We start from the raw sequence: 57,671 nt of genomic DNA, 5'->3' as shown, positions 1-57,671 counted from the left end.
CATGACCGGCTTTCGGGTGGCCCGGGGCGGTGCCCAGGAGCTCTATGGTATTACACCGGATTTAACCACCTTTGGTAAGATCATCGGTGGTGGTTTGCCGGTGGGTGCTTTTGGTGGTCGGCGCGAAATTATGGAGTACATTGCACCACAAGGGCCTGTTTATCAGGCCGGTACGTTATCCGGCAACCCTCTGGCGATGGCCGCCGGCTCTGCCATGATGGACATTATCAGCGAACCGGGGTTTTATGATTATTTAAGTGCACAAGCCAAAAAACTCACAGACGGCTTGCAACAGGTGGCTGATAACGCCGGTGTGCCTTTTGCCACCCGTCAGCAAGGCGGTATGTTTGGTCTGTTTTTTGCAGATAAAGCCGCGAATAATTTCGATGAGCTGGAAACCTGTGATTTGGGTCACTTTAAACGCTTTTTCCACGGCATGTTAGATCACGGCGTGTATCTGGCACCGTCTGCATATGAAGCGGGTTTTATTTCCAGTCAGCATAACGATATCATCATTGAAACCACACTCGAAGCGGCCAGAGAAGCCATAAAAGCCTGATATGGAAGCCGAAGGTTGGGTCAAGGACGTCTTTGACTGGGTTCAACAGAATCCGAACTGGACCGGTCTAATTATCTTCGGTTTTTCGTTTTTAGAATCTCTGCTGCTGGTGGGGATTATTTTTCCGGGGGCGGCTTTTTTGGTCAGCCTCGGCGCATTAATTGGCCTCGGTGTACTGGATTTTTACAGCGCCTGGTTCTGGGCTTCTTTCGGCGGCTTCGCCGGTGACGGTATCAGTTACTGGATTGGTTATCATTACCGGGAAAAACTGCTCACCAAATGGCCCATTAACCGGTTTCCGAATTTAATTCACAACGGTCAGCGGTTTTTTAAGAAATACGGCATCATCAGCATCATCATCGGACGTTTTGTGGGGCCGGTGCGCCCCATTATCCCGGCCATCGTCGGCATTATGGCGATGCCGGTGAAGCGTTATGTGGCAATCAGTTTTCTGGCTTCGGTTTTATGGGCGCCGTTTTATCTGCTACCGGGTATTTTATTTGGTTCTGCGATTGAAAGCATGGCCAAGGTGGCGGTTAAACTGGCGGGTCTGGCGCTGGTGCTGGTGGCACTGGTCTGGCTGACGTTCTGGTTGATTCAGTTTATTTATCAGCTGTTGGTTCCACGGGCTTATCGCTGGCTCAGCCGGATGCTGGCCTGGAGCCAGAAACACCCGAAATTAGGTCACATCACATCCGGCCTGATTGACCCCAGACAGCCGGAGACCGGTTCGCTGGCGATGATGGCATTTATTCTGGCGATTTTTACCGTGCTGGTCATTGTATTTATGGCGGGCAATCAATGGTTGATTGGCTGGAACCAGGCCAGTGAAGGCTTCTTTTATACCTTTCACAACCCATGGACGGTGCCGCCGATGCGCTGGTTGTTGTATTTGGGCCATGATCTGGTGATCTGGCTGATGACCGGTTTCATCACTGCCTGGCTGATTTACCGACGTTTATACTTGGCGCTGGGGCATTGGCTGATTTTGTCATTAAGCGCCTATGTTTTTTCGGTGATTATCTGTCGCATGGATCACGGCCGGTGGCACTTAATCGCTTCGCATCACGCCTTTTGGTATGTGGCGGTGATTGCTTTTTGGGCCATTCTGGTGGCCGGTGCCTATCCGATTAAATGGCGCAGTTGGCCCTATATTCTGACGGCGGTGTTATCGGCGTTGTATTTATTTGCCACTTTGTTTTTCTTCAAATTAAGTTTGCCTGTGGCGCTCCTGTCCGGCATTATGGCGGCCATCTGGGCGATGGTGGTGGGGATTGCCTTTCGCACCCGCTATCGCCGTCAGTTTCTGGGTTTGCCGTTAAAATTAATCTTTATGGTGACCACCTTGACGGCTCCCCTGGCCGCCTGGTTGTTTTTTCCCGGCAGCAGCCATATCATTAAACCCCAGTGGTTGGCACAACAGGATTACAACACCACCACCGGATGGGCCAACACCGGCAAGCAGCAACTGGACATCCACATCAGCGGTGATTTACAGGTGCTGCAAAATGGTTTGGTGCAACAAGGCTGGCAGACTTTACCGGTTAAAACCTGGGGCAATGTGATTGCCGCGCTGGCGGCCAGCAAAAAAGGTGATCTGCCCCTGTTGTCCTATGTGCATAAAGGTGAACTGGAACATGTATTGATGACCAAAAAACACGGTGAGCAGTTGTGGGCTTTGCGTATCTGGCCGGATTCAAGCACTCAGCCCAATCAATGGTCTGCCACTGTTACCCGCCATAAGCGTGACACCGACTTGTGGTTTTTCCACCATTGGGGCTATGTCGGTACAGTTGCAGATAAATCGGCTTTGCAACAGGATTTTAATCACGCCGGTTTTCGGTTCACACCCACCATCAACGGCTGGCAGCTTGACATCACGGACGCGCCACAAATGTGACCGAAAAAGTCTGCGCAAAAGGTGCCTGGTGGCCGCTGTAGGGAAAGTTGCTCACCTGTTCGAACAAAGACTGTATTTCCTCAGCCAGAACCGCATCACAATCCGGTGCCATCTTAAAATCGTGCAACTGGCCGCCCGGCAGCTGCGAGACAGTCACCTGACATTCGCCACGGCGGACCCGGTTCTGCCAATGCCGCTTTAAGGTTTTTGCCAGCGCCATCCAGTAACGGGTTTCAGCCGTTTCAACATTGTGTAAATACTGACTGTCCACATCATCAGTGTACGTCGCATAAAACAATGAATACAACAGCTGACGGGCAAACACCCGAGTGGCCTGTTGCCAGGCATCGGCATTCAGTTCCACCCACACAAAAGTGGGCGTGGTGCCCAGTGTGTCGCTCACTGTTAAACGCAAATCAATGGTCCGTTCATTTTCTTCGATATCACCTGAAATCACATAACGCACCCCGGCCAGACGCCAATGGTGTAAATTCCAGTGCTTTTCAGGCTGCAATCTGCCCGGTTGATAAAACAAACCGGATTGTGACAGATGGAACAGCAAATTATTTTCAATGACCACCGCCGGACTCACGCCATTGCCACGGTAGGAAAATGGTTGAAAATAAATACCCACAGGTTTATTCGCACCGCCAATGACGGTCAAATGGGGCGGTTCAGCGGCCTGTGTCAGGCCGATGAGTGAAACCATAAGAAGAAAAAAAGTGCGCATAAGGCGCAGTTTAGCACTTTAAAGTACAAAAGGGACTGCAAATTCAATAGTATCAAACAAATCTAAAATAATATTAATATCAGCAACTTATAGATTATTTCTAATAATATTTATAAATAATTTATTTAAATACTTGCCTTAACAATACCTTGTATGTTATTGTTTTACATATCAAATGTGCCTAAACCGATTTTGGAGTTTATCGGTTATACCTCTTAATCCCAACTTGTTTGGGATTTTTTTTGCCTGACATTTTAAGTTAAGTCTTATATTTTCACATTGTTTCCACATTTAATCCACTGCATTCGTTTAAAATAAGCATTTAAAATTCCGCTTGTGGTTGATTCATGTCCTATAAAATAAGCTTAATCTGTTTGCTTTTCTTTATCAGTCAGCCCAGTTGGGCCCAGCGCAGCACCCCGGTGATTGTCGCGCCTGTTAAAACCACCACCCTGTCCGGCGATATTGAGGCACTGGGCGACTTAAGGGCGATTAACAGCGTGGATTTAACGGCCCAGGTCACGGATTATATTGTGGGTATTTATTTTGAAGACGGGCAACGGGTTCAACAAGGCGATGTGCTGATTAAACTGGATGATGGTGATGAGCAAGCCTTATTGGCGGAAGAACAGGCACGTCTGGCAGAAGCCCGGCGACAGGTTGACCGGCTCAGTGCGCTGACCGCCAAAAATGTCTCTTCAAAATCTGCCTTAGACACCCAAAAAAGCCTGGTATCGATTTCCAAAGCGAAAATTCAGGGTATTCAAAGTGCCATTGACAAACGCACCCTCAGAGCGCCCTTTGATGGTTTGATGGGATTACGGCGCATCAGTATCGGCAGTTTGGCACAACCGGGCATGCAGCTGGCCACACTGGATGAAGACAGGCAAATGAAGCTGGATTTTACGGTTTCAGCCGATCAGCTTATTCACTTACAACCGGGATTAACCGTGACCGCCACCACCACTGCATTTCACGATCAGGTTTTCAAAGGCACATTAATCAGTCTCGACAGCCGGGTTAATCCGATCACCCGCATGATCAGTGGACGGGTGATAATTGATAATCCCGATTATTTGCTCAAACCCGGTTTATTGATGCGGGTCAATATTGCCGCCGAGGAAAAACCGGCTTTGCTGATTCCCGAGGAAGCCCTGATTTCAGAAGCCGGTCAGCATTTTGTGTATGTCATTGAGAACACCGGCCAACAAACCACGGTGCGCAAACAGGCCATCACCATCGGCGACCGTCCTGACAAATCACTGGCCATTACTTCAGGCTTGGCGGCCGGTCAACAAGTTGTGATTCACGGCACTTTACGCATCCATGATGGTTCACCGGTGACCATTACTGCGGTTAAGACCGGCGACGAGCCATTGACTGAATTACTGAAAAAATCCGCGCCATGATTATCTCTGATATTTCGGTCAAACGGCCGGTTTTTGCTTCGGTAATTTCCCTGTTACTGATTGCTTTTGGTCTGGTGTCTTTTGAGCGCTTGTCCTTGCGCGAATACCCTGACATTGATCCGCCGATTGTCACCGTTGCTGTGGACTATCCGGGTGCACCGGCCAATGTCATTGAGACCCGGGTCACTGAAATCATCGAAGACCGCATTTCGGGGATTGAAGGCATTGAGTACATTGCTTCATCTTCCAGTGACGGTCGTTCAAGGGTGACCATTGAATTTTCCATTGATCGCGACATCGACGCCGCAGCCAACGATGTGCGTGACCGCATTTCAGGGGTGATGGATAACTTGCCTGAAGAAGCCGACCCACCGGAGGTGCAAAAAGCCGATTCCAGTGACGACGTCATCATCTGGCAGAATCTGGCCAGTTCAAAAATGTCCACACCCGAATTAACCGATTACGCCGAGCGCTATCTGGTGGATCAATATTCGACCTTGGACGGCGTCGCTCGGGTGCGGGTGGGGGGTGGTTTTCGCTACGCCATGCGTATCTGGCTGGATCGCAACGCCATGACCGCACGCGGTTTGACTGTGGGTGACGTTGAGCAGGCGTTGCGCGCTGAAAACATAGAATTACCCGCCGGTTCACTTGAATCGGAACAACGGGTCTTTAAAGCCCGAGTTGCGCGACAATTTAAAACCGCTGATGCTTTTAAGCAACTGGTGCTGACATCCGGCGATGACGGTTCGCTGGTACGTCTGGGTGATATCGCCCGGGTGGAACGGGGCCTGCGAGAAGACCGCACCATTTTTCGCGGTAACGGCGATCCCATGGTGGGTATCGGCGTGGTTAAACAATCCAATGCCAACACCATCACCGTGGCGCGCGGAGTCAAGGCACTGTCAGAAAAACTCAACAAAAACCTGCCCGATGGCATGGTGATTGAACAAAGCTATGACGCTTCGGTGTTTATTGAATCGGCAGTCAGTGAAGTGTACACCACTTTATTGATTGCCATTGGCTTTGTGGTGTTGGTGATATTTTTGTTTCTGGGCAACTGGCGGGCCATGCTGATACCCGCCGTGACAGTGCCGGTATCGGTGACCGCCACTTTTATTGTCATCTATGCCCTCGGTTTTTCCATTAATCTGTTGACCCTGCTGGCGCTGGTGCTGGCCATCGGCCTGGTGGTGGATGACGCCATTGTGATGCTGGAAAATATTGTCAGGCGCATGCAGGAAAAACACGAAACCCCGCTGGTGGCGGCGTACCGTGGCGCCCGTCAGGTGGGTTTTGCGGTAATTGCCACCACCCTGGTGCTGGTGGCGGTGTTTGTGCCGATAACTTTTCTGGAGGGCGATTTGGGGCGTTTATTTACTGAATTTTCTTTAACCATAGCCGCCGCTGTGGTGTTTTCATCCCTGGTGGCTTTAACACTCTCTCCCATGCTGGCTTCGGTGTTGCTTAAGCCAAACAACAAAAAAAACAAATCCCTTAAAGCCATCGACAGCGGCATTCGTCGCAGTCGCAGGATATATGGTCGCTGGCTGGGTCGCTGGATCAGACGACCGATTTACATGATTGTGCTTTTTGCCGCCATTATCGTTTCAATGGTTTGGTTATTTTCCAACACTGAACGGGAATTCACCCCCACCGAAGACCGGGGTGCTTTTTTTGTGCGTATTTCGGGCCCGGAAGGAGCCAGCTATGAGTTCATGTCAGAATATATGAACGAAATCGAGCGGCGCTTGTTGCCTTATGTGGATGACGGACGCATTGATCGCATGCTGGTGCGTGCACCTTTGGGATGGGGCAGTGTCGAATCCTTTAACGGTGGATTTGTAATTGCCCGCCTTAAACATTGGAATGAGCGGGATTTTTCCGCTTTTGAAGTGATGGATCAGATTCAAGCCGAACTCTCCGATTTGCCCGGCGTTCGGGCCTTTCCCATTATGCGCCAGGGTTTGGGCGGCGGCACCGGTAAACCGGTACAGTTTGTTCTTGGCGGTCCAAGTTATGAAGAATTGGCCGAGTGGCGGGATACCCTGATTGGTGAAATCGAAAAAGACAATCCCGGTCTTATCGGCATCGACAGCGATTTTAAAGAAACACGGCCTCAAATTGATTTTGAAGTGGATTATGCCGCCGCCGCTGATCTGGGCGTACGCATTAATGACATTGGTCGCACGCTACAGACCATGCTGTCGGGGCGCAACGTCACCACCTTTATTGATGATGGTGAAGAATATGATGTGATTGTCGAGGGAGAACGCAGTCAGCAGCGCTCTTTTGATGACGTTAAAAATATATATGTGCGCTCGAACCGCAGCGGTGAGCTGATTCCTTTGAGCAATCTGGTGAATATAAGAGAATATGGCGCAGCCGATAATTTAAGCCGCTACAACCGCATACGTGCCATCACCATTGATGCCGGTCTGGCCGATGGCTACCGCCTTGGTGATGCGCTTGATTATCTGAATGCCATGGTGGACAAGCACTTGCCGGATTATGCGATTGTCGATTACAAAGGCCAAAGCCGTGACTTTATCAATTCAGGTGGTTCGGTGCTGTTTGTGTTTTTACTCGGTCTGATTGTGGTGTTTCTGGTGCTGGCCGCCCAGTTTGAAAGTTATCTTCATCCGTTTGTTATTATGCTGACCGTGCCTCTGGCGCTTGCCGGGGGGTTATTTGGTCTTTGGATCACCGGAGGATCCTTGAATATCTATTCTCAAATCGGCCTGATTATTCTGGTCGGCCTGGCCACCAAAAACGGTATCTTAATCGTTGAGTTCGCGAACCAGTTGCGTGACAAACATTATCGCTTTAACCGCGCTTTGCTGATGGCCGCACGGGTTCGTTTTCGTCCCATCGTCATGACCGGTCTGACCACCGTTGCCGGCGCCATTCCCTTAGTCATTGCCTCGGGTGCCGGCGCCGAAACCCGAATTGTAATCGGTGTTGTGATTTTATTTGGTGTGATTGCCGCCACTTTATTTACTTTGTTCGTCATACCGGTGGCTTATAGCTTATTAGCCCGCGGCACCGGCTCACCGGGCGAAGTGGCACGCAAATTAGAAAAACAATCCAATAAAATAAGGCGTAAGTCGTGAGAAAGCCACAATACATTTAAACATCACAGGGAAATCGTTTGAAGTTAACAAAACAGATAGCACCATTGGGTTCATGCTTTTGGTTGACTTAACAGTTTATTAACCCTGTAAATGCTAATGTATTAAAGAAGTCACAGCCAACATGGAGTTTACAATGAAACGCATCCTTATTTTATCCGGTTTAATTTTAGTTTCTTATCACTTTCAAGCCATTGCTGCAGTTCATTTATCCAATGATGGCACCGGTCAGGTCGCAATCGTGCCTTTTTATTCCGTTGTGGATGGTAACGAAACCCATCTGCGGGTTATGAATGCTGGCGACCAATATAAAGCGGTTCGGGTCAATGTTCGTACTGCTGATATTACAGCGCAACCTGTTTACAGCTTAAACGTCTATCTGCGACCTCATGACACCTGGCGAATGGCTATGGGTCAACGGGACGGCTTTATTGCGGCCATCAATACCGATACCACCTGTACCTTAGGCCTAACGGATCCTAACTCTCAGCCCGTTAATTGGTCTAATCATATCTGGACAACAGGTTTTATTGAAGTGATTGAGATGGGCAATATCAGTCCTGCAACCATTGGTCAGTATGTTAATGAAAATGAATACTGCTCACTGATGGAAGAAGCCTGGGCAGATGGCGGTGCTTGGTCAGACAACCCGCTTGCCGGCCTCAATCCAACCGCCGGAGAATTACAGGTCACCACGGAACTCTTTAATGGCGTCGCCGGCTATTCTTTTAACATCCCGGTCACGATGCTGGCTGATTTTTATCCAGAAGATTCAATCGTACATACCGCTGCAGGTTCCAGTGAACCTAACTTAGACAGTGGCAGTCATGACAGTCAAATTATTTACCAAGGTGAAACCATAGAAACCACCTGGGAACATGGTTATGAAGCAGTGAGTGCTTTACTGATGAAAGAAACAATGACCAATGAATTCAACCTGATAGAAGCCATACTGGGACAGACTGAATGGACAATGACATTTCCAACCTTAGCATTTCATAAAACTGATCCTAATTTCGAAGATAATTTCCACAATCCCATTAATGATTTTATTTTCGACGTGTTTTCAAGCGAAGGAAATGATATACCATACCCTTGTGTGGGAGGAAAAATCTGCTTTCCTGTCGGTAAACCGAAAATTAGTTATTTAGATCAGCATACAGCTGTCTATGGTTTCATGAATTATTATGAGGATAATTATCAGTCGAATTTAATTAATATGATGGCTGATAATGCCTACGCATTTGATATTAATTACAACAGTGAACATTTATCCCCAGAACGTCAAAAAGAATCCCAATCAGGTACAGCACAATTATTCTTAACCTCTCCTCATCCAAATAGTCCTATAAAAGCACAATTAATCGGTGTTGACAGCCAGAGCGGTTCAAAACAAATTTACCAGGGTATGCCGCTGATTGGTTTTGCCGTACATTTTACTTATAACAATGCGTTGCCGGCTGTTTACAGCAGAAGTGTAAAACACACCGCTTCAAGACTTGTTATTGAAGAACAACCAGATTAGATTTAACGCGCCACAAAATCCAGCACGGTGGCGTTAATGCAATACCGCGGCTGGCCATTGGGACCGTCATCGAAAACATGGCCCAGGTGAATACCACTGGTTTTGGCCACAACTTCGGTACGCACCATGCCAAGGCTGTGGTCGGGTTTTTCAATCACCGAATCTTCCACCGGTTGAGTAAAAGACAACCAACCGGTGCCTGAATTGAAACGATGCTCGGTATCAAATAAAGGCTCACCACTGAGTTTATCGACAAAGACACCCGGTGGCGTGTCCTTAAATAAATCATACTGTTTACAAAAGCGGTTATCGGTGCCTTCGGCAAAAGCGACTTTGTAGGCTTCGCTGTCGCCGAGTTTAAACGCACCCAGGGCTTTGTAAAATTCTTTGGCGGTCATATAGCCTTGCTTGGCAAAAGTTTCTTCACCGTCTTCTAAGAAATAAATGGTTGGTGTCGCCCAGGTTGGTGTGTCAATCTTCAGACCTTGTAATTGTTTTGCAGTGCGATAAACCAGGGGGATATTGCCCTGATAATCTTCACTGACATCGGCGCGGAATTTCTCACAATAGGGACAATAACCATCAGCCTCTAAAACCAGGATTGATTGGCCTGTGAGCAGTTCTGAATTATCCACTTTGGCCAGTGATTTTTTCCTTTTTGGGGAATCAGCAAATACGACGCCGGTGGAATGGTCCGGGCAGTAGCCATTTGGGTTTTTGGCAATGTAATCCTGATGATATTCCTCAGCGGGGTGGAATTTTTGCAGCGGTTTGATGATGGTTTGAATCTCACCATAACCGGCAGAGGACAGTTGTCTCTGGTATTCTGATCGCAGTTGATTGGCTGCTTTTAACTGCGATTCGTCGGTGGTTAATAAGATGGATCGGTATTGGGTGCCGACATCATTGCCCTGACGATTTTTTTGGGTCGGATCATGCAGCTCGAAGAAATGTTTAATCAGGTCTTCGGTAGAAATCATATTGGTGTTATACGTCACCTCAACCACTTCGGCATAGTTGTTTTCATTAAAACGATTTTTGGCCTGGGTGATGGCTTTATAACTGGGTTCGACGCCTTCACCGTCGGCATAGCCTGAAACTGCATCAATTACACCATCTAAATTTTCGTAATATTTTTCCGCTCCCCAGAAACATCCTAAACCCAGCACAAGGGTGGACAGGTGATTACTGGCGGCTTTGCTGATATCGGCTTGTTCAGTGTTTTCAGAACTTTGAGCACAGGCAGAAAGGCTAAACAGTAACAGGAATATGGGGGTTATTTTGATAAATCGATTGGTCATACTGACTGTTATTTATTGTAAACAGTCAGTATAGACAACAAGTCGTGAAAAATGACTCAAAAATTTATTAAAAAGCCATTTCAATATCGCTTAAAACATTCAAATGAGTCATCAAAAATTACATCGGGGTTGGTGTTTTCTTCGAAAATCGAGCAAACTTCAAAGTTGTAAAGGTAATCATCTCCGGCGCCAAAGGCAACTCGAACGGCATCTACATAGCCGATAAAATCATCACCCCAACCCGAACCAACACCTACTGAAACACCGACTATATAGGTGTTTGCGGATAAATTAACCACCGGATCACCCGGTTGGCCGACAGGAGAACCATTTATCCAATCATCTAATGTCGAATTGAAATTTTGAATGGTTCCCGAGTTGCTTTGTGGGTATGTCACATAAACCCAGAAGTTCTGGTTAACAATATCGGACAACTGCCAGCTATCGGTGGCTGCCGGATTAATGCCATTGTAAACACCTTCCCAGACTAAATAGCCCCAAGTATCATCTAATGGATCAGCGGTACCGGCATCGTCGATGAAAATCAATCGAAAAACAGGGATAAAATGACCCGCCGTTAAACTGGCCGAATCTCGATACCAGAAATAACTGAGGTCACTGACATTTCCCAGCGTGCGTTGAGGAAAATCATAAACAGGTGGAATCGATGTATTTTGCTGCCATAGGTATTCATATTCTGCTTTGTCTTGGCCTGAGGTTTGTGGGTCAGTGGCAAGAAGCAATGAACCATCACCAAATAAAGGCTGGTTTTTACTGTGTTCAACCAAACCATCATCACGGACATTGGCGGGTAACCAACCATGCGGATTTAATGGCGTGACTTCAACTTCTTCAAAGGCAGCAGCCAACGGCGATACCATGCACAGAACCAGCATTATTTTTAATTTCATTTTTAAATACACCTAATTTATTGATGCATTAATTTAGCACAGTGTTAAACCTTCGACAATATGTAATTTTATCTTTATGCGAAGGGCTTAAGAAATAAATATCCCAGAATTATTTATTCAATTGCGTGCGCTGTATTAAATCGCTTAAATAAATGGCGTTAATCAGCCAGCGTTGCGTACCGTACCAGAAACCGCGAAAGTTCGGGTTAAAGCCAAATTGAATGACACTGCCACGTCCCATACGATCGGCAATAATAAGTGGTTTTTCGGTCAATTTTTCCTGCCAGTAATCAGACACATATCCGGCGGCTTCAACATCTTTAGCCACACGCAATGGCGTGGCGTAGGCGTTGTCCGATTCTGTTAAAACCACAGTGCCTTTCAATAAAGGATATTGGGTGTCATGAAAAGTTCCAAAGGCCAGGGGATGACTTAAATCCGCTTCAGCGGTAACGATGGCACCGCCTAAAATACGCTTGGCCTGATCGGCTTCAAAGTCTGCATAGGGTTTTGAGGTGACGATTTCTTTGTCACTCTCTTTATCTTTTTCTTTGTTGTCTTTTTTATCTTCGGCGTCATCGAATTCCACTGTGAGGTTTTTATCTGCCCAGGCCGCACCACCTTGCAAACCAATCAAATGGCCACCTTGACGAATCCACTGTTGTAAGCGGTCGGTGTTTTGCTCCTTGAATTCTTTATTATAGCGGCCATCAGGAAGAATAATATGGGTATATGTGTGTAAAGGAATCTGGTTCAATTGATGACTTCGGACTTTGGTAATCGGTAAATGCACCTGGGTGTCGAACAAATGCCATAAGCTTCCCGCTTGATAGGCATTCACACCACGTCCAACAACCATCAGGACCTTTGGTGGTTTAACTTGTTGCACCTGGGGTGAGCCGATATCGATGCCACTGTCTGCCTGGAATGTGCTCAGCGCGTGCCATTCAACAGCCAACTGGTCGCTGATATAACTCAACATGGTAAATAAATCATCTTCATTCTGATCTTTCACCGGTAACACAAAACTACCGGCCGGCAGTGACTGTCCGTCCACATTCAGTGGTTTGGCACTGATAAACACCGTTTGTTGTTGGGACAACAAATAATTCAGAGCCGCCGGGGCTTTGACGTTATGCCAGTTAAAAGCAAAAGCCACAGCATCTTTTTGATAGCCATTTTTCTTTTTCGGTATTCTAAATTGATCATTGCTATCGATTCCACCACTCACCGGCGCCCACGACAGGCCCCAGGCCATCGGTAGATTCCAGGCTGAAACATCATAAAAGGTGTTATTTTCAAAACGTTTATCGGTGGCAAACAAGGCTTGAATCAGGGTGGTTTGCGGCTGGTCCAAACTGACATAAACAGCCTGATCTTTCTTAAAGGTGTGCTTATTGATGGTTTTGTCACTGGCCAGGTTACGGGCTATGATGTTGTGCCGATCTAAGAAATCGAGCAACTGAATACCCCGTTGCGGCTGTTGTGAAATATCCAACACAAAGCCATTTATATCCAATTTTGCCGCCGCTTGTCGGGCCTTGTCGTTGAATTCTCGTTTGTGACGAATAAAGTCCTCACGCAGCGCGTTGGCACCCACCAGACTTGATACTGCAGTGCTGAATTGGTTGCGAATACCGGCAGCTAAGCTTCGCTCACCATTGGGTGTTTCAATCACACCGCCTTCAGCACGGGCCTGTTCAAACAAAACACCGACACTGCCCTGAATATCCGGATAAGTTGATCCTTTACCGGGATAAAAATCATCAAAACTTTCCCGGCTGTAGTAACTTTGGCCAATTTTATCGAGGCCTTTGGCATGGTAATCGGCCAGTTTTTCGGTCAGGGTGACATTGTTGCTGACAATCAGCGGATTTTTACGGTCCGGCACACCGGGCTGAAAGAAAAAACTGCCCGCTGAACCCATTTCATGGTGATCGGTGATGAGATGCGGCTGCCATTTTTGAAACTGGGTGATGCGGCCGCGGGATTCGGGTTGGGTGAGCAACAACCAATCGCGATTCAAATCAAACCAATAGTGGTTGGTGCGACCACTGGGCCATTGCTCATTGTGTGACATGTCATTGGGGTCGCTGACAGTGGCTTTGCCGCGAAAACTGTTGGCAAAAGTGGCAAAGCGATCTAATCCATCGGGATTAATGGTGGGGTCAATCAAAACCACGGTGTCATTCAGCGCCTCACGAATCGTCGGATTATCGGTGGACAGAAGATACCAGGCATACAGTACTGAGGCATTGGCACCGCTGGGCTCGTTACCATGAATACTAAAACCCTGCCAGACTTTGAGCAAATCATCACGCTTAGGCAACTGGTCGAATTGTTGCATATTGTTCTCACTGCTGATGATCAACAAAATCAAACGCCGACCTTCATGGGTGCGACCGTATTCAATTAATTTAGCTTGGGGTGAACTGGCAGCCAACATGCCCATATAGCGGACAATTTGATCATGGCGTAAATGTTGATCACCCAGGTCCTGGTTTAATAAGCTGCTGGGGGAAGGAATACTGGCATTAAAACGTTCGCCAGCGGGCAAGTAATAATCAATTGGTTCAGCAAAAGCAAGCAAGGCCCACAGCAGGCCAACGAGGGTCAAAATTCTGTTTGTCATGGTTTGGGTTCTTAATGTTTTGTTTGACTCAATTCTATGGCACGGATACGCTTTTGTCTAATGTGACGGCCTAAATTCTTACCTTCATAGCCGGCTTCAATCAGCGGTTTAATATCAACAGCCCTGGCAGCTCGAAAGTAGCGTCGAACCGTGTCTGCCTGTGGGTAGTCCTGAAATTTATCACCCCAGCGACCGGTGGCATCGGCTTGGCAGGCTTGTATAAATTGCTCGACCCGTTCGGGTCGTCGATAGCCATCTAAATCCTGAAACAGTTTATGCACCGTTTTCGCCCGAAGTTCTTCAATGGTGTGACACTTTAAATGCAACCAACACACCAGTTCTGCCAGTTGCTGATAGCTTTTGGGAACTTTTAAACGCTGACTAACCGCACGCACCAATGGTACACCGGCCGATTCATGCCCCCGGTGACTGGGCAATACATGCGCAGGTGTTATGCCTTTTCCCAGATCATGCACCATCACTGCATAGGCCACATCGTTGCGCAGGTTTTTAGCATTATCAATCGCCAACATGGCATGCACGCCGGTATCAACTTCCGGATGCCATTGGCGGGTTTGCGGCACCCCGAAATAGGCATCAATCTCAGGCAATAATTGTTTCAATGCACCACACTCACGTAAGGTCCAGAAAAAAGCTGACGGGGTTTCTTCGTTCAAACTTTTTTTGATTTCCTGCCAAATCCGTTCTGCCGGTAATTCAGACAGCTCATTGTCATCAACCAAAGCCTGCATCAAGACAATGGTCTCAGGATGCACGGTAAAACCCAAATGGGCAAAACGTGCCATAAAGCGGGCAACGCGCAACACCCGCAAAGGGTCTTCGGCAAAAGCCGGTGACACATGTCGCAGTATTCTATGATCTAAATCCCTTTGTCCGCCCCATGGGTCTATGACCTCACCGTTGGTTTCATCTATGGCCATGGCGTTGATGGTTAAATCCCTGCGCTGCAAATCTTCTTCCAGAGTTACCCCGGGTGAGGCATCCACGGTAAAACCGTGATAACCGCGTCCGGATTTTCGCTCAGTGCGTGCCAGGGCGTATTCTTGTTTTGTTTCAGGATGCAAGTACACCGGAAAGTCATCACCTACTGATATAAATCCACGTTGTTCCATGTCTTTGGGTGTGCTGCCCACGACCACATAATCGCGGTCTTTAACCGGTATAGCCAACAGTTGATCACGCACTGCACCACCAACTAAATAATGGTTTAATCCGCTTAATGGCATAAGGTTTCCACCCGTTGCATTGGGACCTCCCGGTTGGGCCAGGGCTGACTTTTTTGGCCATTAATCGGCAGGGTCGGCATCCAGTGACTGATTCGATAGGGGTGGCCACTATTGAGCCAGTCATAAATCACCACATTCGATAAAATGCGTGGAATATAACCGCGGGTTTCACGGTAAGGTATGGTTTCTAACCAGACATCCGGCGCGGTGGGAAAATTCTTACTCCAATCAACACTCTTACCTTCACCGGCGTTATAAGCGGCGGCCACCAATAAAGGGTGATCAAATTGTTTAAATAAATTCTTTTGATAATGTATACCCAATTGCAAATTAAGGGGCACCGTGTGTAAATCGTTGCGGTTGCAACAGTTCAAACCCAGTTCTTTGCCCATGCGCTGTGCGGTTTCCGGAATTAATTGCATTAAACCATGCGCCCGTGCCGGAGACAAGGCGTCTTTAGCCCAGGCACTTTCCTGTTTAATCACTGCCATCACCCAGGGCGAGGTCACTTTGGATTCGGTCGCAAATTGATCAATGGTATCGGCATAAGCCACCGGATAGCGTGAATGATAATCCTGCCAGCGACCTAAATCCGCCATAATGGTTATCACTTTGGCATACCAGTTTTCAGCTTTCATGTGCTGCGCCAAAGCCAGCTTTTCATCAACAGTTAAACTGCTGTAGGCCAAGTTCCATTCACTGCGTGCCATGCTTAGGAGGCCCGCGTGGTACAATTCCACCGCCCGCACAATGGCGGCCGGCATAACAAAATCAGCCGAACCCGGTTCAGCCGGTTTTTGACACAGGTAATAGGGTAAGCGCAGGTGATCAGCGGCCAGAAAGCCGTAATAATGTGTTTGTTTGCTTAAGGTTCTAAACAGCTCACGGGCTTTTTGGGTTTGACCGGTTTTGGCATAGGCCCGCGCCAGCCAGTACTGCCAGCGCTCATGCAGGCGTTGGGTTACAGGCATTTGTTCGATACTGTCTGCCACCGCCGCCCAATCGTCGTTGAACAGATAAAAGCGGGTTATCCAGGCCCTGATTTGATTGTCTTTGGCGGATTTTGGCAAGGCGTGCAGGGCGTCGATTGAAAAATCTTCATAATCGGTGGCCGCAAACAAGGCTGTGAGCCGCTCAACATTTTGCACCTGTCGGGGCGTAAAACTGTGCTGTTTTTTGAGTTCGGGCCACAAAGCATATAGTTCGGCGGGTTTATTTTTAGCCGCATAAATGGCGGCTTCATAGAGAAGTTGGGTGGTTTGTGGGGCGATTTTCAGGTTTTTGGATTGTTTAAAAGTGGCGATGCCATCCACCAGCAAATCCTCTGCCAAGGTCACCCACTGTGGCACAGTTTTGAGCTGTTTTTTTAAATAACGAAGTAACGTCAATTGACGTTCTTTAAAGCTCAATGTAATGCGTTTGAGCAGCAAGTTATCGCTTTGATGGCCCTGATTGCGCCACCAGGCAAACAATTCATTACAAGCATCCGGCGCAGAATGACCCTGTAACCAGGCGTCTTTGACCAAGTTCGGTAAATGGCTTGTTTTGCCGGTTTTTAACAAGGCGGTTAAATACCAGCATTGTCGAACATCGCCGCTGAAAGTGCTGCCGTGTTTCAGCAACAGGGACCATTTTTCCTGCTTGGCTAATGCGCTTTGCAACTGACTGTCCAAACGCCGGTTCAAGGGACTGTCGGGATGGGCTGTTTTAAAGGCATTGATGCGGCCAATGGGCAATTTATCCATATCGCTGACCAGCAAAGCATAATCCAGATAATGATTCAGCGGATAATCAGCCAGAGGCCGGCGTTTTTTTGTGACCGCAGCCTGCTGACCATTGAGTGCCAGCGCGTACAATTGTTTGAACAGACTTCTTTGCCGGCTGTTATCTGCAGCTGACGCATGGGATACTAAAAACACAAGTGTCATCAGAACAGCCATTAAGCGCATTGACAGCCTGCTTTGAAACGCCATATTAAACCTCACTTTCCAACTGTTTTAAAAAATCCAGCATAAACTGATGACGCCTTTGGGCCTCATGTTTTGCCGCATCGGTGTGAAAACGGTCTTTTAGGTGGAGTAATTTGGTGTAAAAATGATCCACCATGGCCAAACGGTCATCAGGTGTTCTATGGTAACAAAACGGGTCTTTGATATGTGTTAACGGATGCCCCAGTTCGGTGCCGACCGTAAGGGTACGTGCAACTCCGATGGCGCCGATGGCATCCATGCGATCCGCGTCCTGAACAATTTGAGCCTCCAGCGTTTCACAGTCAATGTCGGCAGAAAAACTGTGGGCTTCAATGGCATGTTGAATAGCCGGAACATACTGACTGGTATAATCCCAGCTTGTCAATAATTCACCGGCTTTTTCAGCGGCCAAAGCCGATGCCATCGGGCGACGCGGATCATCTTTGGCGACCGCCACACAATCGTGCAACCAGGCGGCCGGAATCACCACGGCCAGTTCAGCCCCTTCTGCTTTTGCCAGTTGCCGCGCGGTTTTTACCACCCGCTTAATGTGTGTTATATCATGGGCGGCATCGGCATGGTCTTGTGCCATCAGCCATTGTTCAAATCGATTCTCCCATTGAGACAAGAGTTGTGATTGCATGAATCAATGTTTGAAAATCTTAAAGAATTCTGCCAGTAAAGCCCGAACCTCCAAACTAAACAAGGTAAATTGACTGTCTAACAGCTGCCATTCAGATTCGATGCTGCTTTCTTCTAATTGGTCCAATACCACATCGGTGAATTTAATTTTTTTGATACCCATGTCATGACCCAGCACAAATTCGACCCGATCCTGATAACTTAAGCCCAGTTGTGTGACCATATAACCATTATCTATGTGGCGTTTCATCTGATCATCCAGGTGCTCAATGTTGCGCCCACGCACCACACCTTTATTGTCATCCAGGGTTTCTAAGACGATTTCATTGTCCAGCATAAAACCACCGGGTGGCTGGTCTTTGAGGACCCATTGGGTCAAGCTTTCGGCCATCGAAGAAGAAGGCCCGTAAGCGGCGGCTTTGAAAGAGCCCAGGGTCTGGCGCAACTGGCTGACCAGGTCCTCGGCGGCATTTTGTGAAGCCGTATTGACCACCAGATGGTTGAGGTTTAAATCAATGTACGCATGCAGTGTTTTGGGTTTCACAAAAGCCTGCGGCAGCATTTCGTTCATCAGTTGCTGTTTCATATCCATCTGTTGTTTGCGGCCGGGTTTTTCGCCGGTGCTTTGTTTGATCTGGGCCACTTGTAAGTGTAACTGGTGATTCACCACCGCCGCCGGCATCACTTTTTCTTCGACCCCCATGGTAAACATCAGCGCGTCACCACTTTGCAACACAAACAAATCACTGTCCTCACCAAAGGGTGATAACCAGCCTTTGGATACCAGCTCCATCGGACCGCAGGGTCGTAGTTCATCTGATTTCAGCGCCTCAGATAATTGTTCAGCGCTGAGACTAAAATCTTCGTTTAATTGAAATAAACGGGCATTTTTAAACCACATGGCATATCCTTGTTAAAAATCAGCATTTTAGCAAAGAAGCCACCTAAATACTGCCTTGTGGTGGTAAGTCGCTTAAGGGCCGTTGTCAGACATAATGCCACCAATCAGACACGGTTTTACTGGATTTTAAAGGTGTTTTGTGCTACAAGAATAAAAACAGAAATTGATACCTGAAGGGTTAATTTAACAATAATCAGGTACGGGAAAGGGGTATATGACATCGTTATTGAGAACACTTTTTGGGGGTAAAGCCACCCATAAACACGCCAACTTCGATCGCAGACATAGCGAACGTCGCCAAATTAAAGACCGCCGTCAGAGCATCCGTTTTGACAGTGATTTTCAAGATCGGCGCAGCGGCAAAGAGCGACGACGCGGGCACGGTATCTGGGATTATCACGAACAGTAAAAGGTTAGTCGTGCCAATATTTTTGCATTTTGATAAACAAAAATGAGGCCGACCAGGTAATCAGCACCAAGCCGGTGAGTGACTCGATACCGGTTAAAAAACGCACCAGACCATGGGGTTCAATATCTCCGAATCCCAATGTAGAAAATGTGGTGTAAGAAAAATACACACAGTCCCAGAATGAACCGTCAAATTCACCGGTCATGGTACCAAAGGCAGGGTTTTTTAACTGAAAATAATAGCCCGCCGCAAATACCCAAACCTCAACAGAATGGGCAATCAAGGCACCCACCACACCTTTTAAAACCCGTAAGCGCGGCTTTATCGGTTTATTATCGGGAAAATGACTTAAACGAGACAAAAACTCATAATGAATCATCACCGCCAAAGCCACCAAAAAGATATTGATGAAGGTGGCGGCAATAAACATCGAAGGGTTAATCTCTTCCATGCATTTATTTTAACTTGATTTTTGCAGCCTGTGTATTCGTTTAAGCATGTTTTTATCCGGCTTCACTTTTTGCCCGGATTGATAATCCAACAGCACAATCCGACCACTGCCGTCACTGCACACGGCCTGTTGGGTTTCACTGTAAATGCCGTACTGCATCAGAAAACCAAAGGGGTGGTTTTCAATCACCGAGGCACCCACGCGAATGGTATCGGGATAAGTTAACGGTCGCCTAAAACGACAAGCCGTTTCCGCCAGAATCGGCCCGATTTGATCTTGTTGCATGGTTTTCAATAAATCCAAATGCTCAAAATAGGCCAAGCGTGCGGTTTCGAAGTAACGGAAATACATGGTATTATTGACATGATCAAAGGCGTCCATATCACCCCATTGTACCGGTAAGGTGACCTGCACTGGAAACGCCTGATTAAATTCAGATTCTGTTTTCATAAAATTCACTTATAAAATAATCTAAGAATCTCACGAAAGCACCTATAACTCAAGGGACTGAATTAAAAAAGGCGTCTAAAGACGCCTTAATGACATGATTCATCCATGCGCTTAAAACCTGAACCAGATACCGAAATCACCGTCACCCACGCGCCAACCATTATGATAAGGGTAGTGACTGTAATAGCTGACATAAAAACTCGGCTCATGGTAAACATCACACCAGTAACCCTCATGCCAGTGGCCGTAACCATAACCGACACGTTCATAATAATGCCCTAAGCCACGTACCGGACGATAGCGATAGCGATCATAACGATAGGGTTTGTAATGGTAAAACGTGTGGCCATAATGACGCCATTGCTGGCGGTAGCGATGACTGTCATGCCGCCAATCACCATAACTGTAGCTGCGATGATGTTTGCGGTCATAAGAATGTGAATAATTCGGTTTGGTCACCACATAAGAATCATCAAAATGGCGGTTACCGCGATAATCATGGTTATAACCGGATTGACCATAAGAACGGTGTTTGTTGTGACCATGTTTCTTATAAAGCTTGTTTGAGTTAGGTCGTTGTGCGTGTCTGTTCTGGTCGTGGATACCTTTAACCGCATTGCGCGCATCACGATTGACCGATTGTCGGTTATCATAACGACCGGCAGAAACGCTTAAACTCAAGCCAATCAGTGTTAAAACGCTGATCATAGTTAACTTTTTCATGGTGTACTCCTGAAACGATTACAAACTAATTTATCGGATTGAGATGAATTCTATCTGAACCGTTCAGAATCGGTTTAGCTTGAAATCACCGTTCATCAACCAAACATATCCAGTAACAGACAAAAAGTTGGCACGCTATGAAATACCTACATACCATGGTTCGGGTTTCAGATTTAGAAGAATCCCTGGACTTCTATGTAAAACACCTCGGCCTGGTCGAATCTCACCGCAAAGAGGTGGAAGCCGGTCGCTTTACCCTGGTTTTTTTACACGCGCCCGGTGATGAAGACGCCCAAATTGAACTGACTTATAACTGGGATGGCGGTGATTATGACGAAGGCCGGAATTTTGGACACCTGGCCTATGAAGTGGATGATATTTATGAAATATGCCAGCGCCTGATGGATGCCGGCATCACCATTAACCGGCCGCCACTGGATGGCCACATGGCTTTTGTCAGAAGCCCCGATAATATTTCCATCGAACTGTTACAAAAAGGCGCGCCTTTACCGAAAAAAGAACCCTGGGCCTCCATGCCCAAAGTCGGTCACTGGTGATCAATCTTTGCAGTAAAGTTTAATGTCATTGTTCACCATACGTTGTAATTCGAGGCTAAAGGTTTGCCCGTCAACAGTGATAAAGTTCACCATCAATTGATGACAGCCGCTCATACTTAAGGTCATATCAGCAAACTTCTCAACCTGTGCCGTGGTATCGGGCTGCCACAAACCGGGGCCACTGTATGCCCCTAATTCAATGTCTAAGGTCGGTTGTGGATAGTTAATGTTACTGGTGCCGGCCAGCCACAAAGGCTCGCCATCGCGAAACAAATACAGTGTCACAAATAAATAACGGCTGCCATCATCACGCAAACCTTCAACAACACTCATGCCCTGGCTTTGATAATCAGGATCAAACCAGTTACCGACGCTTAATGAGCCTACATCAGGTATGGTATCAAGTGATTTGATGGATGACTGGCCACTGCGTAAATCTTTAATTATTGCATAGGTTTCGGTCTCGTCCTTATCCGTTATGACACTAATCAGTTCCTTCTGGTTTAAATCTAATCCGGGCAATTCACGGGTGATATCTGTGGTCAGGGTTTTTAAGTTAAGACCATTGGTATGATGATTAATCACCACCGTTTCGCCGCCATCACGCAGATATATTTGCGGCACATCAGTGAAGGGACCACCTAAACCTGATATCTGATTAAGATCTTCATCAAAGTAGCCGGTTGTCCAAGCCGGTGGTGAAGCTGCGGGCCCTGAATGGGTATAGGCAATCAGATAATCATCACTGACAGTAAGACTAACAATTGCGAAGGAATCAAATTCAACCTGCTTCACCACGGTGCTTAAATCCAAAGACAACTTAACAATGTGGTTTTGACGATCTTCATCTTCTGCCATTAAATAAAAATGGTCTTTAAAGCGAGTCAGATAGTTAATTTCACTAAAACCGAGCTGTTCACCCAAAAAATAGTGATCACCTTGTTTCGGTATCACCAAAATATCACCCGATTGAATATAGGTATCAATGTGGAAAAAGCAGGTATCTTCATAAAACCAAACGCGTTCTGGCCATAATTCAAAACCTTGTGGTAATTCGGGGGTGTAGTCAACATTATTACCCGGTCTGATTCGAGTTAGGGTGTGTTCACCGAAGGTCGTTCGACTTGAATAAATAACATCATGAATACTAAAGCCGCAGGCCAATCCGACTGTTGAGTTACCGGAAGTTGATTGATTCAAATGATTGACATACTCAGCAACCCCCTGTTCACCTATAACAATCAAATTACCGCCCAGCGAACCACCTCGGGCAAAAATCAAATCGCCCCGTTTCACCAGTGGTGTCGTATAGAATATATTCGAACTGGCAGTCGTGGTGCCATCGGCCGTGCCGTCTGAACGCCAAACGATATTGGGGTCAAAGCCATCTTTAAAATAGAAATAATCACCAAGAATGTAAAACCTTGGTTTAAAATAATCTTCAAAAACCTGTAATTCCTGATAACTGTTATTGTTTAAATCATAAGCCCACAGTGTATAATCACTGTCCTTTTCAGTAACAAAAATAATTTGATCATTAAATAGCAGGGGTTCTTGGTTAATGATTGTGTGCCCTTGGGGGGCTTCAATCAGGGGATTAAGCGTGAGGGCATTAACAGCGCATACTGAAAAAACTAAAAATGTCAGTAATAAAATCCGATGTTTTAGAGCAATGCGATTCATAAAAATATCCTTGTGGAAAGCCTATTCATATTAGCACAAGTACAAAAACAAAGCATGATCCGGTTCACAAATTAAGTTGCGGGTGAATTAGATTAGGCGACCGCAAGGGTCGCAGCTACATCATGTAAAGACTGTTAAATTCAGGATCAAACGTATCGTTCGCTGATATTCAGACAAAAAACCGGGTATAAATAACCAGCAGCCAAGCCATACCGTATATACATAAGGCCAGGAACACGGCGGCAGAACCCACATCTTTGGCGCGACCGGCCAGGGGATGCTGCTTGGCACCGACCACCAGATCCACCACCGCTTCGATGGCGGAATTAATCAGCTCCACTAACAACACCAATAAGCCCGTGGCTATCAACAAAAATAATTGTCCCGGTGTTTGCGCCAGCCAAACCGCCACCGGCAACAAAACAATAAAAAGCCAGATTTCCAGGCGGAAGCTGGCTTCGACTTTGTAGGCACTTTTAAAGCCCTGAATCGTCCACTGAAAAGCTTTCAATAACTGCTTAGGGCCGCGAAAAGTCGGGTCAGCCATTAGCCGTTCATATCCCAGACCACATTCGGTTCTTTAACGGCTTTGACCTCGTCTAAACGCCGCACCGGGGTGGTGTAGGGGGCTTTTTTCAGGACTTCAATGTCGTCTTCGGCTTGCTGTAAAATTTCAGCCATGGCTTCAACAAACAAATCCAGCGTTTCTTTGGATTCAGTTTCTGTCGGCTCAATCAATAAACATTCCGACACCAGTAAAGGGAAATAGACGGTCGGGGCATGCATGCCTTTATCCAATAAGCCTTTGGCTAAATCTGACGCCAATAAACCCAGTTCTCTGGCCTGGCGTTTTAAGGTAATGATAAATTCATGGCTGGCGCGGCGGTTTTTAAAGGCCAATCTAAAGCCTTTATCCTGCAGACGCTTCATCAGATAGTTGGCATTTAAAGTGGCAAACTCGCTGACCCGTTGCATGCCTTGTTTGCCGAGTAATAAAGCGTACACATAAGCGCGCAGATTAACCCCGGCATTACCGGCAAAGGCCGATAAGCGACCGATGGTTTTGGGGGCTTTTTTCTCGTCGATAAAATGATAGCCTTGATCGTCTTTACCCACAAAAGGCACCGGCATATAAGGCAGTAATCGTTTTCCGACACCGATGGCACCCGAACCGGGTCCACCACCACCGTGGGGTGTGGAGAAGGTTTTATGTAAGTTCATATGAATCACATCAAAACCCATAATGCCGGGGTTGGTTTTGCCTAAAATGGCATTCAGGTTGGCACCGTCGTAATACAATAAACCACCGACGGCATGGACTTTATCGGCAATTTCTTTGATGTGGGTTTCAAACACACCTAAGGTGGATGGATTGGTCAGCATGATGCCTGCCGTTTGCGGGCCTAAAGCGGCTTCTAAAGCCGTCATATCCACATTGCCTTCTTCGTCGGTGCGTATTTCTCTGACTTTATAACCGCACATCATGGCGGTGGCCGGGTTGGTGCCGTGGGCTGCATCGGGAACAATAATTTCTTTACGCGCGGAGTCACCGCGATCATCGTGGTAGGCTTTGATCATGGCCACACCGGCAAATTCTCCCTGAGCGCCGGCCATCGGCGTCAGGGACACGCCGGCCATATTCGTCACGGCTTTTAAAATGTCCTGGAGATGGTACATACACGCCAAAAAGCCCTGAGACAATGAATCGTGTGCCAGCGGATGGCGCGATAAAAACTCTTCTCGCATGGCCAGACTGTTACACACCTTTGGATTGTATTTCATGGTGCAAGAGCCCAAGGGGTAAAAGTTAGTTTCAATGGAAAAGTTTTTTTGACTGAGCTGGGTGTAATGTCTGACCACATCCAGTTCACTGGCCTGCGGCATGCCTAAACGCACATCACGCTGGTAATTTTCGGGAATTAAATGGCTGACATCCAGTTCAGCGAGGGACTGAGCCCAGGCACTGCGTCCGGGTCTGGACTTTTCAAAAATTAATTTTGTCATAATCAAAACTCATAAAAGACAGATAAGTGGTAATTGCGTCCGGCCGCATCCAATCCCGAAGCGTGTTCACGGTACTTTTTATCAAACAGATTTTCAACACCCGCACGTACAGTGGTTTGTGGCCCGGCTTGCCATGTCAGGTGGCTATCATATACCACAAAGCCACCGGTACCCAAAGGATTAATGCGGGCATCGCGCACATCACGGGCACTTAAGCGGTCTTGGTTGTCGGCATAACGCAATTGTTGACGCCAATACAGTATATCAGTGACCGGCCACTGATAACCCAGCACGCCAAAGGTTGGTGGAATGCGATCTGCCGGTTCTTTGTCTTGAGCTTCGGTTTGCTCACCATAGATATAGGTTAAATGAGCATACAAATGACCGCCGCCATCAAAGTACCGATTAAACTGGGTTTCCAGACCCCAGATACGCACTTCGCCGATATTCTGAGATTGTACAATGTCCTGACCTGCTGGCGTGGTTTCTCCGGTTAGGGTGGAAGCAATCACATCATTATAATCGGATATAAACAACACCATTTCCGCTTGCCAGCCGTTGCCGGCGTGTTTATAGCCCACATCCAGGGTGTGCACAGACTCCGGTTTGAGGTTGGTGTTGACCACATTAAAGCGGTTATTGGGGCGATCGCCCACCTGACCTAAATCAAAAATATTCGGTGGCCGAAATCCCCGGCTTAAATTGGCAAACAAACGGTCATGATCGGTTAGCGCATACAACCAGCCAAGCTGCCAGGTAAAATCAGACAGGTTCAGGGTGTCGTTGCTTATTGTGGGATTGTTCAGATCGGTGCGGTAGTCACTATAACGACCACCTGCCGATATCTGATGATCACCAATGGGGTGGTGGTAATCGGCGTAAAGCGCCAGGTGCTGCATCACCGACTGATCAGGGAAACGGGGTTCTTTGTCAGTGGTCACGTTGTTCTGGGTTTTTTGCTTGGCACTGTGGATGGTGTCTTCATAGGCCTCAAAACCATAGACCCATTGACCCGCACCGACCTGCTTATCAAAATCCACCTGAAACCCCCACAACTCACTGGCATTTTGTTCGGTGGTCACACTGTCGCTACCAAAGCCTTGTTTGATGCGGCCATCAACAATTTTTTGCCAGGCCAGGTGCCAGTCGGCTTTATCGTACCAGGCGGTGGCGGCGGAGCTTTGATAATTTAAATGGCCAAAGTAACGTTCATTGGGGCTGAACAGAAACACCTGTGAGTCCGGTTGTGTTTGTCCGAAACCGGCAATCAAATCATCCACCCGGGGAGTTGCCGGCTGGCGTAAATACTGCACATCAAACAAAACCCGATGTTGATCATTCAATTGATAAACCCATTTATTATTGGCTGCCCGTGCGGTATAAGCGGTAAATGGAATGGTTTCGCCGCTGCCGGTTGTGCGTGCACCGGTGTCCTGATAGCTCAAACCTAAAGTGGTGGCAACGGTGTCATTGCCGGCATCGACATTGACATGACTGAGCCACTGGTCATCGGCACTGTTGTAGATAGCGGCCAGCTGACCGCCGGTTTGCCACGCACTGTCCGAAAAATGAGGCGTATGGGTGATGACGTTAACCACACCACCGAGTGCATCACCACCGTATAATACAGAGCCCGGTCCTCGCACCACATCAATCTGATCAATCATAAATGGATCAATCAAAGCAAAATACTGATTAGGTGAATTGCGAAAGAAAGCGGTATTAACCCGCATACCATCAACCAGATGCAGGTTTTGCGAGCCTTTCAGTCCGCGAATAATCGGAATACCCTGACCAGGTGTGGTTTGCTGAATATAGACACCGGTTTCGTTACGCAGCAAATCCGGCAACAGGGCGTTGGGCTTATTTTGAATATCCGCACGGCTTACCACAGTGACCGCACGTTCACTGTCGTTGGTGCTGGTGGCCAAGCGAGAAGCTGTCACCTGAATAGGTGCCAGCGTTGTTGATTGATCAGCGGTTTGATCCTGATCTGTCTCCTCATTCACAGTTACCTGTTGGGCTTCAGTTGAAGCCAAAAACAGCATCAAAATAAGTCCTGACAAAATTCTCAGCATAAAAATGGTTCCACGCAATTAAAACGGCACAATTTACACCTGTATAAACTGTGACTCAAGCAAAAAGACGCGTTAATCGGATGAATTGTGATGTTGAGACCTCTGCATAAGTCGTGAATTAAGTAAAAATGTCTGAAATCCTGAATTTCTTCGTCATAAAACTTAGCAATAGCTATTGCTATTACTTGCGTTTCCTTCCTTGAACTTCAGAATTTCAATCATTTTTTCAATAACTCAGACTTATGCAGAGGTCTCATGTTGTTGGTATTTTTGGATTTCGGTGGTGGTGAGTTGATAGGATTTAACCACTTTTGTTATGCTGTCTTTGACTTCATCACTGTCTTTGGCAATTGCAGCGGCTTCCATTTTTTTGCAAAAATGACTAAATCCAGTGGCACCGATGTTGGCACCGGTTGACTTTAAAGTGTGCGCAATTTGACGGACCTGTTCATAATCCACGTCTTTATAGAGTTGCTTGAGGGTGGACATCATGGCCGGTGTTTCCTGCAAAAATAAATTCAATAAATCATCGGTTTCCTCACCCATAAACTCTTTGATTTCAGCCAGTGCTTTAACATTGAGCCATTTTGAATTAATGTTATTTAATGCTGCATCAGCTTTCACCGGTTGATCGGCTTTCACCGCGTCGCGGCTGGCAAAGGGATCCCATTTTTTTAAGGTTTTTTCAAGCAAATAACGGTTCAGTGGTTTTGACATGTAATCATCCATGCCGGCTTCCAGGCACTTTTCTTTATCGCCCAACATGGCGTTGGCAGTCATGGCAATGATGGGTGTGCGGTGGAGATTGTTTTCTTCTTCGTAACGCCGTATGCGACGGGTGCTGTGGTATCCATCCATCACCGGCATTTGGCAGTCCATCAAAATCAGTCGATAGCGGTTATTTTTGACTTTATCCAGTGCCTGCATCCCGTTTTCCGCCACATCAAAGGGAAAACCAATATAATCAATCAGTTTTTGGGCCACCTTTAAATTCACCTCGTTGTCCTCAACCAGTAGCACTGTTTTGGAAATCTGGTCCAATTTTTGGCGGGTAATTTTGTGTGTTTTGTTGTCTTCGCTGGCCAAAACCGTGTTATTTTGCGCCGGCTTTTGTTCCACTGTTTTGTCTGGATAAAAACGCCGCTCAAATTCCCGGATAATCATTTCGATGTCCTGCTCGGCTTTGATGACCTGAATGTTCTTATACTGTTTGACACCGGCAATGTGTTCAGCTTTGGTTACCGCACAGATCCAGATGTCATTCATATCGCCTTTCTCAACCAAAGTCAGAATTTGGCGGAAGGTTTTGGCGTTGGTGTCAAAATCGATAAATAAAAGCGTGTGTTTTTGTTCCCGAATACCCCGTGATGCCTGAATACGTGACATGGCGTGTTGATAATTCAGTGAACTCTGTACTTTTACCATGGCATGTTCTAAATCGGTCGTCAGGCGTTTAAACAGCAGCGGATTGGTGTTAATCAAAACCGCCTGGTACTGGCTTATTTCGGCATCATCGTGACCTGTATCATTGACTGATTTGGAAAATGGAATTTCAAACCAGAAAGTACTGCCAAGGCCTTTTTTGGATTTAACACCCATTTTGCCTTTCAGCAGATCCACAATTTTTTGGCTGATGGTCAGGCCCAGTCCGGTGCCGCCAAATTTTCGGGTGGACGAATTGTCACCCTGGGTGAATGCATTAAATAATTTTTCCTGCTGATCATCACTGATGCCAATACCTTCGTCTTTGACCACAAACCGCACCAATTCCTTACTGGCAAAATTCTTTACTTTTTTAGCTTCAACCGTAATGGTACCGCGGTCTGAAAATTTTATGGCATTAGAAAGCAAATTGGTCAGCACCTGACGCAGACGTATCGGATCACCTCGTAATAAGGGACTGATTTGGTCATCGATGTTGGTTTCAATCTCTAACCCTTTGCGTTCAGCGGACGCGCTCAAATTATCCAGCACTTCTTCAATCACTTTGCGCACTTTTAAGGCGGTCATTTCGATACTGAGTTTACCGGCTTCTACTTTTGAATAATCCAGTAAATCATCAATGAGTTTTTGCATCTGGGTGGCTGAAGTGTGCGCCGTACTCAGGTAATCTTTCTGAAAATCATTGAGTTCCGTATCCATCACGATATCCAAAAGCGGAACAATGCCATTTAACGGCGTACGGATTTCATGACTCATGGTGGCCAGGAATTCCATTTTGGCCATTTCCGCAGCGGATAATTTAACTTTGAGTTCTTTCACCTCTTCTTTGAGTTGCCGGCTTTGCTTTCTGGCCTCTTCCGCGCGTCGAATTTGTTTGGCGATACTGTCGTCAAGCGGTTCCGATTTCTTCTCTTCGGCCACCACCGCATCATAAATAAATAACGAAGCGGCCACAATTCCGAGTGCGGTCACCGCCAAAGTCAAAGCAAACATAAAGGGTTGGCTGACTTTCATCTCAGGGCCCGGTAGGATGATAAACAAGGCCAGTAAGCTGATGGCCGGCAGCGCCACAATCAAAGCTGTTTCTTTGGGTTCCAGTTTTTTGAAAGTGACTGTGGCCAAAACCCAGATAAGCCATAAACACACCATCAGTGCTTCGTTAACTGTCTGTATAAACCAAAAGCCCAGAGCCAAAAATCCCGCCCCCCCCAGTGGCAACAACCAATCTACCTGATGTGAAATATGGTTGTCATAACGTTCATAAATAAAAGGCAAAGTGAACAAAAACCCGCACAAAGTTAAGACATTGACCATCAGCAGCGCCCATAACCACTGACCACTGGCAAAGAACGCCAGCAGAGTCATCAACAAGCTTGTGATAAACAGACCTAAATCTTTATTTTTGAGCAACATGGCAATCATGGCAGGTGAACGCGAATAATCAGATTAAAGATTGTAGCCAAAAAAACAGGCGGCTGAAAGTATTAATTGTTGGGAAAACATCAACCTAAACGCTGCCCAAATATATAAAAATAAGTTTTAAAGTGTGTTTAAAGGCTCAGGAAAGCAACAAATGGTGTGGTTTATTGGCCATTTAAGTTTTTTCGCCAGGTGTATATTTTCATGGGCGGAAAATTCTTATAAGTGACTTTTTTCTTGCTGGGTTGACCAAAACGGGGGGCCGCCAATCCGCTGACATGATCCCGCAACTGATAGGCCAAAAAAACACCACCGGGTTTTAAGGTGGTGTGAATGGCTTGCATGATATCTTTATCCATGCCTTTGGGTAAAGTGGTAAAGGGAATACCTGAGACGATGACATCCACATTCGGCCAGTTGCGTTTGGCAATAATTTGACTTAAGTTTTGCGCACCCCGGGAATCAATATGCAAGCGTTTATCATCAATGGTTTTTTTCAGATGGGCAATAAATTTTGGATTGATTTCGACGGTAATTAATTCGGCATCCTTATCCATGGCCGCCAGCAGTCCTTTAGTGGTACCACCGGTTCCGGGGCCCAGTTCAACGATTCTTTTTTTGCCGGTCAACTCTGCCGTGGTGGCGATTTCTTCAATCAGCCAGGGGGAAGAAGGTAGCAAATAGCCCACTTGAAGCGGATGTTTGATGGCGTGCTGTAAAAACAGGGCTGAATCTTTCAGGGAGTTTCCGATTTTGCGGCTCATAAGCAGGTTTGCTGGGTCAGGAATTCGAATATTTTAGCACGCTCAATTTTTTGTTTTTCCATTTTTTCCCGATGGCGGTATTCAACAAAACCTTCATCCAGTGAACGGTCACCTATTATCACCTGGTGTGGGATACCCAATAATTCAAAATCAGACAGCATAAACCCAGGACGCACTTTGCGGTCATCCAAAATCACCTCATAACCGGCTTTTGTTAAGCGTTTGTATAATTCATCAGCGGTCTCTTTGACTTGGACCGACTTTTGATAATTCATGGGCAATATCGCCACCTGAAACGGTGCCAAAGCAGCCGGCCAGATAATGCCGTTTTCATCATGACATTGTTCAATGGCTGCTGCCACCAAACGTGACACACCCATGCCGTAACAGCCCATCTGCAAAGCCTGTGAGCGTCCGGTTTCATCCAATACAACCGCATTCATGGCTTTGGAATACTTATCGCCCAGCTTAAAAATATGGCCCACTTCGATGCCACGGGCTTGTTTTAAACGGCCCCGGCCATCGGGGCTGGGGTCGCCGGCCCGGGCTTCACGGATATCTGCCTGCTGTTGAAATTCGGCATCCCGCTGCCAATTAACACCCGTGAGGTGGTGGTCATCACGATTGGCGCCACAAACAAAATCACTCATATTGGCCACGGTTAAATCGACTATCACCGGACAATTAAGGTCTTTAACACCAACCGATCCCACATCGCAACCGGTCAGTTCCCGCACAGCTTTATCATCCAGAAATTGTAAAGGGCTGTCCACTTCCGGTAGGTGAGCGGCTTTCACTTCACTTAATTGATGGTCACCGCGGATAACCAGAGCCACCGGACCGTCGATGCCTTTCACCAATAAGGTCTTCACCATCTGCTCAGCTTGAATGTCCAAAAAATGAGAGACTTCTTCAATGGTTTTCTGGTTTGGTGTCGCCACCACCGATATGACTTCGGACGGCTCGGCACGCTGTGAGATGAGGCTCACGGCGGCACATTTTTCGATATTCGCCGCATAATCACTTTCATCAGAATACATAATGGCATCCTCACCACTGTCGGCAATCACGTGAAATTCCTGAGAGCCTGAACCGCCAATGGCGCCGGAGTCGGCCAATACACACCGAAAGTTAAGACCCATGCGGTCAAGAATGGTTGTGTATGTGGCTTCCATGAGGCGGTAAGTTTCATCCAGAGACTCTTCACTCAAATGAAAAGAGTAGGCATCTTTCATAATGAATTCGCGTGAGCGCATCACCCCGAATCGGGGACGAATTTCATCCCGGAATTTAGTCTGTATTTGATAAAAGTTAATGGGCAATTGTTTATAAGAGCTCACTTCATCGCGCACAAATTCGGTGATGACTTCTTCATGGGTGGGGCCAAAAAAGTAATCCCGGTCAGCGCGATCTGTCATCGCCAGTAATTGCCCGCCGAAATCTTCAATGCGTCCGGTTTCTTCCCATAATTCCTTGGGCTGAACTGCCGGCATCAGCATTTCGAGCGCGCCTGAGGCGTTCATTTCTTCGCGAATGATTGCTTCCATTTTACGCAAAACCCGAAACCCAAGCGGTGACCAGGTGTATAAACCGGCACCGAGTTTGCGAATCATGCCGGCCCGGATCATGAGTTGATGAGATATTATTTCGGCATCCTGTGGGGTTTCCTTGCGGGTCACAAGGTGAAATTGGGTCGTGCGCATAAGCTCAGATTGATTTAAAGGGGAGTATCTTAACTGATTTTAGTATAAATGACGAAAGCAATCTGTGATTCAGCGACCACAATAACTATTGTATGCCAGCACAGTAAGCAATTCTTCAGTGCCATTTTCAGTCGTGGTTAAGACACTGGTTTCATTGATGCGGGATACGGTTTGGGTGCCACCTGAAATTAATTCCGGATCCGGTGCGCCTAAAACAAAAAACCCATTGCCGCCGGCGCTGCGATAACGGATATGTTCTGTGGATTGATCCTTGACAACATCTCCCGACATGGTTTCATAAACCCACCATTGAGGAATCGCCCGCCCTGCCTGATTGAGTACATACTGCGGTATGCCATTGTCATCAAGGTATTTTTCGTAACTGAAATCAGCTTCAAAAGTCTGATTTAACTGTTGCCTGTTAAAAATAACCGAGACCCTGCCTTCAGCCACTTCATCAGGGTTAAACATTGGTAACCCTCTTAAATCACAAGCCGTTTCCCGGGGTTGTTCAGATGTGATTAACTGGTCGAGTACAATCGATTTTTCGGTGTTGTAAAAATCACTGTTTCGATAAAAATCGGGATCTAAATAATCACCATAGCCACCATCGGCAATCATTTCCTGCAAGACACTTTCTGTCATATCAAAAGCATAAATCATTTTATCTGCAACCAATTCACCTTTGTCATCATAAACCCTTTTTTTCGTGGCCTGACCAATTAAAGCCAGGGCCGACTGATGGTTTGTGAGATCACCGGTCGGGTGTAAAACAGGTAGGACAACTTCATCAGCCGTTGCGGCTTGTTTTTGTTCCATCACAAACCAAGTGGGTTGTCCTGCAGGTGTTTCCGTAAAAACGGTTTCATAATGAATAACGTGGCTGTTGGGGTTATCGGGAAAAACCACCAATGTTCGGGAAAAAACACCTTGTCGCGGTACATTTGGGTGGTGCCATAGTGTATCAGTGAACTGACCCGGAAAATAAGGGTTTTCCTCATAAGCCGCCGGTTTGGCATGGAGATAATAGACATCCTGTCCGCCATTGAAGGTTGCGGTGTAGGCTATGTGCGCGCCTTTATTGTCCGAAACCACATCAATATAATCGCCCATTTTGCGTTGTACCGGATAACCCAAGCCATGATAAAAGGGGGCAGATATGGCTTGGTTTTCAGAGAATGTCACCCCGCCGTCATAAGAGTAACTGTAAAATAATTGCGACAATATTTTATCGTACATGATTCGATTGTCTTCTCGTGTATCCAGCCAAATAACATCTATACGTCCGTTGGGCGCGACCCCCATGGTGCCAAACCATTGCCAGTTGGTTATATTCTCGTCCGTATTGATGCGTTTGGGAGATGAAAAATGGACGCCCCCGTCTTGAGACATAATAAACTGGATATCCAATGGATCAGGACCCTGCACGTCAATGGAGCTGAGCACATAAACCCTGCCTCGTGTGTGTCGTTCTGATTTATCAACAGCCACCCACATTTGCCCCAGCAAGCCGACGGGGTTGATGCCACCGACAGCCATTTTTCCACCCATGTCGATCGAAGTTACTTGATTAAAGACAGGAAACAAGGGTGATGTTGGTTGGTTGCTTTTAACGAGATACAAATCATCAAAATCACCATCACCATAGACACCGGCAATATAAATTTCATTATTAGGCCCCATGGCCAATGTGGAATAAACCGGAGACTGGGGTATTTCGACAGGTGTGGTAAAACTGTGTCCGTTATCGACCGAATAATTAAAACTTCTGGGGTAATAATTATTGCCGGCTAAATTCCATGCCGCATAAATATTTCCTCGGGAAGGCTCTTGGCTTGTATCAATAACAAACCAACTTTTGTCTCCGCCCAAAGCATTGGTTTTATCATACCAATGACGACCACCATTGTCAGAACGCCATTGATCCACCTGAAAGGTGTCATTGTCTTGTATTCCCGGGAAGCCGTTGTCGTCAATAACCTGTAAGCTCTGATAAAAAAACGTGCCATCGGCATCTGCCGACAGGACCGGGTCACTTCTGAATATACCCGGTTCAAGCGGACCATTATTGTGCCAGGATTGACCGCCGTCTGTAGAATACGCCACACCGGCTTGTCTGAAATCGCTGTTGATGTTATCAAACTGCCGCCACCCAATGGCAATCTGCATCGGGTTTAAAGGATTGACGGCAAGCGACGGCTCGTTGGCGGCATCATACAGCCGGTTTTCACCTTGCGAGGTGAGGTTGACCTGGTAACTGATATAACCATGATAATTTTCAATACCTTTTTCTGATGTTTTCAACATCGGTGGTAAGTGTGGTCTGGGACGTTCTTTTTTAGCGGCGGTTTGCCACGTTTAGTGTGGTTGTTTTGGGTTAAATTGAGCAGCGGCTTGCAAGCTGACAATCAGCGTCACAATGCTCAGTACGATGTGAATCATGACAACACCTCAAATAAGTAGCCATATAAGGTGTGTTCTTGGGACTTCATTCACTTTTGTTCCCGACAAAAGTGAAAGCGGCCGCGGCGAACACTTCATTTAACTTCGCGCTCTTCGCCTCTGATTGGCCTCCATGGATGGAGGCCTGCCGCGAGAGCTTGGAGCGGAAGCGGCCGCTACGCTCACCAACCGGCTCGGCGGGTCGTGCTGCTCAGCAGCACTCCTATTATACGACAGTTTTTAAGCCACAAGCGTTTAACTGAGTTTGTCACGGACGGTGATCAGCTGTGGGGAGAGATTAACCCCATTTTTGCTGCTTCCAGAGTGGCTTCAGCGCGCGAATTAATGCTGAGTTTACGGTAAATATCTTTCACATAACCGTAACAGGTGCTTTTTTTGATGGTCAGAAAGTCGGCCACTTCAGGCACCGCATAGCCTTTGGCGACCAGCGTCAAGACCTCCTGTTCCCGTGGTGTTAAGTTATTCTGGTCAGGTGTCGGCTGAAAAAACTGGAGCAGTTTATTGGCCACTGACGGTGACACCGGGAAGTGCCCCTGATCGATGCCCACCAGCATTTGAGCCAAATCGTTTTTCGATTGGTCTTTTAAAATATAACCTTTGGCACCCAGACGCAAGGCGCTGAACACATGGCTGTCATCATCAAATAAAGTGGCCATGACCACCAACGATGTCGGATGCTGGTGTAATATCGGCTGAATCAGCGACAGTCCGCTGCCATCTGGCAATCCAATGTCCAGCAACACCAGATCAAAGGTCTCTTGTTGGATGTGTTGTTGTGCCTGTGCCACACTTTCAGCGAGCATCACCAGGCTGTCCGTAAAAGCCAGTTGAGTTGCTTGCTTCAGCCACAATTGTGCTTCAGCCAAATCTTCAACAATCAAGACCTTATTTATGGCCATGGGTAACTCAGGGTTGTGGTCAGGCCGCCATTCGGGTTATTCTTCCATGTGATGCTTGCGCCGATTTCAGCCGCTCTTTTTTGCAAGCCCCTGAATCCCCGTCCGCTTGTTAAATCACCGTCATTTTTGCTTAAACCACAACCGTCATCTATTACATGAACAGACAATTGTTGTTTGTCACTGATGAGCTGAATATGCACTTTGCGGGCCCGTGCATGGCGGATAATGTTATTCAGTAATTCATTCATCATACGTAACAGTGTGCTTGGGTGGGTGTTGTTAAACACATGATTATAATCAATTCTTCGGGTGCATTGGAACCTGATGTCGGCTACATTTAAACGTTCACTGAACAGCCCTGTTATGTCACGGCTCAGCTGATGGGTGTCCATCTTTACGCGGGTGGTCTGTGCCACTGCCTGTCGCAGTTTCTGCATGATGGCCTTGACCTGGTGTTTATGATCACTGTTATCCAGAATATAGATAAGGCGCAACAATTCAGCACCCACATCATCATGAATGTTCTGATAAATCCGGCTGCGTTCAGCCTGCTGAATTTCTGTTACACTTATCGTCTGTGTTGAGCGCTTTTCAGTGCCGGTGGCTTTTAAAAAAACGGTGAACTGTAAGCTAACCATGAGCAGTGCCATCAACGGCTGCCGTTCCGGTGTCGAAACAATTAAATTCAGCGCCGCCAGAAATAACAACGCTAACCAGCTCAAAAACAAACCCGATTTATTCTGAATCAACAGCCACGCGGAACACCCGAAGGCAAGCAAAAGTAAACCGTACCAAATCCAGATTTCCGTGATGATTTCGTCAAGCAGCAAACCCAAAAAAATTAAGCCTAAAATCAATAAAAACGTGTTGACGACACGACTGAATTGGCTCCATACAAGGATGGATAACCCATAAAACATGACCACCTGAAGATTCAGTGAGAGACTGTTTGCCAGCCACAAGATGCCACAAGTCAATAACAATGGAATGATGGTGGCATGTGGTTGGTTAATTTTGAAATTGTAAACAATCAAAAGTACAGTCAACATAAATGACATACCGATAAGAAGCCATTGCGGTGTCATTCTTAATTGTTGTCCTGACCGGGTCGCGGACGCACCACCGGCTGCAGTCGGTTGACACGACTGCGCCGGTTATCTACTTTTTTGAAGCTTGGTGCATATAGACGGTAATTTTGTCTGTTTTACCGACCACCGTATTTTGTCCCCGGGTCACCAGAAAAGCCTGCACCTGATGGGTACCGCGCGGCACCAGCTTAAAAGTGTGGCTGGCTTCATCGCCGGGTGGTGTTTTCTCACTGTTTAAGGCAAATTGAATTTGGTATTTTTGTTTTTGCATTTCGCTCAATGGCGTCACCGCCACGTCCAAATCACCGCCGGTGCCCCACAGATTTTCTTTTGGCTGGGGTTTAATCAGCGAAATATCCGTGTCACTGCCGGCTGCCATGGGTTCTTCATTAGCCGACGATTGTGTATTGGCATCCGGTGAGGGCGGCACCGATTCCACCACCGACAACTCCGGTAAGTCAGCTTCTTTGTAGTTGTCATTCAGTTTTTTTTCACTGTAATGGGTCACGCCATGTTCATCGGTGTATTTATAAATGGTTTTTTCAGCCGCCGCCACTGAGGTCACAGTGAACAGCAGGATATAAATAATGGTTGCGTTTTTCATGGTCAGTCCGTAAATAACATCTTCTCTCTGTTATACAACTTCACCGCAATCCATGCAAGTGCCAAACCCATAATCAACGTGCCGGCAATGACCAGACCTATGGCATCCCAGCCCACAATATCACCGCGCATCAGTTCATTAATCACCAGATTCTGGCCTAAAATCGGCACCGCCATCATCCACAGCTGTTCTTTAATGGGCATAAACATCAGCAGCATACTGGGAATCATCGGCACAATTAAAACCAGGCCCACATAAGTCTGCGCCTCACGATAAGACTGGGCAAAGGCGGCAATAATGGTTTGAATCGCACCGGCCAGTAAAGCCAAGGGTGCCAGCACCAACAACATAATCATCATCACCTGCATACCCATATTAAAACGCATCCCGAGTTTTTCAAACGGGTACCAGGGCAGGGTCAGTTTAAACGCCACCAGGGTCAGTACCAAGGTCAGTAAACCAAACGCCACGGTGGCCGCCAGTTTGCCGGCCAAAACCGTATCCCGTTTGACCGGATTCAGGAATAAAGGCTCTAAGGATTTACGCTCTTTTTCTCCGGCGGTGGTATCAATGGCCAGATACATACTGCCCATAAACAAACCCATGATCAGAAAATAAGGCAACACGGTTAATAGCATTGCGCCCCGGGATTCTTTGGTGGCCTGATCGTGTTGTTCTATCATAACCACATTGGTCAAATTCGGCGATATGCCTCGCAACTGCAACCGCTGGGTGCCGATACTTCGGTCATAGGCATTCAGTAAAGACCGTAATCGATTTACACTGACTTTGGCCGCACCTTTGGCCGAACCATCGTGATACAACATCACTTTGGCCGGTCGGCCCTGACTGAAATCTTCTGCAAAATCATCCGCAATGGCCAACACCACATCATGATCTTTATTTTTAATCGCTTCTTCAGGACTGCCTTTAAGTTCTTGTAAAGTCACATCTTGGGCACTTAAAAAGTCCATTAAGTGCGCGGCACCGGCTTGGTTAATCACCGGTACTTCTAACTTTTGCTCGGCTTTGTCCTGTTGCATCTTAATGGTGGTGTTCATAATAATCACCATCAAAATCGGCCCAAACAATGCACCCATCACGATGGATGACATGACTGTGCGTTTATCGCGGGCGTTTTCCAGCACTTCTTTAAAAAAGACTGTTTTTAAGGCGCGTAAATTCATACCACTTTCTCCCCGCCAACCAAAGACACAAAGGCATCCTCCAGATTCTCACTGCCGGTTTTGTCCCGCAACTGATCTTCACTGCCGGAAGCCACAATGCGACCGCCGTCGATAATGGTGATTTCATCACACACCGCTGACACCTCCTGCATCACATGGGAAGAAAACAAAATACATTTGCCCAGCGACCGCTGTTCTTTTAAAAACCGCCGAATGGCGCGGGTACTCATGACATCCAGACCATTGGTGGGCTCATCCAGTAAAATATTTTGCGGGTCATGAATTAAAGCCCGGGCAATCGCCACTTTCACCCGTTGGCCCTGCGAAAAGCCTTCGGTTTTCCGGTCTATAAACGCACCCATGCCTAAACGATCAACCAGTTCTTCACAGCGCTCTTTGATTTTGGCCTCTTTCATGCCCTGTAATCGGCCAAAATAAACAATGTTCTCGCGCGCTGTCAGACGTTTATACAAACCGCGGGCATCGGGTAAGACCCCCATGCGCGCCCGCGCCGCCACCGGATCTTCGTGGGTGTTGATACCATCCACCAGCACCTGACCGCCTTCGGGTTTAATCAGGGCATAAATCATCCGCATGGAAGTGGTTTTACCGGCACCATTGGCACCTAAAAGCGCGGTGATTTTACCGTCCGGGGCTTGTAAAGACACATTGTCCACCGCCGTGACCTCACCGAAAGATTTACTGATATTTTCTACACTGATCATTGCTGCGGTCCGTTTAAATTAATGAAAAAAGCCGGCTGATTAAAATTATTCATACATTCGGTGTCGAGTTCTTGTTCAGGCTCTTCAATAAATGCCGTGACGATTTTTGGCATACAACCGCGATTAGCGACAATATGACCCTGGCCCTGGGCCACCAGATGCTGGGCATTGGATAAGGTTTCCAGGGCTTTTTCCGCAAACGCAGGCGGCGTCACCGGATCATATTCACCGGATAGCAGTAAGGTCGGAATGTCGGATTCAACCGGGTCTTTAAACGAGGCATCCACCACTTCACTGTCCCAGTATTCACAGCGCGAGCGCATCATCTCGTAGAATTCATCGCCGAATAAACTGTTCTGGGTGTTTTGCTCTTTCGGTAAAAACGGCACATCCTCGGCACACACCACCGATAATTCCAGGGCATTATTTAAGTTCTCTGTTAAACTTGAAGTCACCATAAACGCCTGTTGTGCCAGATTTTCAGGCTGTTCATGATTCGCCAGCGACACAAGCAGAGGAATCATGCCCATGGTCTCCGGCGAATAGGCAAACATCCGCAAACCCAACACCGCAAAGTCGCGAGTCAGTTCAAAGGTTTCGTACTCACCGCTAACAGGGTTAGGTAAACGCATTTCAATCGGCTGTTCCTCCAATGACTGTAAAAATGCCCACATTTGTTGTTCCGCATCACCAAAGCGTTCCTGACAAGTCGCATCTTCACGGCACAAGCGAAAAACATTTTTCAGGGTGTTTTGTAAATTAACCTCATGCGCCGAAGCCATCGCTTCCTGCTGTGGCATCACCCCATCCAGAATCGCGGTACGGATTGAATCAGGATAGAGTTTCATATAAGTCAGGCCCTTACGCGTACCGTAAGAACCGCCGTATATATTCCATTGTTCGATACCTAAAGCCTGTCGAACCGACTCCAGATCTTCGATGGCAATCGTGGTGGTATAAAACCGGGTATCGGCATCCAAAGACGCGTGACAGTCCTTCATCCATTGCACCACTTCCGGCGAGCGCCAATCGGTGACATCCATAAAATCATCCATCTCATAATCACAGCGCAAGGGATGCGATTCACCGGTACCACGTTGATCAACCATCACAATCCGATGTTTGGGGAGTAATTGGCTGAGGTTTCTTGCCATGACTGCAAAGGTGTCAACCGCCCCTTGCCCGGGGCCACCGGCCAACAACACCACGGCATCAGATTTGGGGTTTTCCACATCTGAATTGACCACCGCCACATTGAGTTTAATAAGCCGACTGTCGGGGTTTTTGCGGTTTTCAGGCACGGTTAATCGGCCACATTGCGCCGCCACCGAAATGCCTGAAGATTCATCACCGATAAAACAATCTGTTAGATTCAAAGTGGCCGAAGCCGACGCTGCCTGTGCCCGCACGAAACCTGCAGCACATAACAATGCCGTTATAAAAAGAAATCGAAACATGAGGTATTCTGATTATTGAAAGCCTAACAGTGTAACTGAAAAATAAAGCCAGACAAACCTCCCAGAAGTCATAATTGAATGTTCTTAGTCTTCATCCGGTTGCAGTTCTTAATTGATTTTGGGTTGTGTTTAACGCACAATGCCCGACCATGATTAAACTATCCAATATGAGCTTGCGGCGCGGTCCTTTGTTGTTATTTGACAAAGCAGATGTCAGTATTTTTGCGGGTCAAAAGGTGGGGTTGACCGGTGCCAACGGGACTGGAAAATCATCTTTATTTGCTTTGTTTCGTGGTCAGTTGCAACCTGACAGTGGTTCGTGTGAATGGCCGGTTGACTGGCAAATGGCGCATGTGAAACAGGAAACCCCGGCGCTGGATTGCTCGGCTTTGGATTATGTATTGGATGGTGATGAAGCATTGAGGCAAGTTGAGCAAGCCATTCATGAGGCCACTGAAAATGACCGGCATGAGCAGTTGGGCGAGTTATACGCCCAGATGGAGCACATCGGAGGTTATTCGGCGCCGGCCCGGGCGGCGTACATGTTGCATGGTTTGGGGTTTTCTGATGAGGAAACCAAAAACCCGGTTAAATCCTTTTCCGGCGGTTGGTGCATGCGTTTAAATCTCGCTCAGGCCTTAATGTGTCGTTCGGACTTATTACTTTTGGATGAGCCCACCAATCACCTGGACTTAGAAGCGGTGGTGTGGTTGATTGACTGGCTCAAACAATACCGAGGCACCTTGATTGTGATTGCCCATGACCGGGATTTTCTGGACGCCGTGGTCAATCATATACTGCACATCGAGCAACATCAGCTCACTTTATACAGCGGCAATTATTCAGATTTTGAAACGTTGCGGGCTGAACGCTTGACGGCGCAGCAGGCGCAACATGAAAAACAACAACAGGTGATGGCTCATATGCAATCCTATGTGGAGCGCTTTCGCTATAAAGCCAGTAAAGCCAAACAGGCGCAAAGCCGTTTAAAAGCCCTACAACGGATGGAAAAGGTGGCGGCGGTACAAACCGATAATCCGTTTACTTTTCGATTTTTTGAATGCCGGAATTTATCCCATCAGGTGGTGTCCTTAAATCAGGCCGATATAGGTTATCAAGACAAGATGGTTTTTGAAGGATTGGATTTTGCCATCGCGGCCGGTGATCGCATTGGTTTATTGGGTCGCAACGGCGCCGGTAAATCAACTTTAATCAAAGCCCTGGCCGGTGAAAAAGCATTGGCCGGCGGCGAGCGAATAACGGCCAAAGATTTATCGATTGGATATTTTGCCCAACATCAGCTGGAACAGCTTGACAAAGACAGCACGGCTTTAAATCATTTGCAAGCAGTGGACAAACAAGCCAGGACGCAGGATTTATTAAATTTCCTCGGCGGCTTTGGATTTCGCGGCGCGCGCACCGATTGTCCGATAGCACCTTTCTCAGGGGGTGAAAAAGCCCGATTGGCGCTGGCTTTAATCGTCTATCAGCGTCCGGATTTGCTGTTATTGGATGAGCCCACCAACCACCTCGATTTGAACATGCGCGAAGCCATTTCCATGGCTTTACAGGATTATCAGGGGGCGGTGATTCTGGTGTCCCATGATCAGCATCTGATTGACAGTGTGGTGGATGATTTGTGGTATGTTCACGCCGGTGCTGTGCATCATTTTGAAGGGGATTTACAGGCTTATCAAAAACACATTAAAGCCGAATTACGGGCGCATGATAACAGCCAATCTTCAGCGACCAAAAGCACCGCTGCACACGGCAATCGTCAGGGTCAAAACCGGCACAGCGACCATAAACATCGCAAAGCCCAAAAAAACCGTCTGCAGAAATTGGACAAGCAGCTACAAACCTTAACCGAGAAAAAACAGTCGCTGGCGGCTAAATTAAATGATGAGGATTTATACAGTGATCAGCGGGCGGCAGAATTGCAACGCTTGCTGGCGGACTCTGAAGCGACTCAGCAACAGTTAGAGACGATTGAAGCGGCATGGTTAGAGTTGGCGGAAGAGTTGGGCGAATAGTTGGTTTATATGGCTTTTTTATAGGCTTCGACGGTGGCTTTTGCGCAGTTTTGCCAGGTAAATTGCCGGCTGTGGTTTAAGCCGTTGACAGCGGCCTTTTGGCACCATTTTGGGTTGTCGATGGCCCATTGTAATTTTTTCTGAATATGGTCCACTTCTAAAGGTCGGCACAGCAAGGCCTGACCGCCTGCCACTTCCGCCATGGCGCCGACATTCGAGGTCATCACCGGGGTGCCGCAGGCCATAGATTCAATGATGGGTAAACCAAAACCCTCGTATAAAGACGGCAGCAGCGTCATGGTTGCACCCGCATAAAGCTGATGAAGCCGGGATTGGTCAATATAGCCGGTTAAGCGAATGTGGTGACGGTGCTGTTGTAATAATTGATTCAGTTCACGGTTTAACCAGCCGCTGTCGCCAACCAGGATTAAGGGGTATTGGTTTTTGAGTTTTGGCGACAGTCCGACATAGGCCTGAATCAATCGGTTGAGGTTTTTGCGAGGCTCTCGCGTGGCAACCGCCAAAAAGTACTGACGATGGCTGAGATCGAAGGCGGTGAGGACTTCCCGGCAATCCGATTCAGGCAGCGGTTTAAAGCGCTGATCGACACCCAGGTGGGTGACGCTGATTTGCTGTTCAGGCAGGTCAAAAGTGCTGATTAATTCTGATTTAATGCTCTCGGATACGGTGATGATGTGCCTGGCTTGTGCCAGGGTTTTCGGGAGTTCGCGGTCTAAAAATCGCAGACGGTAAACCGGCTGGGTGTGGCGATAGTGTATAAAGCTTAAATCATGAATCGTGGTGACAGCAGGGCCGTCAAAAGGCATCAGAATAAAATTTGGGCTGTGTAAAAGATAAGCTTTTAAATGTGCAGGCATGTGTTTTAATCCCCGACTTCGTCGGGCGTGATAAAGTCTTAAAGCAAGACTTTTAAACGGTACATAGCGCCGCGCTCTGGCCAACCATTGATTAGCGGTGGGCAGGGAATCAAAGTCATCGGGCCAGCGACCACCACTGTACAGTTTTAAATCATGAACAGCAGCGTGTTGTTGTAATTGCAGACCCAACTGCTGGGTATAGCGGCCGATGCCGGTGAGGGGATGGCTGATGGCATCGACGTTATAAACAATTTTCAGGGCTTGGGTCATGGATTAAGCATAATGGCACGCGCCTTTAAATCTTACCACAAGCCCTGTAAAGGATTAGCGTTTCATGGAGGTGAAAAACTGTTCGTTGGTTTCAGTGTCTTTGAGTTTTTCCAGTAAAAACTCGATGGCTTGAATGTCATCCATGGGATTAAGGATTTTGCGTAAAATCCAGGCTTTTTGCAGAAAATCATTGTCCACAATCAACTCCTCTCGGCGGGTACCGGATTTGTTGATATTCAAAGCCGGCCATATGCGCTTTTCAGCAGCCCGGCGATCGAGGTGAACTTCCATGTTTCCGGTGCCTTTGAACTCTTCAAAAATAACTTCGTCCATTTTCGAGCCGGTTTCCACCAGACCGGTGGCCAGAATGGTTAAACTGCCGCCTTCTTCCACATTTCGTGCGGCGCCAAAGAATTTTTTCGGACGGTGCAAAGCGTTGGCATCCACACCACCGGTAAGTATTTTACCCGAGGCCGGGGTCACGGTGTTATAGGCCCGTGCCAGTCGGGTGATGGAGTCCAGTAAAATAATCACGTCCTGTTTATGTTCGACCAGGCGTTTGGCCCGTTCAATCACCAGATCGGCCACCATTACATGGCGGCTGGCAGGCTCATCAAAAGTTGACGCAATCACTTCACCGCGCACCGTGCGTTCCATTTCGGTCACTTCCTCGGGGCGTTCATCAATCAGCAGCACAAACAATTTGGCTTCGGGATTGTTTTTGGCGATGGAGGTGGCTATGTTTTGCAAAATCATGGTTTTACCGGCTTTTGGCGGAGACACAATCAGACCGCGCTGGCCTTTGCCGATGGGAGAAATCAAATCAATGATGCGGGTGGTCAAATCTTCCCGGGAGCCGTCACCGCGTTCCAGTTTTAACTGCTCGGTAGGGAACAATGGGGTGAGATTTTCAAAGACAATTTTACCTTTGGTGTTTTCAGGCGGCTCATAGTTGATGGAGCTGATTTTAAGTAAGGCAAAATAGCGTTCGCTGTCTTTGGGCGGTCTGATTTTACCGGCAATGGTGTCGCCGGTGCGCAGGCCAAAACGGCGTATCTGACTGGGTGAAACATAAATGTCGTCAGGACCCGCCTGGTATGAGCCTTCAGGAGAACGCAGGAAACCAAATCCATCTGGCAGAACTTCTAACACACCGTCACCAAAAATGTCGTCACCTTTTTTAGCGTGTTTTTTTAAGATGGAAAAAATCAAATTTTGTTTGTGCACCCGTGAGCGGGTATCGACCCCCACTTGTTCGGCAATTTCAGTGAGTTTAGTCGAAGGCAGTTGTTTTAATTCAGTCAGATTCATAGGCTGTGCGGCAGAACGCCGGTGTCATCAGTATTGTTGAAAAGTGTAATGTCCCTTAGCTGCGTTCAGCAGCTATATGTTGTTATTATTACGGTTTAATTGAAAGGTTGTTCGGGAGATTTGTTGTGCCCGATTAGATGGTGCATAAACTACCATTAAAATTTTGGGCTGTCCAGTGCGAAATAAAAAAATGCCCGAATTTAATCAAAATTCGGGCATTTGTTCGGTATCAACTGATGTGTTTTTTTAAAAAATCCATGAGTTGACCTTTTGAAACGGCACCGACATGTTGATCGATGACTTCGCCGTTTTTAAATACCATGAGGGTGGGAATACCGCGAATACCCATCTTAACCGGGATGTCTTTGTTGTCTTCTATATTTAGTTTAGCCACTTTGACCTGGCCGTCCAGCTCATTGGCGACTTCTTCTAAAACCGGCGCAATCATGCGGCAGGGTCCGCACCATTCAGCCCAGTAATCCATCAATACCGGCGTTTCGGAATTAGTCACTTCAGCAAAATTGTCGTCTGTTGCGGTGATAATTTTGTCGCTCATAGGGGTCTCCTTGTAATTAGCTTGTTAACAATAAAAGATTAATTTTGGGGTGGTTTGACATTATTCAATGATTTGTTTGAATTTAGGCATATCTAAAATGGTGATTTGCTGATTGTTCAGAATCATGATGTCCTGTTTTTTAAGTTTTGAAAAAGCCCGGCTCAGGGTTTCTTCGGCAAGGCCTAAAAAGTTGGCCAAATCCCGTTGTGATATCTGAAACGGAAATTGTTTGGCGGAAAAGCCCCGTGAATAGTACAAATCAGAAACATGTCCGATAAAATCAACCAGCTTTTGTTTGGCGGTGTATTCTGAATGGGTGATTTCAAACTGAAAAATTTTTGCACTCATCATTTTCATTAAGCGGTTTTGAATGTCTCGGTGTTTCATCGCCAGTTCCTGTAGGGGATAAAACGGAATCACGCAATACGAGCCTGAACTGATGGCTTTCACCGTGGTTTTATACTTGCCGCTGTGGATACCGTCAAAACCCATGATTTGACCCGGAATAAACACATCGACAATTCGCTCATCACCCTGCTGGGTGATGTAAACTGATTTAAACATGCCTGAGTGTACGGTGTAGAGATTTTGGAAAGTTTGGCCATTTTCGTAAACGGTCTGGCCTTTTTCAACGCGGATATGGGCATCAATGATGGTTTCGATGGCGGCGATTTCATTAGATTGGATGCGCACCCGCCGGTTATCAACTATCCGGGTACACAGTTCACAATCTCCACAATTGCTGACAGATTGGTTAAAATGGACGCCGGACGAGGATTTTTGATTAAACATATCGAAGATCTTATACTGAAGAGTGGTCGAAACTTGACAATTGTCAATTTTAACACCGTTGGAAGGAAATTATAATTCCACCTACCAATTAAATGGGAAATAAACATTCAATATGATGACAGAACATAACACAAAGGTAATTAAACAGTTTACCATTGCCACCATTTTCTGGGGCATTATTGGTATGCTTGTCGGGGTCTATATTGCCGCGCAACTGGCTTGGCCGGCGCTCAATTTTGACATTCCTTGGCTCACATACAGCCGTTTACGGCCATTACACACCAACGCAGTGATTTTTGCTTTCGGTGGTAATGCCCTGTTGGGTACGTCACTGTATGTGGCGGCAAAAACCTGTCAGGTGAAGCTGTTTTCAGATAAGCTGGCTTCGCTCACTTTTTGGGGTTACCAACTGGTGATTGTGGGGGCGGTATTAACGTTACCATTCGGTTTCACCCAAAGTAAAGAATATGCGGAGTTGATTTGGCCTCTGGACGTATTGCTGACCCTGGTCTGGGTGATGTATGGCGTGGTTTACTTCGGCACACTGGCGACCCGTAAGGTGAAACATATCTATGTGGCCAACTGGTTCTATGCGGCCTTTATTATTACCATTGCTTTACTGCATATTGTTAATAATCTGGCGGTGCCGGTTAATTGGCACTTGTCTTATCCTGTGTTTTCCGGGGCGGTGGATGCCCTGACCCAATGGTGGTATGGGCACAATGCGGTGGGCTTTTTCTTAACCGCCGGTTTCCTGGGGATGATGTATTATTTTGTTCCAAAACAGGCGCAGCGGCCTGTTTATTCCTACCGGTTGTCGATTGTTCACTTTTGGGCTTTGATTTCAACTTATATGTGGGCCGGTCCACACCATTTACATTACACTTCACTGCCTGACTGGGCGCAATCTTTGGGTATGGTGTTTTCCTTAATCTTATTTGCACCTTCCTGGGGCGGTATGATTAACGGTATTATGACCATCTCAGGTGCCTGGGAAAAATTACGTTCTGATCCGATTATTAAGATGATGATTGTGGCCCTGTCTTTCTATGGCATGAGTACTTTTGAAGGTCCGATGATGTCGATTAAGACGGTGAATGCTTTGTCACATTACACCGACTGGACCGTGGGCCATGTACATTCCGGGGCGCTCGGTTGGGTGGCGATGATGACCATGGGGTCTTTATACACATTAACGCCGCGCCTATGGGGTCGTGAACGCATGTACTCGATTCAGTTAATCAACACCCACTTCTGGGTGGCAACCCTGGGTATTGTTTTGTACATTGCTTCCATGTGGATTGCCGGTGTGATGCAAGGTTTGATGTGGCGTGAAGTGGATGCCAGTGGTTCTCTGGTTTACACCCACGTGGAAAGTATCAAAGCCACTTATCCGTATTACATTATTCGCTTTATCGGCGGAATCTTATTCTTGGCCGGTATCATTATCCAAGCCTACAACACGTGGAAAACCATCAAAGGTGAAGTCCGCGATGAAGAAGGTGTCAATGTTACTGTAGGAGCGCAGGCATGATTAATCACGAAAAAGTAGAAAGCAATGTCGGCATATTGGGGATTTTGATTGCGGTGGTGATCAGTTTTGCCGCGATTATTGAGATTATTCCCCTGTTTTCTCAGGCCAGTGTGGTGGAACCGGTTGAGGGGTTAAAGCCACGCAATGCTTTGCAACTGGCCGGACAAAATATTTATGTTGCAGAAGGTTGTTATAACTGTCACTCACAACAAATCAGACCGTTCGTGGATGAGACCCTGCGTTACGGACATTATTCACTGGCCGGTGAGTCAGTATATGACCGGCCGTTCCAGTGGGGCTCAAAGCGTACCGGACCGGATTTGGCCCGTGTCGGTGGCCGTTATTCCGATGAATGGCATGAAATTCACTTAATTGATCCGCGTTCTTTGGTGCCGGAATCCAATATGCCCGGTTATCCCTGGTTGGCTGAGAGACCTGTTGATGTGGAACAAACCTTAAAGAGTATGAAAGTTCTGCGTAAGCTGGGCCACCCTTACACCGATGAAGACATTGCCGGTGTGGCCGAGGCGCTGGCGGATAAAACCGAATTGGATGCTCTGGTGGCTTACCTGCAAAACTTAGGGACAGCGGTTTCGAGGAGATACCAATGATCAGCGGTTTTATGACAGCGATATTGATCATTATTTTTATTGGAATTGTGCTGTGGGCATACAGCCAAAAAAACAAAGACACCTTTAAGGATCTGTCTCAAATGCCTTTAGACGAGGAAGATCGCGTAAAAACCGAGGAGAAAAAACATGAGTAATTTCTGGCACTGGACCGTCATCATTGTGGTGGTCGCCCATATTATTGCCTATGTGTGGCTGTTGATGGCCACCGCCAAGAAAAAAATGGACAAACGCGCCGACAACACCACCGGTCATGTCTGGGATGATGACATCACTGAATTAGATAATCCGATGCCGCGCTGGTGGTTGTGGTTGTTTGTGGGTACCATTATTTTTTCCATTGCCTATCTGATCTTGTATCCCGGCATGGGCAATTTTGAAGGGACCAAAGAATGGACCCAAAAAGGTCGGTTTGAGGCCAATTACCAAAAGGTGGTGGATGCCCGCGAAGAAACCTATGCCGCATTCATCAATAAGCCGGTGGATGAAATGATTCAGGATAACACCGCCATGTTGCTGGGTCAGCGTATTTATGCCAACAATTGTGCACAATGCCATGCCTCAGATGCCAAAGGTGGTTACGGCTACCCGAACCTGACCGATGATAACTGGAAATGGGGTGGCGAATTTGACACCATAGTGCAAACCATCAGCAACGGTCGAACCGGTATTATGACCCCGTGGGCCGGCCCTTTGGGTGAAGAGGGTGTCCATCAGGTGGCGGCTTACGTGCGCAGTTTATCGGGCGTTGATCACGATGCCAAAATGGCCGAAGCCGGGGCGGCAAAATTTCAGATGTTCTGTGTGGCCTGTCATGGTCCTGAGGGCAAAGGTAACCAAATGCTGGGTGCCCCGAATCTGACCGATGACATCTGGTTATACGGTTCTCATGAGATTATTGAGACCGCCCTGTATGATGGCTTACAGGGTTATATGCCGCCACAAAATGAAGTGTTGGATGAGCATCAGATTAAACTGGTGGCAGCCTATGTGTATTCTTTAAGTCGGAAATAAATCATGGGAACCCGGCCTGTTACAGATCAAAGTCAGTTTAACGAACGCCAGATTAAGCGTATTTTTTATCGCCGTCTGGGCACCGCGGTATGGGTGTCTTTTCTGGCTGCGGCGGTACAGACAATGATCTTTTTTGCCCAATTTGATCCGGCGTATTTGAATGAGATTGCCAGTATCACCATCAGTATTGATCGCTGGCAAGGTTATGCTTTGGGCTTTGTGTTTTTTTGGTTATTTTCCTTTATAACAGGTTTATTTTGTGGGGTTATTATGGCCCTGCCGAGAACTAAACTGGCACAAAGCATCAGGCAGGAATCATAGAGACCGTTGCCTGAATCCGGTGCAGCCGTGTATTCAGTGCAGGTCTCTTTAACATTTTGGTGAATTACTATGTCAACGCAGGACACCAGACCGGTTGAACTAAAACTCTACAAAGCCCATGAAAAAGTCTATCCACGTGAGACCAAAGGCCGTTTTCAATTCAAAAGAAAATTAGCGGTCTTTGTTTTACTGGGCTTGTTTTATTTATTGCCCTGGTTTGACTGGGGCGGGCATCAGGCGGTTTTATTTGATTTGCCCCACCGCCGTTTCTATATTTTTGGCTTGACCCTGTGGCCACAGGATTTTATCTTTTTGGCGCTGATGCTGATTATTGCCGCCTTTTCGCTGTTTTTCTTCACCGCTTTGGCCGGTCGACTGTGGTGTGGTTATGCCTGTCCGCAAACGGTCTGGACCGAGGTGTTTATCTGGATGGAACAGCTCACCGAAGGTAATCGCAATAAACGCATGAAGCTCGATAAAGGGCCGTGGAATTTTAATAAAATATGGCGTAAAACCGCCAAGCAGTTTTTGTGGATTACCTTTGCACTGTGGACCGGTTTTACTTTTGTCGGCTTTTTCACACCGATTAAAGAACTGGCGGTGAATGTGGTCACCTGGAATTTGGGGCCCTGGGAAACCTTTTGGCTGTTCTTTTATGGTTTTGCCACCTACGGCAACGCCGGTTTTTTGCGGGAACAGGTGTGCCTGTACATGTGTCCTTATGCCCGCTTTCAGGGAGCCATGTTCGATAAAGAAACCCTGATTATTTCTTATGATGAAAAACGCGGTGAACCACGGATGCGGGGTAAAACCCGACGTGAGGCCGAAAATCCCGGTGATTGCATTGATTGCACCTTATGTGTTCAGGTCTGCCCCACCGGCATCGATATCCGTGATGGTTTGCAGTATGAGTGCATTGCTTGTGCCGCTTGTATTGATGCCTGTGATGATGTCATGGCGTCAGTCGGATTGCCCAAAGGTCTGATTCGTTACACCACTGAAAATGCACTTGAAGGTAAAAAATCACGGGTTTTACGTCCACGTATTCTTATTTACGGTGCTATTTTAACGTTGCTGGTATCAAGTTTTGCTTACGCCTTATTAACCCGCAGCAGCATAGATGCCAATGTGATTCCCGATCGCAACAGTTTTTACCGCATTGTGGATGCGCAGCGGATTGAAAATGTGTATAACCTTAAAATTATGAACAAAGGCTCACAAACGGCGCACTATGAAGTCAGTGCCATCGGCTTGGATGGATTAGCGGTTGATTTTGAGACCGATGATGGTGTTTTATCCGCTGAGCCGGGTGAGCTGATCAGTGTGCCAATCCGCATTCGGGCTGACCGCAGCGTGGCTAACAAGAAAATCCACACCATTAAAGTCGTTGTTAATGAAGTCGACAACCCCAATAATAAACGTACTGAAACGGTTAAGTATTTTGGATACGACAAATGAAAAAACAAAACCCACACAAAATAAGCGGCCAACCGGCACCCTGGTACAAACATGCCTGGGTGTGGTTTATTATTGCTTTACCCGCCACCGCCGTGGTGGCCAGTCTGTATACGGTGTATATTGCCAAACAAAATGCGCCACAAGTGATTGCCAAGCAAAATAAATTCCAGCTTGAAAAAGAGTAATGGCTCACCGATGTTTCCATTGTGGGGAACCGGTACCGGCTGATTGTCCATTAACGGCCACCATCGACGGTATAGAACAACCCATGTGTTGTATCGGCTGTCAGGCTGTGGCCCGGTTTTTGGCTGATGAATCCCATGCCGATTTTTATCAGTACCGTGAAGGCAAAACCCCCGGTGTGCAGGTTGAAAGTGACACCTGTTCCTGGCGTCACTTAGATGAACCGGCGGTATTTGAACGCCTGACAAGCCCGACTGATGGTGGTTTACGACAGGTCACCATTAAGGTTGAGGGTATGTATTGCAGCGCCTGTGGTTGGTTGATTCAAAAAGTGCTTAAGGATTTGCCCGGTGTAGAGGATTTACATATCAACAGTGTGACCCAAAATATGCGTCTTGTGTTTGATCCCGGCCGCGTCCGATTAAGTGAACTGTTTACGCAAATTGCGCGACTTGGTTACCGCCCGATGTACCAGCAAGACAGTGCCCATCAGGCTGATACCGCCCGTAAAAAACAGCTCAGACAAATTGCGGTGGCCGGTTTTGGCATGATGTTTATCATGACCCTGGCGGTGCCGCTGTATAACCCCGAATCGATGGCCCAGGATCCCGGTATTCGGCAGTTCTTTCGATTAACCAGTTTGTTAATCGCCACCATTGTCTATTTTTATTCAGGACAAAGCTTTAATCATAACGCCATCCGCGACCTGAAAAATCGTCATTTGGGCATGGATGTGCCGGTGGCACTGTCCATCAGCATTGCCTACTTTGTCAGTGTCTATATCAGCTTTATGGATGACGGTCATGTTTATTTTGATTCTATGGCGATGTTTATTTTCTTTTTGCTGCTGGGACGTTTTGTGGAATCGGCGGTGAAACACAAAGGCATGGATGTACGTTCGGCACTCAATGCCCTGATTCCGGTGAGTGCTGTGCGCATGGGTCATCAGGGCCGTGAAGAAATACCGATTGATCAGGTTAAAAAAGGCGATAAATTAATGATTAAAGCCAATCAAGTGGTACCCTGTGACGGTGAAATCACTGCGGGTAGCGGTCGGTTTGATGAGTCTTTGTTGACCGGCGAATCGACGCCGGTGAAGAAAACAATCGGCGACACTGTTTATGCCGGCGCCCGGTTGGTGAATGATGAGGTGTTAATTCAAACCACTGTCAACAACCAAAATACTTTTTTGTCCAAATTGGCGGATTTAATGGAGCTGGCACAAAGTAAAAAGCCCAAAACCCTGCAATCAGTGGACCGCATTGCCGGTTATTTTGTTGCCGTGGTTCTGCTGTTGGCTGTGGGTACCGGGCTGTGGTACATCAATCATGCACCGGATCAGGTGCTGCCGGTGGTGTTGTCGGTGCTGATTGCCACCTGCCCCTGTGCTTTGTCCCTGGCGACACCCACGGCGCTGACAGCCGGCGGTATTAAATTATTACAACAAGGCGTGTTGGTCAACAACACCGAAGCCTTGTCGCAAATTCATCGCTGTCGGCATTGGTTTTTTGACAAAACCGGCACCCTCACAGAAGACCGGTTAACCCTGGCTAAAGTACATTGTGTGGAAGCCCTGGATAACCCCGAAGCCATCGCCGCTGCTTTACAACGCATCAGTAACCATCCCTTGGCCAGTGCCTTTCGTCAATCTTCATCATTCATTGTGCACAACGCCGAAGAATTATCAGGCCGCGGTGTCAGTGGCGTGATTGACGGACAATGCTGGCGTATGGGCAGTGCCCGCTGGTTAAAGTCACTGGATATTTCGATTCCTGAGCATAAGGCCGAGGCGGCCGATACAGTGGTTTATTTGGCCCGTGAACACACTTTAATCGCCATCTTTTCTTTGCGGGTTGAAGCCCGCGCCGGTGCCGCTGACTTGCTTCAATGGTTGCAAAAAGATAAAAAGCATGTGGCCATCATTAGTGGCGATGACAGCGAAACGGTCAAAGCCTGGGCGCAACAATTCAGTGTGCCCGAGTTTCGGGGCAATATGCGGGCAGAAGATAAAATTAAAGCCATCGAGCAGCGGCAACAGCAAAACCACCCCTGTGTTATGGTGGGTGACGGGGTCAATGATGCGCCGGTGTTGTCACAAGCCGATGTCTCCATCAGCCTCAAGCAGGGCGCCCATTTGGCACATTCGGCCTCAGATTTGATTATTTTGGGTCGTTCTTTGGGGCCGATTAAACAGGCGGTTTTCACAGCCAAAAAAACCCAGCACATCATCAAACAAAATTTATTCTGGGCACTGCTGTATAATGGTTCAGTCACACCGGTGGCGATGATGGGGCTGTTGGCGCCCTGGATGGCAGCCATTGGGATGTCATTAAGTTCTTTGTTGGTGGTACTGAATTCCAGACGGGTGTTACGAGGTGTGCCGTGAATATGATTTATGTGTTGGTGGTGTTATCCCTCATTTTGGTGGTGGCTGCGGTGTGGGCGATTCACTGGGCGATTAATAAAAACCAGTTTGATGATTTGGATTCACCTGCTTTTTCCATTTTAGAAGATGATACGCCTGCCGACCGTTATCAACGCCGACAACAGCAGATGCAGCACAACCAGTCGGAATGTGAACATGACAAAAAAGAAGACAAGTAACCCGTTTTCATGGCTTTTTTGACCCCCCTGATTATCGGTTTTTTTTCCGGCTTTCATTGTATAGCGATGTGTGGCGGCTTGTGTGCGGCTTTATGCCACAAACAAAACACCCACCAGGTGCTTATCACCAATTTAGGGCGGGTGGCCACTTACACATTATTGGGAGCGGTGTTTGCCGGATTGGTGCAAGGTGCCAGTTTATCGGTTCCGATGATTGAATGGGGGGTCTGGTTGCGGATGCTGATGGGCGTGATGCTGGTGCTCACAGCCGCCGTTTTGTTTTTTAAAAATCATCGGTTACTGACCATTCAAAAATCCTTACCCGGCTGGTCCAAAGTATCCACCCGCTTAAAAGCATTACAAAACCGCCACAACAGTGCGGCTTCTTTTATGAAAGGCATGCTGTGGGGACTGATACCCTGTGGTTTACTTTATGGGATGCTGATTATTGCCGCCACCACTGCCAACCTGTTTGACGGCATGCAGTTTATGCTGTTTTTTGGCTTAGGGACTGTATTGCCCTTGCTCGGTTCCCAGTGGCTGATACGTAAAATGATGCAACGCGGTTCTATGGACTTTTGGCGACGCGCGGCAGCGGTGTTTGTGTTAATTGTCGGTGTTTGGGTGTTGCTGGCACCGTGGTTTTCGCATGGCCTGATTCCCACCAACAACCCATACTTTTACCAGCTCAGTGCTGTTCTGGATATGTGTATTCCCTAAATACCTAACCCGACTATTTCATACAATCGGTACAAAATAAGCATGTTTTTTATGTTTCAAATAGTTATGAATTAGCCATAAACAACAGCTTGTACCTGAATGGCTTTATGAATAAAATGGCTGCATATCTTGCATAAGATCGCTTACAACATATGAATAACTATGCTTGAAGCGATATTTATACAATCTATTTTGCCATTTTATCCCTAAATTCCATTATTGCATGAAATAGTCGGGTTAATGGGCACTTTTCACGCTGCATCGAGTCTATCTGTAATAAATTAGTACCTTTGGCCTATACCATAAAAGTTGTATGTTTTTATAATAAACATCGAATAAAGGAATCCTCTGCACGACCGCCTGATACCCATGATAAAACTGGACAACATTTCAAAAGTTTACCGCACCCAGGGTGAAACCATCCGTGCATTGGATGGTGTGAATTTATCCATTGCTGAAGGTGAATTTGTGGCCATAATGGGACGCTCAGGCTCAGGAAAATCCACCATGCTCAATATTTTGGGTTGTATGGACAAGCCCACAAACGGTCGCTACACATTAGCTGGTCAAGATGTGAGCGTTTTAGATGATGATGCCTTGTCCAAAATCCGCAATGAATACATCGGTTTTGTGTTTCAGGGATTCCATTTACTACCGCGCCTGTCAGCTTTGGATAATGTGTTGGTGCCGTTGCGTTTTGCCACACCGCAACAACAACGCGGCGGGGTTGAACGGGCCAAAGACTTACTTCATCAGGTGGGTCTGGGTGAACGTATTCACCATATGCCCAATGAAATGTCCGGCGGACAAATTCAACGGGTGGCGATTGCCCGGTCACTGATAAACAATCCGTCGGTGTTGTTGGCCGATGAGCCCACCGGTAATTTAGACAGTGCCATCTCAGAGCAAATTATTGAATTATTAAAAAGTCTCAATGCCGCAGGACAAACCATTGTCATGGTGACCCATGAGCCGGACATTGCCGACAATGCCGGACGCACCCTTGAGTTTTTAGACGGAAAAATTGTGTCATGAAAGTACTCAAATCGAGCCTGTTAACGATATTGTTTATGCCCTTGTCTTTACCGGCCCTGATGTTGACCGGTGAAGTGGAGTCCAGCCAAACCCAGGAAATCACCATGCCGATGGTGCGTTCATGGCGCGCTGAAATCGCCGACATGGCCGAAGAGGGTGGTTTTGTGGAGCCCGGTGATTTTGTGGTGCGCATTGACGGCACCGATTTGGATAACACCATTGAGGCTCAAAAAGAAGCGCTGGATGTGTTCAAAGCCGCTTCCAAACGCGACACCATACAGTTGCAAATTGATTTAAACAATGCCCGGCTGGCCTATGAAAAAGCCAAAGTCGATCACCAAATTGCCGAACTGAAGGCTTCGGTGCCGTTAGAATTTATCGGTGAACTGGAATACAAAGAACGCCAACTGACTTTAAAACAAACGGATAAGGCCCGCCATGAAAATGCAAAAAAATTCAGGGCATTGGAAATTAAGCTCAAGGAAAAAAACAAAGAAGTGGCTTTGGGTTTGACACAAAAGCAAAAAGAATTGGATTACTGGAAAAAGCGTTTGGCCGATCTCACCATCACTGCCAACCAGGCAGGTTATGTGATTCACGCAACCCATCCCTGGAATGGTACCAAGTACCAAATCGGGGACCAGGTCCAAACCGGGCGGGTGATTGCTAAAGTATCTAAAACCACCGGTATGCGGGTCAAGGCGTTTGTCAATGCCATCGACTTACCTCAGGTTAAACACGGTATGGCTGTTAATGTTCAGTTTGACGCCTTACCCAATACCAGCATGCGTGGTGTTGTCAGCCACATTTCTGCCGGTGGTCATGACAAAAAAAACTGGGGAGAAGGCTTGTATTACGAAGTCACCATCACGCTTCGGGGTGAGCAAGATGCCCGTTTATTACCCGGCATGAGCGCACTGGTTCAGGTCAATGAGGTACAACCATGAAGACATTTTTAATCATCATAATTATGCTGGCTTTGAGCACGTCTATACATGCTGAAACCATCACCACCTCAGGTGAACTGGTGGCAGTTGAGACCGACAGTTATTCACCGCCGAGTATTCGATTTATATGGCGTTACACCATTGCTTTTATGGCCAAAGACGGTGCAGAGGTCAATCCCGGCGAACCGGTATTGATGTTCAAAACCGATGAATTACAAGAACGCCTGATGGATAAGCAGGGTGAATTATCGATTAAACAAAGTGAGCTGCGTAATAAATTATCGACCAAAGTGGAAGAATTGGCAGATAAATCGCTGGCGGTGGAAGAAATGAAAAAAAACCTCGATAAAGCCAAACGCAAAGCCGAATTACCGCAAAGTGTGATTGCCATGAATGATTACAAGGAAAATCAGCTGAATTA

49 protein-coding genes and 1 pseudogene (2 of these 50 only partly in view) are annotated in these 57,671 nt (G+C 47.1%); 21 read left to right on the top strand and 29 right to left on the bottom strand.

Going from position 1 to position 57,671, the window contains the following annotated elements; all coding sequences use genetic code 11:
* Together hemL and IEV16_RS03340 are read left to right on the top strand one after the other, a co-directional pair.
* Positions 1-559 carry the final stretch of a glutamate-1-semialdehyde 2,1-aminomutase gene (hemL, locus tag IEV16_RS03345; protein ID WP_188364256.1) on the top strand. Its footprint begins 716 nt before the window's first position, so only the last 559 of its 1,275 coding nucleotides appear in the window; its start codon lies off the left edge, out of view; its stop codon occupies positions 557-559.
* Position 560: 1 nt separating this feature from the next.
* Positions 561-2,459 carry a DedA family protein gene (locus IEV16_RS03340; RefSeq protein ID WP_188364255.1) on the top strand — a complete coding sequence of 633 codons (1,899 nt, stop codon included), beginning with the start codon at positions 561-563 and terminating at the stop codon, positions 2,457-2,459.
* Here IEV16_RS03340 and IEV16_RS03335 read toward each other — a convergent pair.
* Positions 2,437-3,168 carry a hypothetical protein gene (locus tag IEV16_RS03335; RefSeq protein WP_188364254.1) on the bottom strand — a complete coding sequence of 244 codons (732 nt, stop codon included), beginning with the start codon at positions 3,166-3,168 and terminating at the stop codon, positions 2,437-2,439. The genes IEV16_RS03340 and IEV16_RS03335 overlap by 23 nt on opposite strands.
* 368 nt (positions 3,169-3,536) lie before the next feature.
* Here IEV16_RS03335 and IEV16_RS03330 point away from each other — a divergent pair, with 368 nt between their 5' ends.
* The 3 genes from IEV16_RS03330 to IEV16_RS03320 all read left to right on the top strand — a co-directional run bounded on the left by IEV16_RS03330 (position 3,537) and on the right by IEV16_RS03320 (position 9,254).
* On the top strand, positions 3,537-4,598 hold the full coding sequence (locus IEV16_RS03330) for an efflux RND transporter periplasmic adaptor subunit (RefSeq protein WP_188364253.1): 1,062 nt from the start codon (positions 3,537-3,539) through the stop codon (positions 4,596-4,598).
* Positions 4,595-7,711, top strand: coding sequence for an efflux RND transporter permease subunit (locus tag IEV16_RS03325; protein WP_188364252.1), 3,117 nt, complete (start codon positions 4,595-4,597; stop codon positions 7,709-7,711). Before IEV16_RS03330 ends, IEV16_RS03325 begins: the two co-directional genes overlap by 4 nt.
* Before the next feature lie 154 nt (positions 7,712-7,865).
* Positions 7,866-9,254, top strand: a complete 1,389-nt coding sequence (locus IEV16_RS03320) for a hypothetical protein (RefSeq protein WP_188364251.1) — start codon at positions 7,866-7,868, stop codon at positions 9,252-9,254.
* A gap of 2 nt (positions 9,255-9,256) precedes the next feature.
* Here the strand turns inward: IEV16_RS03320 and msrA are convergent, their stop codons facing one another.
* From msrA to IEV16_RS03285, 7 genes are all read right to left on the bottom strand, one after another.
* Positions 9,257-10,555 carry a peptide-methionine (S)-S-oxide reductase MsrA gene (msrA, locus tag IEV16_RS03315; protein ID WP_188364250.1) on the bottom strand — a complete coding sequence of 433 codons (1,299 nt, stop codon included), beginning with the start codon at positions 10,553-10,555 and terminating at the stop codon, positions 9,257-9,259.
* Positions 10,556-10,635: 80 nt separating this feature from the next.
* A complete protein-coding gene (locus IEV16_RS03310; RefSeq protein WP_188364249.1) occupies positions 10,636-11,466 on the bottom strand; it encodes a hypothetical protein in 831 nt (276 codons plus the stop codon).
* A gap of 109 nt (positions 11,467-11,575) precedes the next feature.
* Entirely contained in the window at positions 11,576-14,098 is a 2,523-nt protein-coding gene (locus tag IEV16_RS03305) for a M14 family zinc carboxypeptidase (protein WP_188364248.1), read from the bottom strand.
* Positions 14,099-14,109: 11 nt separating this feature from the next.
* Complete coding sequence (locus tag IEV16_RS03300) at positions 14,110-15,345, bottom strand: multifunctional CCA addition/repair protein (protein WP_188364247.1); 1,236 nt, start codon at positions 15,343-15,345, stop codon at positions 14,110-14,112.
* Positions 15,336-17,318 carry a transglycosylase SLT domain-containing protein gene (locus IEV16_RS03295; protein ID WP_188364246.1) on the bottom strand — a complete coding sequence of 661 codons (1,983 nt, stop codon included), beginning with the start codon at positions 17,316-17,318 and terminating at the stop codon, positions 15,336-15,338. Before IEV16_RS03295 ends, IEV16_RS03300 begins: the two co-directional genes overlap by 10 nt.
* Before the next feature lies 1 nt (position 17,319).
* A complete protein-coding gene (locus IEV16_RS03290; protein WP_188364245.1) occupies positions 17,320-17,958 on the bottom strand; it encodes an HD domain-containing protein in 639 nt (212 codons plus the stop codon).
* Between the two features lie 3 nt (positions 17,959-17,961).
* Positions 17,962-18,858, bottom strand: coding sequence for a recombination-associated protein RdgC (locus IEV16_RS03285; protein WP_188364244.1), 897 nt, complete (start codon positions 18,856-18,858; stop codon positions 17,962-17,964).
* A gap of 214 nt (positions 18,859-19,072) precedes the next feature.
* Here IEV16_RS03285 and IEV16_RS03280 point away from each other — a divergent pair, with 214 nt between their 5' ends.
* Positions 19,073-19,267, top strand: a complete 195-nt coding sequence (locus IEV16_RS03280) for a hypothetical protein (protein WP_188364243.1) — start codon at positions 19,073-19,075, stop codon at positions 19,265-19,267.
* 4 nt (positions 19,268-19,271) lie between these two features.
* On the opposite strand, the gene IEV16_RS03275 is transcribed toward IEV16_RS03280, so the two are convergent.
* From IEV16_RS03275 to IEV16_RS03265, 3 genes are all read right to left on the bottom strand, one after another.
* Complete coding sequence (locus IEV16_RS03275; RefSeq protein ID WP_229728227.1) at positions 19,272-19,718, bottom strand: potassium channel family protein; 447 nt, start codon at positions 19,716-19,718, stop codon at positions 19,272-19,274.
* A 9-nt stretch (positions 19,719-19,727) separates the two neighbouring features.
* Positions 19,728-20,168: an acyl-CoA thioesterase gene (locus IEV16_RS03270; RefSeq protein WP_188364242.1), complete on the bottom strand. Its 441-nt coding sequence runs from the start codon at positions 20,166-20,168 to the stop codon at positions 19,728-19,730.
* A 111-nt stretch (positions 20,169-20,279) separates the two neighbouring features.
* On the bottom strand, positions 20,280-20,891 hold the full coding sequence (locus IEV16_RS03265; protein ID WP_188364241.1) for a hypothetical protein: 612 nt from the start codon (positions 20,889-20,891) through the stop codon (positions 20,280-20,282).
* A 137-nt stretch (positions 20,892-21,028) separates the two neighbouring features.
* Here IEV16_RS03265 and IEV16_RS03260 point away from each other — a divergent pair, with 137 nt between their 5' ends.
* A complete protein-coding gene (locus IEV16_RS03260) occupies positions 21,029-21,448 on the top strand; it encodes a VOC family protein (RefSeq protein ID WP_188364240.1) in 420 nt (139 codons plus the stop codon).
* Here IEV16_RS03260 and IEV16_RS03255 read toward each other — a convergent pair whose 3' ends face one another.
* From IEV16_RS03255 to IEV16_RS03190, 14 genes are all read right to left on the bottom strand, one after another.
* On the bottom strand, positions 21,449-23,131 hold the full coding sequence (locus IEV16_RS03255; protein ID WP_188364239.1) for a hypothetical protein: 1,683 nt from the start codon (positions 23,129-23,131) through the stop codon (positions 21,449-21,451).
* A gap of 169 nt (positions 23,132-23,300) precedes the next feature.
* On the bottom strand, positions 23,301-23,678 hold the full coding sequence (locus IEV16_RS03250) for a diacylglycerol kinase (protein WP_188364238.1): 378 nt from the start codon (positions 23,676-23,678) through the stop codon (positions 23,301-23,303).
* Positions 23,678-25,135 carry an aminomethyl-transferring glycine dehydrogenase subunit GcvPB gene (gene gcvPB / locus IEV16_RS03245; protein ID WP_188364237.1) on the bottom strand — a complete coding sequence of 486 codons (1,458 nt, stop codon included), beginning with the start codon at positions 25,133-25,135 and terminating at the stop codon, positions 23,678-23,680. Before gcvPB ends, IEV16_RS03250 begins: the two co-directional genes overlap by 1 nt.
* 2 nt (positions 25,136-25,137) lie before the next feature.
* Positions 25,138-27,213, bottom strand: a complete 2,076-nt coding sequence (locus tag IEV16_RS03240; RefSeq protein ID WP_188364236.1) for a TonB-dependent receptor plug domain-containing protein — start codon at positions 27,211-27,213, stop codon at positions 25,138-25,140.
* A gap of 240 nt (positions 27,214-27,453) precedes the next feature.
* Positions 27,454-30,078 carry an ATP-binding protein gene (locus IEV16_RS03235; protein WP_188364235.1) on the bottom strand — a complete coding sequence of 875 codons (2,625 nt, stop codon included), beginning with the start codon at positions 30,076-30,078 and terminating at the stop codon, positions 27,454-27,456.
* 161 nt (positions 30,079-30,239) lie between these two features.
* Positions 30,240-30,839, bottom strand: coding sequence for a class I SAM-dependent methyltransferase (locus IEV16_RS03230; protein WP_188364234.1), 600 nt, complete (start codon positions 30,837-30,839; stop codon positions 30,240-30,242).
* Positions 30,836-32,542, bottom strand: coding sequence for a proline--tRNA ligase (locus IEV16_RS03225; RefSeq protein ID WP_188364233.1), 1,707 nt, complete (start codon positions 32,540-32,542; stop codon positions 30,836-30,838). The genes IEV16_RS03230 and IEV16_RS03225 overlap by 4 nt, the downstream gene beginning before the upstream one ends.
* A 69-nt stretch (positions 32,543-32,611) precedes the next feature.
* The gene (locus IEV16_RS03220) at positions 32,612-34,849 is read right to left on the bottom strand and encodes a sialidase family protein (protein ID WP_188364232.1); all 2,238 of its coding nucleotides are present in this window, start codon (positions 34,847-34,849) and stop codon (positions 32,612-32,614) included.
* Positions 34,850-35,265: 416 nt separating this feature from the next.
* Positions 35,266-35,904 carry a response regulator gene (locus IEV16_RS03215; RefSeq protein ID WP_188364231.1) on the bottom strand — a complete coding sequence of 213 codons (639 nt, stop codon included), beginning with the start codon at positions 35,902-35,904 and terminating at the stop codon, positions 35,266-35,268.
* A complete protein-coding gene (locus IEV16_RS03210) occupies positions 35,895-36,989 on the bottom strand; it encodes a sensor histidine kinase (RefSeq protein ID WP_188364230.1) in 1,095 nt (364 codons plus the stop codon). Before IEV16_RS03210 ends, IEV16_RS03215 begins: the two co-directional genes overlap by 10 nt.
* 73 nt (positions 36,990-37,062) lie before the next feature.
* On the bottom strand, positions 37,063-37,596 hold the full coding sequence (locus IEV16_RS03205; RefSeq protein ID WP_188364229.1) for a DUF4124 domain-containing protein: 534 nt from the start codon (positions 37,594-37,596) through the stop codon (positions 37,063-37,065).
* Between the two features lie 2 nt (positions 37,597-37,598).
* A complete protein-coding gene (locus tag IEV16_RS03200; protein WP_188364228.1) occupies positions 37,599-38,783 on the bottom strand; it encodes an ABC transporter permease in 1,185 nt (394 codons plus the stop codon).
* Positions 38,780-39,508, bottom strand: coding sequence for an ABC transporter ATP-binding protein (locus IEV16_RS03195; RefSeq protein WP_188364227.1), 729 nt, complete (start codon positions 39,506-39,508; stop codon positions 38,780-38,782). The genes IEV16_RS03200 and IEV16_RS03195 overlap by 4 nt, the downstream gene beginning before the upstream one ends.
* Entirely contained in the window at positions 39,505-40,965 is a 1,461-nt protein-coding gene (locus tag IEV16_RS03190; RefSeq protein WP_188364226.1) for an alpha/beta hydrolase, read from the bottom strand. The genes IEV16_RS03195 and IEV16_RS03190 overlap by 4 nt, the downstream gene beginning before the upstream one ends.
* A 149-nt stretch (positions 40,966-41,114) precedes the next feature.
* Between IEV16_RS03190 and IEV16_RS03185 the strand changes: the two genes are divergently transcribed.
* Positions 41,115-42,998, top strand: a complete 1,884-nt coding sequence (locus IEV16_RS03185; protein WP_188364225.1) for an ATP-binding cassette domain-containing protein — start codon at positions 41,115-41,117, stop codon at positions 42,996-42,998.
* A gap of 5 nt (positions 42,999-43,003) precedes the next feature.
* Here IEV16_RS03185 and IEV16_RS03180 read toward each other — a convergent pair whose 3' ends face one another.
* The 4 genes and pseudogenes from IEV16_RS03180 to IEV16_RS03165 form a co-directional block, all read right to left on the bottom strand.
* Positions 43,004-44,146 (bottom strand): glycosyltransferase family 4 protein, encoded by a 1,143-nt coding sequence (locus IEV16_RS03180; protein WP_188364224.1) that lies wholly within the window; start codon positions 44,144-44,146, stop codon positions 43,004-43,006.
* A gap of 54 nt (positions 44,147-44,200) precedes the next feature.
* Positions 44,201-45,454, bottom strand: a pseudogene (gene rho / locus IEV16_RS03175) (transcription termination factor Rho); the annotation flags it as partial.
* 232 nt (positions 45,455-45,686) lie between these two features.
* Entirely contained in the window at positions 45,687-46,013 is a 327-nt protein-coding gene (gene trxA, locus IEV16_RS03170; RefSeq protein ID WP_188364222.1) for a thioredoxin TrxA, read from the bottom strand.
* 60 nt (positions 46,014-46,073) lie between these two features.
* Positions 46,074-46,805 (bottom strand): helix-turn-helix domain-containing protein, encoded by a 732-nt coding sequence (locus IEV16_RS03165; protein WP_188364221.1) that lies wholly within the window; start codon positions 46,803-46,805, stop codon positions 46,074-46,076.
* Positions 46,806-46,920: 115 nt separating this feature from the next.
* Here IEV16_RS03165 and ccoN point away from each other — a divergent pair, with 115 nt between their 5' ends.
* From ccoN to IEV16_RS03100, 13 genes are all read left to right on the top strand, one after another.
* On the top strand, positions 46,921-48,339 hold the full coding sequence (ccoN, locus tag IEV16_RS03160; RefSeq protein ID WP_443093943.1) for a cytochrome-c oxidase, cbb3-type subunit I: 1,419 nt from the start codon (positions 46,921-46,923) through the stop codon (positions 48,337-48,339).
* Positions 48,336-48,950: a cytochrome-c oxidase, cbb3-type subunit II gene (gene ccoO, locus IEV16_RS03155; RefSeq protein ID WP_188364219.1), complete on the top strand. Its 615-nt coding sequence runs from the start codon at positions 48,336-48,338 to the stop codon at positions 48,948-48,950. The genes ccoN and ccoO overlap by 4 nt, the downstream gene beginning before the upstream one ends.
* Positions 48,947-49,105 carry a cbb3-type cytochrome oxidase subunit 3 gene (locus IEV16_RS03150; RefSeq protein WP_188364218.1) on the top strand — a complete coding sequence of 53 codons (159 nt, stop codon included), beginning with the start codon at positions 48,947-48,949 and terminating at the stop codon, positions 49,103-49,105. Before ccoO ends, IEV16_RS03150 begins: the two co-directional genes overlap by 4 nt.
* The gene (gene ccoP / locus IEV16_RS03145) at positions 49,098-49,982 is read left to right on the top strand and encodes a cytochrome-c oxidase, cbb3-type subunit III (RefSeq protein WP_188364217.1); all 885 of its coding nucleotides are present in this window, start codon (positions 49,098-49,100) and stop codon (positions 49,980-49,982) included. Before IEV16_RS03150 ends, ccoP begins: the two co-directional genes overlap by 8 nt.
* A gap of 3 nt (positions 49,983-49,985) precedes the next feature.
* Entirely contained in the window at positions 49,986-50,303 is a 318-nt protein-coding gene (locus tag IEV16_RS03140; protein WP_188364216.1) for a hypothetical protein, read from the top strand.
* 69 nt (positions 50,304-50,372) lie between these two features.
* Positions 50,373-51,761 (top strand): cytochrome c oxidase accessory protein CcoG, encoded by a 1,389-nt coding sequence (ccoG, locus tag IEV16_RS03135; RefSeq protein ID WP_188364215.1) that lies wholly within the window; start codon positions 50,373-50,375, stop codon positions 51,759-51,761.
* Positions 51,758-51,946, top strand: coding sequence for a FixH family protein (locus IEV16_RS03130; protein ID WP_188364214.1), 189 nt, complete (start codon positions 51,758-51,760; stop codon positions 51,944-51,946). Before ccoG ends, IEV16_RS03130 begins: the two co-directional genes overlap by 4 nt.
* A complete protein-coding gene (locus IEV16_RS03125) occupies positions 51,946-54,330 on the top strand; it encodes a heavy metal translocating P-type ATPase (protein WP_188364213.1) in 2,385 nt (794 codons plus the stop codon). Before IEV16_RS03130 ends, IEV16_RS03125 begins: the two co-directional genes overlap by 1 nt.
* A 2-nt stretch (positions 54,331-54,332) precedes the next feature.
* Positions 54,333-54,548, top strand: coding sequence for a cbb3-type cytochrome oxidase assembly protein CcoS (ccoS, locus tag IEV16_RS03120; protein ID WP_229728242.1), 216 nt, complete (start codon positions 54,333-54,335; stop codon positions 54,546-54,548).
* 9 nt (positions 54,549-54,557) lie between these two features.
* Positions 54,558-55,268 carry a sulfite exporter TauE/SafE family protein gene (locus tag IEV16_RS03115; protein ID WP_188364211.1) on the top strand — a complete coding sequence of 237 codons (711 nt, stop codon included), beginning with the start codon at positions 54,558-54,560 and terminating at the stop codon, positions 55,266-55,268.
* Between the two features lie 369 nt (positions 55,269-55,637).
* The gene (locus tag IEV16_RS03110) at positions 55,638-56,303 is read left to right on the top strand and encodes an ABC transporter ATP-binding protein (RefSeq protein WP_188364210.1); all 666 of its coding nucleotides are present in this window, start codon (positions 55,638-55,640) and stop codon (positions 56,301-56,303) included.
* Positions 56,300-57,250 (top strand): HlyD family secretion protein, encoded by a 951-nt coding sequence (locus IEV16_RS03105; RefSeq protein ID WP_188364209.1) that lies wholly within the window; start codon positions 56,300-56,302, stop codon positions 57,248-57,250. Before IEV16_RS03110 ends, IEV16_RS03105 begins: the two co-directional genes overlap by 4 nt.
* Positions 57,247-57,671, top strand: the beginning of a protein-coding gene (locus IEV16_RS03100; RefSeq protein WP_188364208.1) for an HlyD family secretion protein. It continues 526 nt past the right edge of the window; the window shows 425 of its 951 coding nt (coding positions 1-425); it begins with the start codon at positions 57,247-57,249; its stop codon lies beyond the right edge, outside the window. The genes IEV16_RS03105 and IEV16_RS03100 overlap by 4 nt, the downstream gene beginning before the upstream one ends.

This window comes from Marinicella pacifica (assembly GCF_014636635.1).
Taxonomy (GTDB): Bacteria; Pseudomonadota; Gammaproteobacteria; order Xanthomonadales; family Marinicellaceae; genus Marinicella; species Marinicella pacifica.
The sequence above is the reverse complement of the archived record's forward strand: the minus strand, read 5'-3'. Positions and strand labels throughout refer to the sequence as shown.

Excerpts from the sequence above, each read along its gene's own strand:
- IEV16_RS03230 (WP_188364234.1), bottom strand. The coding sequence starts at position 30,839 with ATGAGCCGCAAAATCGGAAACTCCCTGAAAGATTCAGCCCTGTTTTTA.
- IEV16_RS03270 (WP_188364242.1), bottom strand. The coding sequence starts at position 20,168 with ATGAAAACAGAATCTGAATTTAATCAGGCGTTTCCAGTGCAGGTCACC.
- IEV16_RS03295 (WP_188364246.1), bottom strand. The coding sequence starts at position 17,318 with ATGGCGTTTCAAAGCAGGCTGTCAATGCGCTTAATGGCTGTTCTGATG.
- IEV16_RS03140 (WP_188364216.1), top strand. The coding sequence starts at position 49,986 with ATGGGAACCCGGCCTGTTACAGATCAAAGTCAGTTTAACGAACGCCAG.
- IEV16_RS03150 (WP_188364218.1), top strand. The coding sequence starts at position 48,947 with ATGATCAGCGGTTTTATGACAGCGATATTGATCATTATTTTTATTGGA.
- IEV16_RS03320 (WP_188364251.1), top strand. The coding sequence starts at position 7,866 with ATGAAACGCATCCTTATTTTATCCGGTTTAATTTTAGTTTCTTATCAC.
- IEV16_RS03305 (WP_188364248.1), bottom strand. The coding sequence starts at position 14,098 with ATGACAAACAGAATTTTGACCCTCGTTGGCCTGCTGTGGGCCTTGCTT.
- IEV16_RS03335 (WP_188364254.1), bottom strand. The coding sequence starts at position 3,168 with ATGGTTTCACTCATCGGCCTGACACAGGCCGCTGAACCGCCCCATTTG.
- IEV16_RS03185 (WP_188364225.1), top strand. The coding sequence starts at position 41,115 with ATGATTAAACTATCCAATATGAGCTTGCGGCGCGGTCCTTTGTTGTTA.
- IEV16_RS03130 (WP_188364214.1), top strand. The coding sequence starts at position 51,758 with ATGAAAAAACAAAACCCACACAAAATAAGCGGCCAACCGGCACCCTGG.
- ccoN (WP_443093943.1), top strand. The coding sequence starts at position 46,921 with ATGACAGAACATAACACAAAGGTAATTAAACAGTTTACCATTGCCACC.
- IEV16_RS03340 (WP_188364255.1), top strand. The coding sequence starts at position 561 with ATGGAAGCCGAAGGTTGGGTCAAGGACGTCTTTGACTGGGTTCAACAG.
- IEV16_RS03280 (WP_188364243.1), top strand. The coding sequence starts at position 19,073 with ATGACATCGTTATTGAGAACACTTTTTGGGGGTAAAGCCACCCATAAA.
- IEV16_RS03290 (WP_188364245.1), bottom strand. The coding sequence starts at position 17,958 with ATGCAATCACAACTCTTGTCTCAATGGGAGAATCGATTTGAACAATGG.
- ccoO (WP_188364219.1), top strand. The coding sequence starts at position 48,336 with ATGATTAATCACGAAAAAGTAGAAAGCAATGTCGGCATATTGGGGATT.
- gcvPB (WP_188364237.1), bottom strand. The coding sequence starts at position 25,135 with ATGACAAAATTAATTTTTGAAAAGTCCAGACCCGGACGCAGTGCCTGG.
- IEV16_RS03255 (WP_188364239.1), bottom strand. The coding sequence starts at position 23,131 with ATGAATCGCATTGCTCTAAAACATCGGATTTTATTACTGACATTTTTA.
- IEV16_RS03200 (WP_188364228.1), bottom strand. The coding sequence starts at position 38,783 with ATGAATTTACGCGCCTTAAAAACAGTCTTTTTTAAAGAAGTGCTGGAA.
- IEV16_RS03330 (WP_188364253.1), top strand. The coding sequence starts at position 3,537 with ATGTCCTATAAAATAAGCTTAATCTGTTTGCTTTTCTTTATCAGTCAG.
- IEV16_RS03190 (WP_188364226.1), bottom strand. The coding sequence starts at position 40,965 with ATGTTTCGATTTCTTTTTATAACGGCATTGTTATGTGCTGCAGGTTTC.
- IEV16_RS03115 (WP_188364211.1), top strand. The coding sequence starts at position 54,558 with ATGGCTTTTTTGACCCCCCTGATTATCGGTTTTTTTTCCGGCTTTCAT.
- trxA (WP_188364222.1), bottom strand. The coding sequence starts at position 46,013 with ATGAGCGACAAAATTATCACCGCAACAGACGACAATTTTGCTGAAGTG.
- IEV16_RS03300 (WP_188364247.1), bottom strand. The coding sequence starts at position 15,345 with ATGCCATTAAGCGGATTAAACCATTATTTAGTTGGTGGTGCAGTGCGT.
- IEV16_RS03215 (WP_188364231.1), bottom strand. The coding sequence starts at position 35,904 with ATGGCCATAAATAAGGTCTTGATTGTTGAAGATTTGGCTGAAGCACAA.
- msrA (WP_188364250.1), bottom strand. The coding sequence starts at position 10,555 with ATGACCAATCGATTTATCAAAATAACCCCCATATTCCTGTTACTGTTT.
- ccoG (WP_188364215.1), top strand. The coding sequence starts at position 50,373 with ATGTCAACGCAGGACACCAGACCGGTTGAACTAAAACTCTACAAAGCC.
- IEV16_RS03265 (WP_188364241.1), bottom strand. The coding sequence starts at position 20,891 with ATGAAAAAGTTAACTATGATCAGCGTTTTAACACTGATTGGCTTGAGT.
- IEV16_RS03180 (WP_188364224.1), bottom strand. The coding sequence starts at position 44,146 with ATGACCCAAGCCCTGAAAATTGTTTATAACGTCGATGCCATCAGCCAT.
- IEV16_RS03225 (WP_188364233.1), bottom strand. The coding sequence starts at position 32,542 with ATGCGCACGACCCAATTTCACCTTGTGACCCGCAAGGAAACCCCACAG.
- IEV16_RS03240 (WP_188364236.1), bottom strand. The coding sequence starts at position 27,213 with ATGCTGAGAATTTTGTCAGGACTTATTTTGATGCTGTTTTTGGCTTCA.
- IEV16_RS03310 (WP_188364249.1), bottom strand. The coding sequence starts at position 11,466 with ATGAAATTAAAAATAATGCTGGTTCTGTGCATGGTATCGCCGTTGGCT.
- IEV16_RS03235 (WP_188364235.1), bottom strand. The coding sequence starts at position 30,078 with ATGATTGCCATGTTGCTCAAAAATAAAGATTTAGGTCTGTTTATCACA.
- IEV16_RS03210 (WP_188364230.1), bottom strand. The coding sequence starts at position 36,989 with ATGACACCGCAATGGCTTCTTATCGGTATGTCATTTATGTTGACTGTA.
- IEV16_RS03205 (WP_188364229.1), bottom strand. The coding sequence starts at position 37,596 with ATGAAAAACGCAACCATTATTTATATCCTGCTGTTCACTGTGACCTCA.
- IEV16_RS03275 (WP_229728227.1), bottom strand. The coding sequence starts at position 19,718 with ATGGAAGAGATTAACCCTTCGATGTTTATTGCCGCCACCTTCATCAAT.
- IEV16_RS03105 (WP_188364209.1), top strand. The coding sequence starts at position 56,300 with ATGAAAGTACTCAAATCGAGCCTGTTAACGATATTGTTTATGCCCTTG.
- IEV16_RS03250 (WP_188364238.1), bottom strand. The coding sequence starts at position 23,678 with ATGGCTGACCCGACTTTTCGCGGCCCTAAGCAGTTATTGAAAGCTTTT.
- IEV16_RS03220 (WP_188364232.1), bottom strand. The coding sequence starts at position 34,849 with ATGTTGAAAACATCAGAAAAAGGTATTGAAAATTATCATGGTTATATC.
- IEV16_RS03165 (WP_188364221.1), bottom strand. The coding sequence starts at position 46,805 with ATGTTTAATCAAAAATCCTCGTCCGGCGTCCATTTTAACCAATCTGTC.
- ccoP (WP_188364217.1), top strand. The coding sequence starts at position 49,098 with ATGAGTAATTTCTGGCACTGGACCGTCATCATTGTGGTGGTCGCCCAT.
- IEV16_RS03195 (WP_188364227.1), bottom strand. The coding sequence starts at position 39,508 with ATGATCAGTGTAGAAAATATCAGTAAATCTTTCGGTGAGGTCACGGCG.
- IEV16_RS03325 (WP_188364252.1), top strand. The coding sequence starts at position 4,595 with ATGATTATCTCTGATATTTCGGTCAAACGGCCGGTTTTTGCTTCGGTA.
- IEV16_RS03285 (WP_188364244.1), bottom strand. The coding sequence starts at position 18,858 with ATGTGGTTTAAAAATGCCCGTTTATTTCAATTAAACGAAGATTTTAGT.
- ccoS (WP_229728242.1), top strand. The coding sequence starts at position 54,333 with ATGATTTATGTGTTGGTGGTGTTATCCCTCATTTTGGTGGTGGCTGCG.
- IEV16_RS03260 (WP_188364240.1), top strand. The coding sequence starts at position 21,029 with ATGAAATACCTACATACCATGGTTCGGGTTTCAGATTTAGAAGAATCC.
- IEV16_RS03110 (WP_188364210.1), top strand. The coding sequence starts at position 55,638 with ATGATAAAACTGGACAACATTTCAAAAGTTTACCGCACCCAGGGTGAA.
- IEV16_RS03125 (WP_188364213.1), top strand. The coding sequence starts at position 51,946 with ATGGCTCACCGATGTTTCCATTGTGGGGAACCGGTACCGGCTGATTGT.